This window comes from Ruegeria sp. HKCCD7251, assembly GCF_013031165.1.
GTDB lineage: Bacteria > Pseudomonadota > Alphaproteobacteria > Rhodobacterales > Rhodobacteraceae > Ruegeria.
Genome location: NZ_WPZC01000002.1, coordinates 171,800 through 227,717 on the forward strand (window position 1 = coordinate 171,800; position 55,918 = coordinate 227,717).

Annotated in this window: 56 protein-coding genes (1 of these 56 only partly in view); 32 read left to right on the forward strand and 24 right to left on the reverse strand. The window is 58.7% G+C overall.

Annotated features, from left to right (window positions below; translation table 11 throughout):
• The 5 genes from GOX75_RS06985 to GOX75_RS07005 all read left to right on the forward strand — a co-directional run.
• On the forward strand, positions 1–255 hold the end of the coding sequence (locus GOX75_RS06985) for a pitrilysin family protein (RefSeq protein WP_171121871.1). 1,008 nt of this gene lie to the left of the window's left edge; 255 of the gene's 1,263 nt are visible here — the last part of the coding sequence; the start codon falls outside the window, past its left edge; its stop codon occupies positions 253–255.
• The gene (locus tag GOX75_RS06990; protein ID WP_171121872.1) at positions 255–839 is read left to right on the forward strand and encodes a GNAT family N-acetyltransferase; all 585 of its coding nucleotides are present in this window, start codon (positions 255–257) and stop codon (positions 837–839) included. Before GOX75_RS06985 ends, GOX75_RS06990 begins: the two co-directional genes overlap by 1 nt.
• A 228-nt stretch (positions 840–1,067) precedes the next feature.
• Positions 1,068–2,510 (forward strand): adenylate/guanylate cyclase domain-containing protein, encoded by a 1,443-nt coding sequence (locus GOX75_RS06995; protein WP_171121873.1) that lies wholly within the window; start codon positions 1,068–1,070, stop codon positions 2,508–2,510.
• A gap of 442 nt (positions 2,511–2,952) precedes the next feature.
• Positions 2,953–3,774: an MBL fold metallo-hydrolase gene (locus tag GOX75_RS07000; RefSeq protein WP_171121874.1), complete on the forward strand. Its 822-nt coding sequence runs from the start codon at positions 2,953–2,955 to the stop codon at positions 3,772–3,774.
• A 38-nt stretch (positions 3,775–3,812) separates the two neighbouring features.
• Entirely contained in the window at positions 3,813–5,264 is a 1,452-nt protein-coding gene (locus GOX75_RS07005) for an FAD-binding oxidoreductase (RefSeq protein WP_171121875.1), read from the forward strand.
• Here the strand turns inward: GOX75_RS07005 and GOX75_RS07010 are convergent, their stop codons facing one another.
• The 3 genes from GOX75_RS07010 to GOX75_RS20505 form a co-directional block, all read right to left on the reverse strand.
• A complete protein-coding gene (locus tag GOX75_RS07010) occupies positions 5,265–5,747 on the reverse strand; it encodes a fasciclin domain-containing protein (RefSeq protein WP_171121876.1) in 483 nt (160 codons plus the stop codon).
• A 169-nt stretch (positions 5,748–5,916) separates the two neighbouring features.
• Complete coding sequence (locus GOX75_RS07015; RefSeq protein ID WP_171121877.1) at positions 5,917–6,456, reverse strand: adenine phosphoribosyltransferase; 540 nt, start codon at positions 6,454–6,456, stop codon at positions 5,917–5,919.
• Positions 6,457–6,536: 80 nt separating this feature from the next.
• Positions 6,537–6,671 (reverse strand): hypothetical protein, encoded by a 135-nt coding sequence (locus GOX75_RS20505; protein ID WP_255431662.1) that lies wholly within the window; start codon positions 6,669–6,671, stop codon positions 6,537–6,539.
• 106 nt (positions 6,672–6,777) lie between these two features.
• Between GOX75_RS20505 and GOX75_RS07020 the strand changes: the two genes are divergently transcribed.
• Positions 6,778–6,951, forward strand: coding sequence for a hypothetical protein (locus GOX75_RS07020; protein ID WP_219635839.1), 174 nt, complete (start codon positions 6,778–6,780; stop codon positions 6,949–6,951).
• 4 nt (positions 6,952–6,955) lie between these two features.
• On the opposite strand, the gene GOX75_RS07025 is transcribed toward GOX75_RS07020, so the two are convergent.
• Genes GOX75_RS07025 through GOX75_RS20325 form a run of 3 tightly spaced genes read right to left on the reverse strand, consistent with a single transcriptional unit; the run spans position 6,956 to position 8,655 of the window.
• Positions 6,956–7,585: a LysE family translocator gene (locus tag GOX75_RS07025; protein ID WP_171121879.1), complete on the reverse strand. Its 630-nt coding sequence runs from the start codon at positions 7,583–7,585 to the stop codon at positions 6,956–6,958.
• Positions 7,586–7,637: 52 nt separating this feature from the next.
• Positions 7,638–8,027 carry a DUF418 domain-containing protein gene (locus GOX75_RS20320; RefSeq protein ID WP_371808142.1) on the reverse strand — a complete coding sequence of 130 codons (390 nt, stop codon included), beginning with the start codon at positions 8,025–8,027 and terminating at the stop codon, positions 7,638–7,640.
• Positions 8,020–8,655: a heparan-alpha-glucosaminide N-acetyltransferase domain-containing protein gene (locus GOX75_RS20325; RefSeq protein ID WP_254428700.1), complete on the reverse strand. Its 636-nt coding sequence runs from the start codon at positions 8,653–8,655 to the stop codon at positions 8,020–8,022. The genes GOX75_RS20320 and GOX75_RS20325 overlap by 8 nt, the downstream gene beginning before the upstream one ends.
• Before the next feature lie 237 nt (positions 8,656–8,892).
• Here GOX75_RS20325 and GOX75_RS07035 point away from each other — a divergent pair, with 237 nt between their 5' ends.
• The gene (locus tag GOX75_RS07035; protein WP_171121880.1) at positions 8,893–9,750 is read left to right on the forward strand and encodes an alpha/beta hydrolase; all 858 of its coding nucleotides are present in this window, start codon (positions 8,893–8,895) and stop codon (positions 9,748–9,750) included.
• 3 nt (positions 9,751–9,753) lie between these two features.
• On the opposite strand, the gene GOX75_RS07040 is transcribed toward GOX75_RS07035, so the two are convergent.
• Together GOX75_RS07040 and GOX75_RS07045 are read right to left on the reverse strand one after the other, a co-directional pair.
• Entirely contained in the window at positions 9,754–10,626 is an 873-nt protein-coding gene (locus tag GOX75_RS07040; protein ID WP_171121881.1) for an S-methyl-5'-thioadenosine phosphorylase, read from the reverse strand.
• 72 nt (positions 10,627–10,698) lie between these two features.
• Entirely contained in the window at positions 10,699–11,259 is a 561-nt protein-coding gene (locus GOX75_RS07045) for a hypothetical protein (RefSeq protein WP_171121882.1), read from the reverse strand.
• A gap of 167 nt (positions 11,260–11,426) precedes the next feature.
• On the opposite strand from GOX75_RS07045, the gene GOX75_RS07050 reads away from it, so the two are divergent.
• Positions 11,427–13,061 (forward strand): SulP family inorganic anion transporter, encoded by a 1,635-nt coding sequence (locus tag GOX75_RS07050; protein WP_171121883.1) that lies wholly within the window; start codon positions 11,427–11,429, stop codon positions 13,059–13,061.
• 139 nt (positions 13,062–13,200) lie between these two features.
• On the opposite strand, the gene GOX75_RS07055 is transcribed toward GOX75_RS07050, so the two are convergent.
• Positions 13,201–13,806, reverse strand: a complete 606-nt coding sequence (locus tag GOX75_RS07055; protein ID WP_171121884.1) for a flavin reductase family protein — start codon at positions 13,804–13,806, stop codon at positions 13,201–13,203.
• A 72-nt stretch (positions 13,807–13,878) separates the two neighbouring features.
• Between GOX75_RS07055 and GOX75_RS07060 the strand changes: the two genes are divergently transcribed.
• The 5 genes from GOX75_RS07060 (at position 13,879) to GOX75_RS07080 (ending at position 16,924) form a co-directional block, all read left to right on the forward strand.
• Positions 13,879–14,373 carry a GNAT family N-acetyltransferase gene (locus GOX75_RS07060; RefSeq protein ID WP_171121885.1) on the forward strand — a complete coding sequence of 165 codons (495 nt, stop codon included), beginning with the start codon at positions 13,879–13,881 and terminating at the stop codon, positions 14,371–14,373.
• Between the two features lie 53 nt (positions 14,374–14,426).
• Positions 14,427–15,170: an EcsC family protein gene (locus GOX75_RS07065; RefSeq protein WP_171121886.1), complete on the forward strand. Its 744-nt coding sequence runs from the start codon at positions 14,427–14,429 to the stop codon at positions 15,168–15,170.
• Between the two features lie 121 nt (positions 15,171–15,291).
• Positions 15,292–15,756: an NUDIX hydrolase gene (locus tag GOX75_RS07070; RefSeq protein ID WP_171121887.1), complete on the forward strand. Its 465-nt coding sequence runs from the start codon at positions 15,292–15,294 to the stop codon at positions 15,754–15,756.
• Between the two features lie 71 nt (positions 15,757–15,827).
• Positions 15,828–16,283, forward strand: coding sequence for a DUF1178 family protein (locus GOX75_RS07075; protein ID WP_171121888.1), 456 nt, complete (start codon positions 15,828–15,830; stop codon positions 16,281–16,283).
• A 2-nt stretch (positions 16,284–16,285) separates the two neighbouring features.
• Positions 16,286–16,924, forward strand: coding sequence for an SDR family NAD(P)-dependent oxidoreductase (locus GOX75_RS07080; RefSeq protein ID WP_171121889.1), 639 nt, complete (start codon positions 16,286–16,288; stop codon positions 16,922–16,924).
• Here the strand turns inward: GOX75_RS07080 and GOX75_RS07085 are convergent.
• Complete coding sequence (locus GOX75_RS07085) at positions 16,921–17,274, reverse strand: hypothetical protein (protein WP_171121890.1); 354 nt, start codon at positions 17,272–17,274, stop codon at positions 16,921–16,923. The genes GOX75_RS07080 and GOX75_RS07085 overlap by 4 nt on opposite strands.
• 165 nt (positions 17,275–17,439) lie before the next feature.
• Between GOX75_RS07085 and GOX75_RS07090 the strand changes: the two genes are divergently transcribed.
• From GOX75_RS07090 to GOX75_RS07115, 6 genes are all read left to right on the forward strand, one after another.
• Positions 17,440–18,678, forward strand: coding sequence for an aspartate kinase (locus GOX75_RS07090; RefSeq protein WP_171121891.1), 1,239 nt, complete (start codon positions 17,440–17,442; stop codon positions 18,676–18,678).
• 47 nt (positions 18,679–18,725) lie between these two features.
• Complete coding sequence (ptsP, locus tag GOX75_RS07095; protein WP_171121892.1) at positions 18,726–20,969, forward strand: phosphoenolpyruvate--protein phosphotransferase; 2,244 nt, start codon at positions 18,726–18,728, stop codon at positions 20,967–20,969.
• Between the two features lie 140 nt (positions 20,970–21,109).
• Complete coding sequence (zwf, locus tag GOX75_RS07100) at positions 21,110–22,555, forward strand: glucose-6-phosphate dehydrogenase (protein WP_171121893.1); 1,446 nt, start codon at positions 21,110–21,112, stop codon at positions 22,553–22,555.
• 2 nt (positions 22,556–22,557) lie between these two features.
• A complete protein-coding gene (gene edd / locus GOX75_RS07105) occupies positions 22,558–24,363 on the forward strand; it encodes a phosphogluconate dehydratase (protein ID WP_174825778.1) in 1,806 nt (601 codons plus the stop codon).
• Positions 24,364–24,366: 3 nt separating this feature from the next.
• A complete protein-coding gene (locus GOX75_RS07110) occupies positions 24,367–24,999 on the forward strand; it encodes a bifunctional 4-hydroxy-2-oxoglutarate aldolase/2-dehydro-3-deoxy-phosphogluconate aldolase (RefSeq protein ID WP_171121894.1) in 633 nt (210 codons plus the stop codon).
• A 50-nt stretch (positions 25,000–25,049) separates the two neighbouring features.
• Entirely contained in the window at positions 25,050–26,240 is a 1,191-nt protein-coding gene (locus GOX75_RS07115; RefSeq protein WP_171121895.1) for an alanine--glyoxylate aminotransferase family protein, read from the forward strand.
• Between the two features lie 28 nt (positions 26,241–26,268).
• On the opposite strand, the gene GOX75_RS07120 is transcribed toward GOX75_RS07115, so the two are convergent.
• The gene (locus GOX75_RS07120) at positions 26,269–27,375 is read right to left on the reverse strand and encodes a pyridoxal phosphate-dependent aminotransferase (RefSeq protein WP_171122331.1); all 1,107 of its coding nucleotides are present in this window, start codon (positions 27,373–27,375) and stop codon (positions 26,269–26,271) included.
• A 94-nt stretch (positions 27,376–27,469) separates the two neighbouring features.
• On the opposite strand from GOX75_RS07120, the gene GOX75_RS07125 reads away from it, so the two are divergent.
• The gene (locus GOX75_RS07125; protein WP_171121896.1) at positions 27,470–28,546 is read left to right on the forward strand and encodes an SMP-30/gluconolactonase/LRE family protein; all 1,077 of its coding nucleotides are present in this window, start codon (positions 27,470–27,472) and stop codon (positions 28,544–28,546) included.
• Between the two features lie 58 nt (positions 28,547–28,604).
• Positions 28,605–29,387 (forward strand): crotonase/enoyl-CoA hydratase family protein, encoded by a 783-nt coding sequence (locus GOX75_RS07130; RefSeq protein WP_171121897.1) that lies wholly within the window; start codon positions 28,605–28,607, stop codon positions 29,385–29,387.
• Here GOX75_RS07130 and GOX75_RS07135 read toward each other — a convergent pair whose 3' ends face one another.
• From GOX75_RS07135 to GOX75_RS07145, 3 genes are all read right to left on the reverse strand, one after another.
• A complete protein-coding gene (locus GOX75_RS07135) occupies positions 29,388–29,720 on the reverse strand; it encodes a DUF1992 domain-containing protein (RefSeq protein WP_171121898.1) in 333 nt (110 codons plus the stop codon).
• Between the two features lie 32 nt (positions 29,721–29,752).
• On the reverse strand, positions 29,753–30,916 hold the full coding sequence (locus GOX75_RS07140) for a benzoate/H(+) symporter BenE family transporter (RefSeq protein WP_171121899.1): 1,164 nt from the start codon (positions 30,914–30,916) through the stop codon (positions 29,753–29,755).
• A gap of 125 nt (positions 30,917–31,041) precedes the next feature.
• On the reverse strand, positions 31,042–34,197 hold the full coding sequence (locus tag GOX75_RS07145; RefSeq protein WP_171121900.1) for a valine--tRNA ligase: 3,156 nt from the start codon (positions 34,195–34,197) through the stop codon (positions 31,042–31,044).
• A gap of 134 nt (positions 34,198–34,331) precedes the next feature.
• On the opposite strand from GOX75_RS07145, the gene GOX75_RS07150 reads away from it, so the two are divergent.
• Both GOX75_RS07150 and GOX75_RS07155 read left to right on the forward strand, forming a co-directional pair.
• Positions 34,332–36,623 (forward strand): xanthine dehydrogenase family protein molybdopterin-binding subunit, encoded by a 2,292-nt coding sequence (locus GOX75_RS07150; RefSeq protein WP_171121901.1) that lies wholly within the window; start codon positions 34,332–34,334, stop codon positions 36,621–36,623.
• Positions 36,601–37,677, forward strand: coding sequence for a DUF2235 domain-containing protein (locus GOX75_RS07155; protein WP_171121902.1), 1,077 nt, complete (start codon positions 36,601–36,603; stop codon positions 37,675–37,677). Before GOX75_RS07150 ends, GOX75_RS07155 begins: the two co-directional genes overlap by 23 nt.
• Positions 37,678–37,816: 139 nt before the next feature.
• On the opposite strand, the gene GOX75_RS07160 is transcribed toward GOX75_RS07155, so the two are convergent.
• From GOX75_RS07160 to GOX75_RS07170, 3 genes are all read right to left on the reverse strand, one after another.
• Positions 37,817–38,335, reverse strand: a complete 519-nt coding sequence (locus GOX75_RS07160) for a GNAT family N-acetyltransferase (protein WP_171121903.1) — start codon at positions 38,333–38,335, stop codon at positions 37,817–37,819.
• A gap of 290 nt (positions 38,336–38,625) precedes the next feature.
• Positions 38,626–39,201 (reverse strand): GcrA family cell cycle regulator, encoded by a 576-nt coding sequence (locus GOX75_RS07165; RefSeq protein WP_171121904.1) that lies wholly within the window; start codon positions 39,199–39,201, stop codon positions 38,626–38,628.
• A gap of 70 nt (positions 39,202–39,271) precedes the next feature.
• Positions 39,272–40,195: a DMT family transporter gene (locus tag GOX75_RS07170; RefSeq protein ID WP_171121905.1), complete on the reverse strand. Its 924-nt coding sequence runs from the start codon at positions 40,193–40,195 to the stop codon at positions 39,272–39,274.
• Positions 40,196–40,489: 294 nt separating this feature from the next.
• Between GOX75_RS07170 and GOX75_RS07175 the strand changes: the two genes are divergently transcribed.
• The gene (locus tag GOX75_RS07175; protein WP_171121906.1) at positions 40,490–41,677 is read left to right on the forward strand and encodes an aspartate aminotransferase family protein; all 1,188 of its coding nucleotides are present in this window, start codon (positions 40,490–40,492) and stop codon (positions 41,675–41,677) included.
• Positions 41,678–41,752: 75 nt separating this feature from the next.
• Entirely contained in the window at positions 41,753–42,679 is a 927-nt protein-coding gene (gene argF / locus GOX75_RS07180) for an ornithine carbamoyltransferase (RefSeq protein WP_171121907.1), read from the forward strand.
• Here argF and GOX75_RS07185 read toward each other — a convergent pair.
• Both GOX75_RS07185 and GOX75_RS07190 read right to left on the reverse strand, forming a co-directional pair.
• Positions 42,676–43,272 (reverse strand): ferric reductase-like transmembrane domain-containing protein, encoded by a 597-nt coding sequence (locus tag GOX75_RS07185; RefSeq protein ID WP_171121908.1) that lies wholly within the window; start codon positions 43,270–43,272, stop codon positions 42,676–42,678. The genes argF and GOX75_RS07185 overlap by 4 nt on opposite strands.
• Before the next feature lie 3 nt (positions 43,273–43,275).
• Positions 43,276–43,755 (reverse strand): twin-arginine translocation pathway signal, encoded by a 480-nt coding sequence (locus tag GOX75_RS07190; protein ID WP_171121909.1) that lies wholly within the window; start codon positions 43,753–43,755, stop codon positions 43,276–43,278.
• A 180-nt stretch (positions 43,756–43,935) separates the two neighbouring features.
• Here GOX75_RS07190 and GOX75_RS07195 point away from each other — a divergent pair, with 180 nt between their 5' ends.
• From GOX75_RS07195 to GOX75_RS07205, 3 genes are all read left to right on the forward strand, one after another.
• Complete coding sequence (locus GOX75_RS07195; RefSeq protein ID WP_171121910.1) at positions 43,936–44,781, forward strand: phytanoyl-CoA dioxygenase family protein; 846 nt, start codon at positions 43,936–43,938, stop codon at positions 44,779–44,781.
• Positions 44,782–44,898: 117 nt separating this feature from the next.
• The gene (locus tag GOX75_RS07200) at positions 44,899–45,861 is read left to right on the forward strand and encodes a pirin family protein (RefSeq protein ID WP_171121911.1); all 963 of its coding nucleotides are present in this window, start codon (positions 44,899–44,901) and stop codon (positions 45,859–45,861) included.
• 67 nt (positions 45,862–45,928) lie between these two features.
• Positions 45,929–46,903, forward strand: coding sequence for a 2-dehydropantoate 2-reductase (locus GOX75_RS07205; RefSeq protein WP_171121912.1), 975 nt, complete (start codon positions 45,929–45,931; stop codon positions 46,901–46,903).
• Positions 46,904–46,907: 4 nt separating this feature from the next.
• Here the strand turns inward: GOX75_RS07205 and GOX75_RS07210 are convergent, their stop codons facing one another.
• The 3 genes from GOX75_RS07210 to hrpB all read right to left on the reverse strand — a co-directional run bounded on the left by GOX75_RS07210 (position 46,908) and on the right by hrpB (position 51,531).
• Complete coding sequence (locus tag GOX75_RS07210) at positions 46,908–48,386, reverse strand: inorganic phosphate transporter (protein WP_171121913.1); 1,479 nt, start codon at positions 48,384–48,386, stop codon at positions 46,908–46,910.
• Between the two features lie 92 nt (positions 48,387–48,478).
• On the reverse strand, positions 48,479–48,937 hold the full coding sequence (locus GOX75_RS07215; RefSeq protein ID WP_171121914.1) for an NUDIX hydrolase: 459 nt from the start codon (positions 48,935–48,937) through the stop codon (positions 48,479–48,481).
• Between the two features lie 161 nt (positions 48,938–49,098).
• A complete protein-coding gene (hrpB, locus tag GOX75_RS07220; protein ID WP_171121915.1) occupies positions 49,099–51,531 on the reverse strand; it encodes an ATP-dependent helicase HrpB in 2,433 nt (810 codons plus the stop codon).
• 227 nt (positions 51,532–51,758) lie between these two features.
• Between hrpB and meaB the strand changes: the two genes are divergently transcribed.
• The 4 genes from meaB to GOX75_RS07240 all read left to right on the forward strand — a co-directional run bounded on the left by meaB (position 51,759) and on the right by GOX75_RS07240 (position 54,451).
• Positions 51,759–52,730: a methylmalonyl Co-A mutase-associated GTPase MeaB gene (meaB, locus tag GOX75_RS07225; RefSeq protein WP_171121916.1), complete on the forward strand. Its 972-nt coding sequence runs from the start codon at positions 51,759–51,761 to the stop codon at positions 52,728–52,730.
• Between the two features lie 163 nt (positions 52,731–52,893).
• Positions 52,894–53,181: a 50S ribosomal protein L28 gene (rpmB, locus tag GOX75_RS07230; RefSeq protein ID WP_039532366.1), complete on the forward strand. Its 288-nt coding sequence runs from the start codon at positions 52,894–52,896 to the stop codon at positions 53,179–53,181.
• 362 nt (positions 53,182–53,543) lie between these two features.
• Entirely contained in the window at positions 53,544–53,939 is a 396-nt protein-coding gene (locus GOX75_RS07235; protein ID WP_254428701.1) for a hypothetical protein, read from the forward strand.
• Positions 53,940–53,983: 44 nt separating this feature from the next.
• Positions 53,984–54,451: a copper chaperone PCu(A)C gene (locus GOX75_RS07240; protein WP_171121917.1), complete on the forward strand. Its 468-nt coding sequence runs from the start codon at positions 53,984–53,986 to the stop codon at positions 54,449–54,451.
• Between the two features lie 82 nt (positions 54,452–54,533).
• Here GOX75_RS07240 and GOX75_RS07245 read toward each other — a convergent pair whose 3' ends face one another.
• A complete protein-coding gene (locus tag GOX75_RS07245; RefSeq protein ID WP_171121918.1) occupies positions 54,534–55,142 on the reverse strand; it encodes an HdeD family acid-resistance protein in 609 nt (202 codons plus the stop codon).
• 64 nt (positions 55,143–55,206) lie between these two features.
• Positions 55,207–55,902, reverse strand: coding sequence for an NAD-dependent deacylase (locus GOX75_RS07250; protein WP_171121919.1), 696 nt, complete (start codon positions 55,900–55,902; stop codon positions 55,207–55,209).
• Positions 55,903–55,918: the final 16 nt, after the last annotated feature.

Consider the following 55,918-nt stretch of genomic DNA (forward strand, 5'->3'; position numbering starts at 1 on the left):
CAGATGAAGGCCGGAATGCTGATGGGGTTGGAAAGCCCATCGAACCGGGCCGAGCGATTGGCGCGGCTGGTTCAGATTTGGGGCGACGTGCCGCCGCTTGAAGAAACAATCGCTAAAATTGACGCTGTAAGCACCGTTGACGTACGCGATTTTGCTGAACGTCTGGCGATCAGTGCTCCGGCCGCGCTGGCCTTGTACGGCCCGGTATCCGGCGCGCCAACGCTGGCAGAATTGCAGGAGAGGCGTGCGGCGTGATGCTGTTGGGCCGACGTAAGCTGAAACTTGAGACAGCGCGTCTTAGTCTGCGCCCGCCGGTTCATTCCGATTTCAACGATTGGGCCGCGCTGCGGCGGGCCTCGAAAGAGTTCCTGACGCCGTGGGAACCGATCTGGGCCAAGGATCACCTTAGCCGCAAGTCCTTCACCAACCGAGTCTATTGGGCGCAGCGCTCGGTCGCGAGTGGGACGGCGATACCGTTGTTTCTGTTCCGGCGCGAGGATGATGTGCTGGTGGGTGCGATCACGCTGGACAACATCCGCCGCGGACCGGCACAGGCGGGGACGCTGGGCTATTGGACCGGGCAGGCTTATGCGCGCAATGGCTATATGCGCGAGGCGATTGGCGCGGTCGTGCACCATGCGTTTACCCGACTTGACCTGAGCCGGATCGAGGCGGCGTGTTTGCCCGAAAACAAACCTTCGCGCGGGTTGTTGGAGCGGTCGGCGTTCAAATATGAGGGCGTGGCGCAGTCCTATTTACAGATCAACGGGCGGTGGCGGACGCATGTGTTGTACGCCTGTCTGCGCTCGGATCGGCGCGGCAAGACGGACGCTGGGTAGGGCACAGCCAAGGCGTCGAATGCACTTTTGGCTGGTGCCATCCCGTATTTGACAGCATGACTACAATTCACTTACGCCCTCGCGTATTTTCCACCGGCAATGCGGTGTGTGCGCAATCAAGCCGACGCCGTTCGTTTGAAGCAATATCCAAGGTTTTTTGGCCAATCTCCGTCTACTCGACGAATGGTTCTTGTTTGGGTTAGGCTTGGCCTAGCGGAGATATGAACCTTGGAAATCGACGAACATGAACGCAGATTGACGACGATCCTCTCGGCTGATGTCGTGGGCTATTCGAGCCTAATGAGCCGCGATGAAAGCGGCACCCTGACGGCACTCCAAGACCTCCGGCGTATTGAGATAGATCCCCGTATCGAACGGCACAATGGCCGCATCGTTAAGCTGATGGGAGATGGAAGCCTCGTTGAATTTGTCAGCGTCATGGATGCGGTACGCTTTGCAGTTGATGTGCAATTCGCCATTACTGCGGCCCAAAAAGGTTGTGCCGAAGACAAGCGTATTCAGTTTCGCATTGGGATCAACGTGGGTGAGGTCATTGCGGCGGGGGACGACATTTATGGCGACGGCGTGAATGTTGCCGCCCGGGTCGAAGGGCTTGCGGACCCCGGTGGCATTTGCATAACGCGCACTGCCTTTGATCAAGTGAACGGTAAGCTCGATCTCACCTTTTCATCTATGGGCCCGCAAGAGGTTAAGAATATCTCCGCGCCGGTAGAAGTTTATCAGATCGAATTGGATGAGCGCTCGCAAGCGCTTGCTCTGGACACTCCTCCAAAGATCACAAAACCCGACGTCAAATTACCCTACCACATGATGAAGAGGTGGCTGCTGGCCGCTGTAATTGCGGTTCTGGCTGTCGCAGGTGTCGTGAATTTCTTGCGACCGGAGGTTGCTAAGCCGCCGGTTATCGCTGTGCTACCTTTCGAGGATTTTAGCAGTCCGGAACACAAGGGTTTCTTAAGTGATGCGGTGAGTGGCGGGATCATCACATCATTGGCGCGGTATCCGCAGATGAAAGTGATTTCAAGGCGATCCAGCTTCAAGTTCCGTGACTCCGATCTGGGTATCTCTGACATTGCCGATCAATTGGGCGCCGACTTTATTCTCGAAGGCACGCAACAGTACGATGGCGCACGGCTGCAGATTTCGGCGCATTTGATTGACGGCGAAACCGAAGCACATATCTGGGCCGATGATATGGATGTCCCTCTCGAGGATTTGCTGAAAACGAACAATGTGATCAGTTTGAATTTAGCTGAATCTGTTGGAAACAAGGTTATTGAAACCGAGGTGGCGCGGATGACGAAAGACGATGTCAGCGCGCTGATGATTGCGAATGCTGCACAGAGCCGGATCATGAGAAACTTCAGCCGCGAGAGCCTGTTGAAGAACATCGAGGAACAGGAGCAATCCTTAAAAGACTACCCGGATTCTGCTTGGGGTCACCTTGGGCAGGCACTCTCGCTGCGGATCGGCCTGCGCTATGGTTGGATCTTCGCCTATGCCCGCGCGATCCATTGGCATTCCGAGCTCATCTCGCCATGTGTTGTTCAATTTTCTACTCCAACCGACCTGGCGTTGAGTACCTTTCGCATGGTCGCGCGGCACTTGCCCAATACCCGACGATTTTCTCGACATACGTCCAATTCGTAACTTGTTTGCACGAAGCTGGTGAAGAGCAGGCGTGTGCTGTGGCGAAGCGTGAGCTTTTTGCAAGGGAGCCGGACGCCTAGGTCAGCAGATACCGATCGTTGTTTCTGCAAAACCGGAACTACAACCGTCATGCTGATAGGATTGATGAGCGAATACGCGCAGCTGGAATTCCGGAATAAGTGAGACTGGCACTGTTGAAGCGTCCCTTGCCGCCTATCCAGCGGCGACTGGCCGTTCAGGGTAGAATTTGGCGTTCGCGCTTGGGGCGTTGTCTTAGCGATCGCATTCAAGGGCGATGGTTTCTCGACGTTAGGGGAAGTGTACCGATCGAACGGGGTAGGGGGCGCTGCCCCCGTCGCGGCAAGCGGCACCTCCCCCGAAGTATTTTTGAACAGAAGAATAAGGGGCATGACTTGGCGAACGCTTGCGCTACAATCAAGTCATGCGTTGGACGGTAGCAGCGGCATTGTTGGTGATCTCGGGTGGGGCGGCGGCGCAGGAGCGGCGGCCCAGCCACTGTATTGCCATCGCCGATGCGGCGCCGGGAATTGAATACGTTCATAAGGCTTCGTGGCAGGACCTGGTTCCCGAATTTTCGGTTCGGATCAGCTATGTCGCTCATGCCTCTTTCCTGATTCAGACGCAGGGCGGATTGAACGCGGTGACGGATTTCACCGGCTTCATTGGCGGTGCTGATCTGATTCCTGACATTGTCACCATGAATCACGCCCACAGCACCCACTGGACCGCTCATCCTGATCCAGCCATTCCGCACGTTCTGCCCGGTTGGGGAGAGTTCGGGCAAGGTATCGACCATTACCTTGATCTGGGTGAGATGCTGGTGCGCAATGTCTCAACCGACATCCGCTCGGCCTATAGTGGTATCGAAGAACGTGGCAATTCGATCTTCGTATTCGAGGTTGAAGGGCTGTGCATCGGGCATCTGGGTCATCTGCATCATGTTCCGTCAGACGAACAATTCGCGGCACTGGGCAGGTTGGATGTGGTAATGGCCGCCGTGGATGGTGGTACGACCATGCCATTGCCGGATATGATCCAGGTGCTGAAACGGTTGAAAAGCTCGGTCATTATTCCGATGCACTGGTTTTCGGGCTTTTCGCTGGATCGGTTTCTGGTCGATATTCGCGATGAATTCCCTGTGCAGCGGGACGGGGTTTCGGAAATTACGGTGTCTTTGAAGACACTTCCCGACCGGCCAACCGTTGTTGTTCTGGAGCCGCAATACCTGATCGATCTGGAATAGGGCTTGTGGCGCAGGCGCGGCTTGGGCATGGAAAGGGCATGAGACTGCACCCGGCAGATGATACCTTTGCCCATCGCATTCGCGCCGCTTTGGGTGACGATGTGCTGCGACCCGTATCCCAACGATATGTTGAGGAACCTCGCCGCCGGTTCCACGGTAAGGCCGGGCTGTTGGCCCTGCCGCGGTCGGTCCAGGAGGTTTCGACTTTGGTCCGGTTGGCGTCAGAGGCGACTGTACCGGTAGTTCCGTATGGTGGCGGGACGGGGCTGGTTGGTGGCCAGATCATGCCCGACGGCCCGGCCCCGTTGCTTGTTTCGCTGGAGCGGATGTCCGCCATCCGAGCCGTGTATCCTGCTGAAAATCTGATGATTTCCGAGGCGGGCGCAATTCTGGCAGATGTTCAATTGGCTGCGCAGCGTCAGAATCGTATTTTTCCACTGTCGCTGGCGGCGCAGGGGTCTTGCAGGATTGGTGGGAACCTTGCAACCAACGCAGGCGGGGTCAATGTGCTGCGCTACGGCAATGCGCGTGATCTTTGTCTGGGTCTGGAGGCCGTCTTGCCGAACGGCGAGATTTGGAATGGCCTAAGCCGCCTGCGGAAAGACAACACCGGGTACGACCTGCGCAATCTGCTGATCGGGGCCGAGGGTACGCTGGGGATCATCACGGCAGCATCGCTTAAGCTGTTTCCGCGTCCGGCAGCCACTGGAACTGCGATGGTGCAGGTGGCCTCACCCGAAGCGGCGATTGATCTGCTGGCCTTGGCCCGAGACCAGATGGGCGACAGCGTCAGCGCGTTTGAGTTGATCCACCGCCAGGGTTTGCAATTCCTGTCCGAGGTTTTGTCCGACATCCGACAGCCGTTCGCCGCGCATCCTGAGTGGTCTGTATTAATCGAGGTCGGGTTGTCTGCCGGACAGTCACCAACAGATGCACTTGAAACGCTCTATGAAGCAGCGGATGCGCGAAATTTAGTTGTGGATGCGGTGATCGCACAGAGTGAAGCGCAGCGCATGGACCTTTGGTCTGTTCGCGAACATATACCTGAGGCCAACAGGTTAATCGGGTCGGTGTCCAGCCACGATATCTCGGTCCCGATCGCTGAGATACCTGAGTTTATTCGCAGAGGCGCGGGTGTGATCGAAAAGATAGGTCGCTTTCGCATCAACTGCTTTGGGCATCTGGGCGACGGCAACCTGCATTACAACGTCTTCCCTACGCAGGGACGTGACCGATCAGAATTTGATGGGGTGAGAGCCGAAATCAAAGGCGCGGTCCATGACCTTGTGCACGCGTTCGGTGGATCCGTGAGCGCGGAGCATGGCGTAGGGCGTCTGAAAGTGGGGGATCTGGAAAGATACGGAGACCCGGTCAAGCTGGACGCGATGCGCGCCATAAAGGCGGCGCTTGATCCGAAAGGGATCATGAACCCCGGTGCGGTGTTGAAGACGTTAAAGCGGCCCGGGATCACCCGGACCGCTAGAAGGTAATTACGAGTCGGGCAGAATGACCTTGTCGATCACATGGATCACGCCGTTCGACGTTTCGATATCCGCCTGAACGACCGATGCGTCATTGATCATGACGCCATTGTCCAGGTCGATCGTAACCTCTCCGCCTTGGACTGTGGCGGCCTTCATTTCATCGGACAGGTCCCCTGACATGACTTTGCCGGGAACCACGTGGTAGGTGAGGATGGCAACCAGTTGGTCTTTATTTTCGGGCTTGAGCAAGGTTTCAACCGTGCCCTCGGGCAGGGCTGCAAAGGCCTCGTCATTTGGCGCGAATACCGTGAAGGGGCCTTCGCCCTTCAGGGTATCGACCAGTTCAGCCGCCTGAACCGCAGCGACAAGAGTTTCAAAGCTGCCGGCACCGACGGCTGTGTCAACGATGTCTTTCGAGTGACCATCCGCGAAAGCGGTTGATGAGACGAACAGGCTTGCTACGCCAGCGATTGCGAGTTTGCGAAACATGATAGACTTTCCCTTGTTGGCATGCCTTCAGCGGCATCAACAGGGGTACGGTGAACCCTCGAAAAAGGATCATTGAATATGTCTATCTTGTCGGGTTGATCTAGGGCAGGCCGGCGCTAAGCCAGCCTGAGCTGAAGTTTCCACTCACGATTCTGTGATCGGTTGACCGCTAAAGCCCTTCGAATTCGCATAGAACGTGCACATCCATACCCATGTCTTCCAGCACTTTGCGGCCCCCCAATTCGGGAAGGTCGATGATGAACGAGCACGAAACGATCTCACCGCCCAGCCGCTCGATCAGCTTTATACCGGCTGCGGCGGTTCCGCCAGTTGCCAGAAGATCGTCCACAACCAGAATCTTTTCGCCGGGCTGGATGGCATCATCGTGGATTTCGACAATCGCTTCGCCGTATTCCAGCTTATAATCTTGGCTGATTGTGGTCCCCGGCAGCTTGCCCTTTTTTCGGATCGGCACAAAGCCAACGCTAAGTTGGTGTGCGATTGCCCCACCCAGAATAAAGCCGCGTGCCTCAAGCCCGACGACCTTGTCGATCTGTTCTCCTGCATAGGGGTGCAGCATCTGGTCGATGGCCATGCGGAACCCGCGAGGGTCAGCAAACAGCGTCGTGACATCGCGGAACATGATCCCTTCATGCGGGAAATCAACGATTGTTCGTATGTAATCCTTGACCGACTTGTTTCTGGACATGTCCAACCCCTTTGGCGCGAAAACACGCTGGGCTGTTTGGCCCATTGGCATCGGTCATGCAAGAAAAGATTGCCGCCGCATTACTTGCGGTTTTTCGAAACCGAGTTCGGCAACCCGTAATAACGATACAATGCGGCAGGCAGCCACGAGAGGTGAGGTTTGCGCCAGTTACGCTGATCCCGCAACAGAAATGCCTGAGCTGCGTGAAGGTTCATTGCCATAATCCTATTTTGTTGTTAGTTGCTCGATAACTACATCTTCTATTCTATGTATATACAATGCATCGCTTAAAGAATCAAGGTTTTGATGGGGACAAAGCGCGTGGGAAAGAAAGACGGCAAGGGTTCTACCAAGAAAAACAGTCAGTTGGTCTTGCGCCTGGATAAGGATGAACGCGACGCTTTTGTCGAGTTGTGCAAGGAATTGGATACGTCGGCCGCACGGGAAATCCGTCGGTTCATTCGCGGCTTCATGAAGGAAAACGCCAGCGACTGACGGGTCAGGCCGGGCGTCGTAATATCGCGGTCGCCACACCCATACCGATTAAGGTCAATCCGCCGAACCGTGTAATTGCGGTGATGACGCCCGCGCGTCCGATCATAACGCGCAACCGATCAGCCAACAGCGCATAGGCCAGCGCGTTGAGCCAGGCCAAGCCCACGAAGGTGGCGATCAGAATTGCGAACTGAGGGCCCAAAGGCTCTGACGGGCGCAGAAATTGTGGTGCGAACGCAATAAAGAATGCGATGGACTTGGGGTTCAGGGCGGTGACGGCGGCGGCATGGCCAAACACGCTGCGCGCCGTGACATCCCGCCCAGATTCCACGGTTTCCAGCCCGCCAGACGGGGCGCTGCGCAGCAGTTTTATCCCCAGCCAAACCAGATACGCCGCGCCAACCCATTTCAGAACAGAAAATAGTGTAGCTGAGGCCAGAACCAGCGCGCCCAGTCCAAGCAACGAGGCCGTCATTGCCACAAGATCCCCCAGCGCCACACCAGTGGCCGATGCAACGGCGACGCTTCGACCTTTTGACAAAGCGTAGCTGAGAACCAGCAGAACAGTCGGTCCAGGGATCAGCAACAGTGCTGTTGATGCAGCGACAAACGCCAGCCAAAGCTCTAGGGACATGAGGGTTCCTTTCGGGACAGTCGTGACACCAAGCCTTGCCCAAGCGCGAAGGTCAAGCCCGGCGAGGCTCGGTAACACGGCGCATCAGCGCTTCAAGCGGGCCGCGTTTGAATTTGCGCGCCCATATCACCGCTAAAACCGATGACACGGCGCAAAACCCAAGCGCATAAGTTACGATTTGCAGCGCGGATAGCGAACCGTTCAGAAGTCCGGCGGCCTCTAGAATGCCAATCCCGATCAGGATATGCGCCATATACAGCGTCAGGCTCATCCGTCCGGGCGTGGTGAGGGCAGGGGCGAGACCGGATTTTTCAATCCGTGGCCAAAGTTTCAAAAGTAACCCGATTGCCATGCAGGATGTGCCACTTCCCGCGAGGATGTAGAACGGCCCCGGCGGAATGGACTCAGTCCCCAGATAGGTCGCAAGTTCGGGGTCAGACACCAGAATCTGAGGGAATGCAGCCAGTACTGCCGCACCAAACCCCCCACATGATCAGACGATGCTGAATGCAGATTGTGTTTAGCTCTGACCGACCGATCGCCATTCCAATCAAAAGGAACGCGGCCCAAGGAAGAACGGGGTGCCAGCCGTTGAACAGCGTGTTGCGCAAGAACCCCGACATTGTCCAAAGGTCTGCATATGTCAGCGTGGCCCAATCCCACCCGCGATCATAGTCGAATACGAGGTTCGCCGCGGATGCCAAACCGACGATTACAAGAGCGCCTGCCCATAGGCCGCGTGTTGTCGAGGGCAGAAACGCAGCGCCCACCACGAAATACAGCGCGTAAAAATGCAGTATATCGGCATCGAACACGGTCATGTTGATCAGGCCCAGCACAAACAGAAACGCAGCACGCCGCAGCAGCGCAGAAACCGGGACGCTGGACAGACCCACGCCTACCCCGGCAAGAATGACGAACAGCGCCGCCGCGCGTCCTTCCAGCGCATCGACAAAGGTGGATGCCCAACCATTGCCGGGCGCAACCTGCGCAGCAATGCGGAAATTCACCAATACCATGCCGCAAAATGCAAAAAAGCGAGCGGCGTCCAATGCGTCTAGTCGTTTCATGTCTGTCCTTGCCTCAACAGCCCCTGCTTGTCGCAACTTTGTGGCGCAACTGGGGCTGCGGTCAGTAAACAAATCGGGAGGTCAGCTACGCAGTTTCAATGGTTGACTGCGAATTGGCCGGGCGTCTGGCGTATCGGCAACAGTCTAAAGATTGCATTAAGCCGCGCGCCTGAACCTTGAAACGAGCGGCAGCTCCCCCAAACTCAGATCATCCGGCACCTAACCGGGAGGAGAGCAATGACCGACACGCACAACGAAACCGCGACTGTGTTCAAGCGCGAGGGAAGGTCCGCAGTATTCAAGAGCGTTCTGATTTTGGCGGTCGTCCTTGGTGCAGCGGTCTACGCTGGCATCGTTGGGTATATGTACCTCAACCAGCAATCTCTGCTGTTCAAGCCGGACGGAGACCTGCCAGAGCCCCGCGCAGTCGGTCTGGCGGATGTGGATGTGATCTCACTCCCGATGGCAGACGGCGCAGTCCTGACAGCGTGGAGCGCGCCTCCGGCAACAGAAGGCGCGCCGACGGTCCTGTTTTTTCATGGCCAGACCGGAAATCTGGGGGATCGTGCGGATCGCATGCGCGAGATTCTCAATAGCGGCTTTGGTCTGTTCGCCCCCAGCTATCGCGGCTATCCCGGCAGCGAGAGCGAGCCGTCCGAGCCTGCGCTGATAGCGGACGCAATCCAGATGTACGACAAATTGGCGGGCGAGGGCGCGGATGTCGTGCTGCATGGCCAAAGCCTTGGCACGGGTGTTGCCGCAGCCGTGGCGGAACAGCGTCCCAATGCGCAACTCTTGGTGTTGGAGGCACCATTTACTGCAACTGTCGACGTGGCCGCAGAACGGTATCCGTTCCTTCCGGTTTCTCTTTTGATGAAAAATCAGTTCGCGACCCGAGACTTAATCGACCGCGTTACCGTGCCCACCCTGATCTTTCACGGAACCGAAGATGAAACGGTTCCGTTGCATCACGGTCAGGCACTGGCTGACATGGCAGGCGACACCGCGCAGCTTCACGTTATCCCGGAGGGCAGCCATAACGACCTGTGGTCCCACGGGCTGTGGGATGAAGTTCAGCAAACGCTGGCGCAATAAGCGTCAGAGCACGCGCCCGGCAACAGCATCCAACTTGGCAAGCAACGCCGGGTCGCGTTTGTCAGGCGCAGTTAGGATGGCGTATTCCAGTGCCCGGTCACATCCGTGCGGACATGGTGCGCGCTGGGCCCCCAGCAGGCTCGGCAGACCTTTGACCAACGCGCGGCCTTTCTCGGCATTGCCTGTCAGCGTTGCGATAATTGATGTCACGTCGACCTCACCATGGTCGGGGTGCCAACTGTCATAGTCAGTGACCATCGCGATTGATGCATAACAAAGCTCGGCTTCGCGCGCGAGTTTGGCTTCGGGCATGTTGGTCATGCCGATCACGTCGCAGCCCCACTGTTCCCGATACATCTTGGATTCTGCCAGAGTCGAGAATTGCGGTCCCTCCATGGCCAGATAGGTTCCGCCGCGATGGATATTGATACCAGCGGCTTTGCCTGCTGTTTCACACGCATCCGACAGGCGCGGGCAGGTCGGGTGGGCGACACTGACATGGGCGACGCAACCCGAACTGAAGAAGCTTTTTTCTCGTGCAAAGGTTCGGTCAATGAACTGATCAACGATCACGAAATCGCCCGGCGCCATTTGTTCGCGGAACGACCCGCAGGCAGATACCGAGATCACATCCGTCACGCCCAGACGTTTCAGCGCGTCGATATTGGCGCGATAAGGCACATCGGTTGGCGAATGAACGTGACCCCGCCCGTGACGGGGCAGAAATGCCATGCCCACGCCACACAACGATCCGGTCAGGATTTGATCTGAAGGGTCACCCCAAGGGGTTTCAACGGTGACCCATTCGGCGTTCTCCAGCCCGTCGATGTCGTAGATGCCTGATCCGCCAATGACTGCAATCTTGGTTTGGGTCACGTGAATTCTCCGGTTGAGGTGGCTGCATCTGGATTTGTGGGCTGTGTCGTTCTGATTGACAAGAGGGAATGCCTAATGCTGTGACGTCAACAGGTTACGAGCTTGCGCCTGCTGTTGAAAATCCTGCCAGGCTGCGTCGAATTCTTGCAACGGCCAAGTCAGGTCCTGCGCCTGCCCGTGCCGGTCGCGGAAAACAAAGCGATATTCATCGCCCTCCAGCATCGCCTGAACGATTTCATCTGCGCGCGGCCCTTTGAACGTGCAGCCAAGCCCAGTCAGGCAGCCCGGCCTGCGCGTACGCCAAGCAACGCCCTGTTCTCGATCAATGCGAAAGCCCGAGGGCGAGAACAGCGTACCCGGTTCAATACCAAACTCGATTTCCACGCCGTCGGGGGCCGGTGTGATGAATATGTACTGCGCCCCGAAATTTGGGCGATAGGAAAAGACCTCGGCGCGCCGGATGTAGCACCGCTGTTTCAAGGCACCGTATTCTTCGCGTTCATCGCAGATCGAATTCCAAACGCCGTGGGATTCGAAATGCGTCACACGCCAATTGCTGGCAGTGTCATTGCCCTGCAGGTCTTGTGCAAGCACAGTGATCGGGGCCAGTAGGAAAAGGATCAACCATCGCATGCCGCATAGGTGCCTGCGGTGGTTCAACTGTTCAATTCACGACTTTGCGAGATACCTGATATGCGCCTGGCGCATACCAGCCTCCCACTGGACGCGGTGGCTTTGCGGGGCAATGCCGGGTAGAAGACCCCTTTCGCGCGAACAGATCAGACCGACAGGACCATCCAATGCCCCGAGCTATGCTGGCAAGCTTTGCCTATCGAATTGCAAAACCCGACCTGCGTTGGGTGCCGGACGAGGGTCTAACGGTCTCGCGGTTGCGGATTGAGCTGTTGTCCGGCCTTACGGTCGCGTTGGCTTTGGTTCCCGAGGCGGTGGCATTCGCGTTTGTCGCCGGCGTGCACCCGCTGGTGGGGCTTTACGCGGCCTTCATGGTGGGCCTGATCACGGCGCTGATCGGTGGCCGACCCGGTATGATTTCAGGTGCGACTGGTGCTTTGGCCGTTGTGATGGTGGCGCTGGTGGCTGAACATGGGGTGGAATACCTGTTCGCGACGGTGGTCTTGATGGGCATTCTGCAAATGATTGCCGGGGCTATGCACTGGGGCCGGTTTATCCGACTGGTCCCGCACCCGGTCATGCTGGGCTTTGTGAATGGTCTGGCAATTGTCATCTTTCTGGCGCAGTTGGGCCAGTTCAAAGTGCCTGGTACAATGGAGAACACCGGCCATGGCGTTGGCGGCGGAGAGTGGCTCTCGGGCCTCCAACTCTATACCATGTTGGGGCTTGTGGCGCTGACCATGGCGGTGATCTGGATCATGCCACGCATTACCCGCGTCGTTCCCGCACCCTTGGCGGGGATTGTCGTGGTGGCCGCTCTGGTGATCGGTTTTGGTCTGGACGTTCCGCGCGTCGGGGATTTGGCGTCGATTGAGGGAGGTCTGCCGCCCTTCCACATTCCGATGGTCCCACTGAACTGGGAAACATTTGAAATCATTCTGCCCTATGCTGTCATTCTTGCGGCCATTGGCCTGATCGAATCCCTGCTGACCCTGAACCTTGTCGGTGAAATCACCGGAAAACGTGGCGGTGCATCGCAGGAGTGTATCGCTCAGGGCGTCGCGAACGTCGCCACCGGGTTCTTTGGCGGCATGGGCGGCTGCGCGATGATTGGCCAGTCGATGATCAACGTGAAATCTGGTGGCCGCACACGTATCGCCGGGGTCGCTGCGGCCTTGTTCCTGTTGGTCTTCATCCTGTTCGCCTCACCCCTGATTGAGCAGATCCCGCTTGCGGCTCTGGTAGGTGTGATGTTCATGGTTGTGATCGGTACCTTCGCTTGGAACTCGTTCAATATCATGCGCAAGGTGCCGCTGATGGACGCATTCGTCATCGTTCTGGTCACTGTTGTTACGGTTATGGAAGACCTAGCCGTGGCTGTTGTCGTCGGCGTCATTGTTTCGGCTCTGGCCTACGCTTGGAACAACGCAAAGCGCATTCATGCTATCACCCGTGAATCCGAAACCGAAAAAGGTGCGAAGGTCTATGAAATCCAGGGCCCGCTTTTCTTCGGGTCTTCCGATGGGTTCGTCGAACTGTTCGATGTTCCAAATGACCCGGAAACGGTCATTGTAGATTTTGCCGAAAGCCGTGTCGTTGACCAGTCGGCATTGCAGGCCATCGAGAACATCGCAGCCAAATACGAGGCAGCCGGCAAGCGCGTGATGCTGCGCCATCTCAGCCGCGACTGTCACAAACTGCTGAACAAGGCAGGTCACCTGATGGTCGATAGCGACGATGACCCGGATTACGAAATCGCAGTGGACTATTCTGTCCGAACTGGAATTCTGGGCGGTCACTGAGTCTTCTGCGAGGCTCTGCCTCGCGCTCCGGGATATTTCTAGCCAGATGAAGTACGGATCCCCCGCTTCATCTGGCTAGAAATATCCCGGGGGAGTCGCCCTGCAAGGGCGGCGGGGGCAGAGCCCCCTTGTTGCGCGTTCAGTCATCCGGTCGATTCAGCGAGAAAAGGTCGGTGACCACCGAATAGTCGCGATACCCCAGCCGGGCCAGGGGTTGGAAGGATGTGACATCGAACAGTCCGTCTTTCAGACAATCGTCGCGCAGGTGGATTCCGGTAACTTCTCCGAACACAACGCGATTTGCCTCGCCGGGGAGCGTCACGATTTGGGTGAGCTTGCATTCCAACGCCGCAGGCGCGTCCGCAACACGCGCGCAAGGGATCGTTTCGCACTCTATCGGTGTAAGTCCTGCGTGCTCGAATTCGTCAACGTGTTTCGCGAGCCCGGCTGAGCTGGCGTTCATTGCGTCTTTGTGTGCATGAGCAACCACATTGACGCAGAAGAACCCTGTAGCCTCGATATTCGCGACGCTGTCTTTTCCACCATCCTGATCATGTTTTGTGCCCGTTGTTGCGAACATCACCTGCGGGGGCGTGTAGGCAACCCCGTTAAAGAACGAGTAGGGTGCAAGGTTGTTTATCCCGTCGACGTCTCGTGAAGAAATCCATCCGATGGGCCGCGGGGTTATGATGGCATTGAAGGGGTTATGTGGCAGGCCGTGGCCGTCTTCGGGGCGATAGAACATGTGGTCTCCAAGCATTTGCCCAAGGCGTAACGAAGTGTTAGGCCAAATTCCAGCAAGGAAAAGAGGGCAGGCGTGCAGCAATTCGGGATCAGGCCGGAAGAGCCGGACGATTGGTGGGAGGTCGAGGCGCTTTATGACCTGTGTTTTGCGCCTGGTCGCGAGGCGCTGTCGTCTTATCGGCTGCGCGATGATGTCCCGCCGGTTTCGGGACTTTCCTTGGTGGCACGCGACGCGCAGGGTATTCTGGCGGGCGCGATCCGGTTTTGGCCCGTGCATGTGGGAGGTCACGACGCATTGCTGTTGGGCCCCGTCGCAGTTCACCCGACCCATCAGGGAGAGGGCCTTGGCGGTTTTCTGATCCACGAAGGGTTGCAGGCCGGGCGCGACAAGGGCTGGCAGAGGGTTATGTTGGTCGGAGATGCCCCATATTACGCGCGCTTTGGATTCTCGCGTCTGAATGGGGTGGAAATGCCGCCCCCTACCAACCCTGACCGTGTATTGGGCGCAGAGTTGGAACCGGGCGTTTGGCGTGGCGTGAGCGGTCCAGTTACACGTTGGACGCGCTGAGCTATTGAATTTGCAAAGCTAAATTCCAATGTTTTTAGGGCAGGAGGGAACGTATGCAGGACGTGGTTCTTGTCGAAAAACTGGATGCAGAAGCCGAACTTGACCGCTTGGCCCGCTACTACAAGTCTGCCGGTGGGCCAGGTATCAAGTTGTTGAACAGCCTCGGGGGATCGGCTGAATCCCTGTTGGAACAATTGCCTGCGTCCGTCAGGCAAGGTTTGACAGGGGCAACTGAGCAGGCGCTTTGGATGGCCATGCATGCGGCGGAAAGCTCTCGTCGGGCGGTGCCGGATCAGCGGCCTTGGGTCAACACGGCGCTGACAACGGCGATGGGTGCGGCCGGAGGGATTGGCGGCGTTTCAACCGCATTGATGGAACTGCCAGCGACAACCACCATGTTATTGCGGGCCATTCAGGGTGCCGCAGCGCAAGAGGGTTTTAATCCTTCGGAGGATGGCGTGAAATTCGACTGTGTCCGCGTATTGTCCGCTGCTGGTCCGCTGTCTTTTGACGATGGCGCGGATCTTGGTTTTTTCTCGGTACGGCTGACCCTGACGGGACCCGCGATGCAGCGGTTGATCGCTACTGTTGCGCCGAAATTGTCCGTTGTCTTGGGACAGAAGTTGGCAGCGCAGTCTGTTCCTGTTCTGGGGGCGATTGCGGGGGGAGGGACAAATTTTGTCTACACCCGGTATTACCAACAGATTGCGCGTGTTCATTTTGGCTTGCGGCGTTTGGCGCTGGATGCCGACATTCCGCATGATGATCTGCTCCGAAAGCTAGCGGCTCGTATGTAATTTCCCGTAAGTGCTTGGAATAAAACACTTCATGTGGTAGGATTGTTGCCAAGCCCCACCAAATAAGCGTCAAAGCGCAAAGGGGCTTGCGGAGACGGAGGCAGACGACGGGCGGCAAAGCGTGATCGAGCACAGGCTTTGGAAGCAAAATCAACAACTCACCGGACATGTTCCGGTCAAAAGGCAGTCGGCTGCCTTGTGCTATCGCGTTCTGGAAAACGGCCCCGAGGTCCTGCTTGTGACAACGCGCAAGTCAGGCCGTTGGATCATACCCAAGGGTGGGCTGATTGATGGATTATCGCCGTCAGCCACGGCGCGACAGGAAGCGTGGGAAGAGGCGGGGGCAATCGGCGACTGCACGCCCGACGTGATCGGAAATTTCTTGTATTACAAAAACCGGCGCCGGAAAGGGCCGGTGTTATGTGTGGTGGACGTGTTTCCGCTTTTGGTCCGTTCCACGGCGGCGTTTTATCCTGAATGCCATGAGCGTCAGCGCGCGTGGCTATCGCCGCAAAAGGCTGCCAGTCGGGTTCGTTCACCCGATCTTGCCCAATTGTTACGCAAGGTAGCCCTGTTTGCACACTGACGCGGGTTTAACGACCCTTGCTATTGGTTTGCGGGTCAGTATCTATTTTGCAATCGAACTTTGGATGGATCATGATTCAATACGCGTTGAAGTGCAGCAAGGGACACTCCTTTGATAGTTGGTTTCAGTCGGCCACAGCTTACGACAAGTTGGCAGCCGCCGGTATGGTGACCTGTGCTGTTTGCGGCGATGCGCAGGTTGAGAAGGCGATCATGACCCCGCGCGTTCGTTCTGCCCGCAGTGTTGAGGCACGGACCGAAACGGCGGCCCCATCCGAAGACGCCGTGAACATGACCAGCCCGACCCCGGAGGTTGAGCAGGCTCTGAGCGAGTTGCGGCGCAAGGTCGAAGAAAATTCGGACTATGTCGGCAAGGACTTTGCAAGCGAAGCCCGGAAAATGCATCTGGGCGACGCACCAGAGAGGTCGATCTATGGCGAGGCGAAGCCGGAAGAGGCCAAAGCCCTGATCGAAGATGGGGTGCCGGTCGCACCGCTTCCTTTCATGCCCAGCCGAAAGACGAACTGATCATGCATATCGTGATTACCGGAGCCAACCGGGGCATCGGAAAGACACTTGCCGACCGGTATCGGGCGCAGGGCCATGACGTGACAGGAACCGCTCGGGACGGCAGCGCCGAGGTGGTGCTGGATGTGACCGACACCGGTCACCATGCGGATATGGCTGCGCAATTGGGCGATCAGCCTGTTGACCTTTTGATCTGCAATGCCGGAGTGTATCTGGACAAGGCGGAACGCATTGATGGTTATCCCGCCGAGATGTGGGCGCAGACATTTGCGGCGAATGTGACCGGTGTTTTCCTGACCGTTCAGTCTTTGCTGCCCAATCTTCGCGCATCGCAAGGCAAAATCGCGATCCTGTCCTCGCAAATGGCATCACATACGCGTGCACCGGGAGGTAGCTATATCTATCGCGCGTCGAAAGCGGCCGCGCTCAATCTGGGGCGTAACCTTGCCGCAGACCTGCGCGGCGACGGGATTGCTGTGGGTATATATCATCCGGGCTGGGTACAGACGGATATGGGCGGTGCTGCGGCTGCGATCACGGTGGATGAGGCTGCGGATGGTCTGGTTGACCGTTTTGCAGCCCTGTCTCTGGATACTTCGGGATGTTTTGAGACCTATGACGGTCAGCCGCACGATTACTAATTGTTCAAAGCGGCTTTGGGGAGTTCGTACACCTCTCCCGGCTCAACAAAAATGACCATGATGTCGCCCCGCGTTTCATAGCTGAGCTTGGCGGTTGAATTGGTCGAATCCGGGATGCCATCCGTGAAATAGATGTTGCGCACCTCGCCATTGCCCATGCCTACGGCCAGCGTTGCACCGCCATCGTCACGGCGCCTAAGCTCGGCGTTGCAGCTACGCAGGGCGTCGCCTGCAATGGTCGCGCAAGGGATGGTGCCCAAAGAGTTCTTGCCGTCGGTTCCGGCCAGGGTGGTTTCCTGTGCTAGCGCGGGCGTTGCAAGGACAGCTAAAGCGAAGACGAAACGTGGCATGGGGAACCCCTTGGTAAATCTGATGTTGGCAAGCTGACACCCCCGTGATCCGATGTAAAGCGATCGAGCGCAAGGACCTAAACGGTTTTGAACACTTGCCCTTGGGCCCCCCCTGACATAAGACGCACGAAACCTGAATTCCAAGGCGCGGAGACACTAGCCCCCATGCCCGTACTCGTGATGAAATTCGGCGGCACGTCGGTCGCCAATCTGGACCGCATTCGCCGCGCGGCGAAACGCATCGGCGTTGAAGTGGCCAAGGGATATGATGTGATTGTCATCGTGTCGGCCATGTCAGGCAAAACCAACGAGTTGGTTGGCTGGGTGAACGAAACATCTCCGCTGTTTGATGCACGCGAATATGACGCGGTTGTGTCTTCGGGCGAAAACGTCACCGCAGGTTTGATGGCTCTGACGTTGCAGGAAATGGATATTCCGGCGCGCAGCTGGCAGGGCTGGCAGGTTCCGCTGATGACGACCAGCGCCCACAGTCAGGCCCGGATCGAGGAAATCCCGACCGAGAACCTGACCCAGAAATTCGACGAGGGTATGAAAGTCGCCGTCGTCGCCGGGTTCCAGGGTATCAGCCCCGAAGGGCGTATCACCACGCTGGGCCGTGGTGGGTCGGACACTACGGCTGTGGCCTTTGCCGCAGCATTTGGCGCCGAGCGTTGCGATATCTACACCGATGTGGATGGCGTCTATACCACCGACCCGCGCATTTGTGAAAAAGCGCGCAAGCTGGATCGAATATCGTTCGAGGAAATGCTCGAACTGGCCTCGCTGGGGGCCAAGGTTTTGCAGACCCGTTCGGTGGAACTGGCGATGCGCTATAAGGTGAAACTGCGCGTTCTTTCTAGTTTCGAAGAACAATCCGACGAGGCCGGTACACTGGTCGTCGATGAGGAGGATATCATGGAATCCAATGTTGTGGCCGGTGTTGCCTATTCCCGTGACGAAGCCAAGATGACTGTCGTGTCCGTGGCCGACCGCCCCGGCATCGCCTCGATCATCTTTACCGCGCTCAGCGATGAAGGCGTGAACGTGGACATGATCGTGCAGAACATCTCGGATGAGGGGCGCACGGACATGACCTTTTCCTGCCCGACCGATCAGGTGGCGCGGGCGGAAAAAGCATTGCTGGCGATTAAGGACGCGGGCGAGTTGAACTACACCGAACTGGTCGCGGATGAAGACGTCTGCAAGGTCTCGGTCGTGGGGATCGGGATGCGGTCGCAATCCGGCGTGGCGGCAAAAATGTTCAAGATACTCTCGGATGAGGGGATCAACATTAAGGTCATCACAACCTCTGAGATTAAAATTTCCGTCCTTGTGGACAGGAAATACATGGAACTTGCGGTTCAGGCACTGCATGATGCCTTTGAACTGGACAAGGCGGCCTGAGCATTTTCTGCCAAGGGTCTCGCCTGACGCACTAATTTGGGTGGGCCATGGCGGACGGCACTGAAACAGAATCCCGCAAGCTGCTGGGGCGGCTGCGCGAAGAGATGGCGAGCGAAGCCGCCGGTCAGGAACGTCTTGACCGGATCACTCATCTGATCGCTGACAGTATCCGGGCCGAGGTGTGCTCGATTTACCTGTTCCGGGATGAGGATACGCTTGAACTCTGTGCGACCGAAGGTCTGTCGCCCGAGGCGGTTCACAAGACCCGTATGCGCATGGGTGAGGGGCTTGTGGGGCGCGTCGCGAAGTACGGCAAGATCGTGAACACACCGGATGCGCCTGCTGCCAAGGGTTTCCGCTATATGCCCGAAACGGGCGAAGAACGGTTTTCGTCTTTCCTGGGGGTACCCATTCAGCGTCTGGGTGAAAAGCTGGGCGTTCTGGTCGTGCAATCCCGCGATGCGCGCGAATACTCGGCGGATGAGGTTTACGCGTTGGAAGTGGTCGCCATGGTTCTGGCCGAAATGACCGAGCTGGGCGCGTTCGTGGGTGAGGGCGCCGCCCTGTCGCCCCGCCACCAACAATCTGTGCAGCTAACCGGTGGTCCGGCGCAGGAAGGTTCCGCCGAAGGGCATGTCTGGCTGCACGAGCCGCGCGTGGTGGTTACCAACCCCATCGCCGAAGACCCCCATCGAGAGCGTGAGCGTCTGGCCGAAGCGGTCGAGGAACTGCGCGTGGGCGTCGACAAAATGCTTGAGATTTCCAAGGACGGCGACACCGAGCAGTTACAAGTGCTGGAAGCCTACCGGATGTTTGCGAACTCCAAGGGCTGGATGCGCAGGATGGAAGAGGACATTGCCCGTGGCCTGAGTGCCGAAGCTGCGGTTGAAAAGGAACAGTCACAAGCGCGTGCGCGAATGGGGCAGGTTACCGACCCTTATCTGCGCGAGAGGCTCGCCGATCTGGACGACCTCAGCAACCGCTTGCTGCGTATTCTTACCGGGCAGGGTAACACGAATGGGGCGGACCTGCCACCTGATCCGATCCTGATTGCCCGTAACATCGGCCCCGGCGATCTGTTGGAATATGGCCGATCTCTGAAGGGGATCGTGCTGGAGGAAGGATCAGTCGGCAGCCACGCGACGATTGTTGCCCGCGCGCTGGCTATTCCCTTGGTGGTGCATGTCGGCCGGATCACGACCGAGGCGCTGAACGGTGACCATATTCTTGTGGACGGGGATCAGGGCACCGTTCAATTGCGGCCCGAAGACACGGTCGTCAGTGCGTTTCGTGACAAGATTGCGATGCAGGCAAAGGCGCAGGAGCGATATGCCTCGATCAGGGATACTCCGACGGTCACTCGGGATGGTGAGCGCATCAATCTCGTGATGAATGCCGGTCTTATGGCGGACCTGCCTTCGCTGGACAATTCCGGAGCCGAGGGCGTGGGCCTGTTCCGGACCGAGTTGCAGTTCCTGATCAGAAACCAGATGCCAAAGCGGTCGGAACTTGTAACCCAGTATCAGCGCGTTCTGGACGCGGCCGGGGAAAAACGAGTGGTGTTCCGAACGCTGGATATCGGCTCGGACAAGGTTCTGCCCTACATGAAACACGTAGAAGAACCCAATCCTGCATTGGGGTGGCGTGCGATCCGGGTTGGTCTGGACAAGCGCGGCGTAATGCGGATGCAGTTACAGGCCCTGATGCGTGCAGCGAACGGGCGCCCCCTGACACTGATGTTCCCGTTTGTGGCGCAGGCAGATGAGTTCCGCGAGGCCCGTTGGGAAGTCAACAAGACCATCGAACGCGAAAAGCGGCTGGGGCATGTCCTGCCCGAAAGAATAGAAGTTGGCGCAATGCTTGAGACCCCGTCCTTGGGCTTTGCCCCTCAAAAATTTTATGATGAGGTGGATTTTGTCTCGATTGGGGGAAACGATCTGAAGCAGTTCTTTTTCGCGGCTGACCGAGAAAATGAACTGGTGCGCCGCAGGTATGATACGTTGAATGTAAGCTTCCTCAGTTTCATCGAACGTATTGTCGAGCGCTGCAACATATCGAATACACCGCTGAGTTTTTGTGGCGAAGACGCGGGCCGCCCGGTTGAGGCGTTGTGTCTGGCAGCCATGGGTATCCGTTCGCTTTCGATGCGGCCTGCCTCGATCGGGCCTGTTAAAAGCGTATTGTTGCGCGCCGATTTGCAATCGCTGCGGAAGATCATTGCCGATGCACGTCACCGGGGTGAGCAATCCGTTCGCCCGGCAGTAATGGAATGGCTGCGAAACCAAGGGTGACCGAGTCGTCGATTTTGAAATTTTTTTCAAATCCAGTGTTGATTCTTAGTATGGTTTTTTATACTCCCGCGTTGAATGTTAGCGATAACATGACTGGTGTGGCAAAACGATGTGCCAGTGACAACTGAAGGAGCCTGCAGATGGTTTCACGCGTAATACCGGTAAATCCGTTCGACCTTGTGTTGTTCGGCGCAACGGGCGATCTGGCGCAGCGCAAGATTTTGCCGGGTCTGTATCACCGGTTTGAAGTGGACCAAATGCCCGAAGAGGCCCGTATCATCGGAACAGCCCGGTCGGACATGGACAGTGATGCATTTCGAGAGCAGATTCGCGCATCCATGAAGAAATATGCCCCCGGGTTCAAACAGGATGTATTGGACCGGTTCCTTAGCCGGGTCGACTATGTCCCAGTTGATGCGCTTGGTGACTCAGGGTGGGCAGACCTTGCTGAAAAATTGCGCCCCGACGTGGTGCGCGCGTTCTATCTGTCTGTAGGCCCCAGCCTGTTTTCCGGCATTGCACAGCGGTTGAATGATAACGGGCTGGCAACACCGGACAGCCGAATTGTGGTGGAAAAACCGTTCGGTCATGATCTGGCTTCTGCCAAGGCCCTGAATGAAGGGTTGCGTGCCTGTTTCGAAGAACATCAGATCTATCGCATCGACCATTATCTGGGCAAGGAAACCGTCCAGAACCTTATGGCCCTGCGTTTTGCCAATTCCCTGTTCGAGCCGCTTTGGAATTCGACCCATGTTGATCATGTTCAGATCACCGTTGCGGAAACCGTAGGTGTTGAGGGGCGCGGAGCTTACTATGACCAGTCTGGCGCAATGCGCGATATGGTGCAGAACCATCTTGTTCAGTTGTTGTGCCTGACCGCGATGGAGCCTCCGTCCAAGTTCTCTCCTAATGCGGTGCGCGACGAAAAGGTCAAGGTTATCGAGGCGTTAGAACCCGTGGACCCCTCGGACATCGCGCGGGGCCAATATCGGGCTGATCAGGGAGAGGACGGTTATCTGGATCATGTCGGCAACCCGGCCAGCCGCACCGAAAGCTATATCGCCCTAAAGGTGCATCTTGGTAACTGGCGTTGGGCCGGAGTGCCGTTCTATCTGCGGACTGGAAAGCGTCTGCGCGCACGCGAATCCGAAATTGCCGTGTTCTTCCGCGATCCACCGCATACTATTTTTCCCAACGTAGGCCCCTTGCGTGGCAACGTTCTGGTCATTCGGTTGCAGCCCGACGAAGGCATCACATTGCGCACAACCATCAAAGACCCCGGTCCCGGTGGATTCCGCCTGTCAGATGTGTCGCTGGACATGAGCTTCGCCGAGGCGCTGGGCACGGATGCGCGTGCTCAGGATGCTTATGAGAGGCTGGTAATGGATGTGATCCGGGGTGATCAAACCCTGTTCATGCGCGGTGACGAAGCCGAGGCCGCCTGGGCCTGGGTCGATCCCATCATTCAGGGGTGGGAAGATCGGGGTGACCGGCCAGCCAAATATGATCAGGGCAGTTCAGGGCCGGAAGAAGCATTGATGCTGATGCATCGCGATGGACGCCGTTGGCGTCAGATCGGAGGGTAATCATGGTACATTCCGTCATCACCGACGTCACCCGGCGCATCATCGACCGCAGCGCCGAATTGCGCGGCCCGCATCTTGAGAGGATGGAACACGCCAAGTCCAAAGGGCCAGCCCGTGCGCACCTATCCTGCAGCGGTCAAGCTCATGCCTATGCCGGGGCGGGTGAAGATCAGCAATCCATGGCAACTGGAACGGCTGGCAATCTGGGCATCGTCACCGCCTATAACGACATGCTCTCGGCGCATCAGCCGTTCGAACGCTATCCGGCGCTGATCCGTGACGCGATCCGTGCGGCGGGTGGCACGGCGCAGGTCGCAGGCGGCGTTCCCGCCATGTGTGATGGCGTCACGCAGGGCGAAGCGGGGATGGAGTTGTCGCTGTTCTCGCGCGATGTTATTGCGCTGGCCACTGGAGTGGCGCTTAGCCACAACACGTATGACGGCGCCGTGTTCCTTGGGGTGTGCGACAAGATCGTGCCGGGTCTGGTCATCGGCGCGCAGGCGTTTGGTCACTTGCCCGCCGTGTTCCTGCCTGCAGGACCCATGACAAGCGGCCTGCCGAACGACGAAAAGGCCAAGGTTCGTCAGCAGTTTGCCACCGGAGAAGTCGGCCGTGACGCGTTGATGAAGGCGGAAATGGCCGCCTATCACGGGCCGGGCACCTGCACCTTTTACGGAACCGCCAACACCAACCAGATGTTGATGGAATTTATGGGCCTGCATCTTCCTGGCTCCAGCTTCATCAACCCGAATACACCTTTGCGCGATGCGTTGACCGAAGAAGGCGCGCGCCGTGCCTTGTCACTTAGCGCGCTGGGTAATCACTATACGCCGGTCTGTCAGGTGCTGGACGAACGCGCCTTTGTGAATGGTGTCGTCGGGTTGATGGCAACCGGAGGGTCCACGAACCTGCTGATCCACCTGATCGCCATGGCACGTGCCGGAGGTATCGTTCTGGATTGGGAGGATTTCTCGGACATCTCCGCCGTGGTTCCGCTGGTCGCGCGGGTCTATCCGAATGGATTGGCCGATGTGAACCATTTCCATGCCGCGGGGGGCCTTGGCTATTGCATCGGCACGCTGCTCGAAGACGGCCTGCTGCATCCCGATACGCTGACGGTCGCCGGGCAGGGGCTGCACAACTATACCAAAGAGCCAAAGCTGAAAGATGGTGAACTGGTCTGGGAAGAAGGCACTGCACACAGCTTGAACGAAAAGATCGTGCGCCCGGCCAAGGATCCGTTCCAGCCCACAGGCGGCTTGTCGCGCCTGACCGGAAATCTGGGCACCGCTGTCATGAAGGTATCTGCTGTCGCGCCCGAGCATCAGGTGGTCGAAGCTCCGGTACGTGTTTTCCATGACCAGGAAGAGGTCAAAGCAGCGTTCAAGGCCGGTGAGTTCACGGATGACGTCATCGTCGTTGTCCGCTTTCAGGGACCGAAAGCCAACGGAATGCCCGAACTGCACTCGCTGACGCCGATGCTTTCGATCCTTCAGGGCAGGGGGCAAAAGGTTGCTTTGGTAACTGATGGCCGGATGTCTGGAGCATCGGGCAAAGTTCCAGCCGCGATTCATGTGGTGCCCGAGGCGCTGGATGGTGGTCCCATCGCCTGTTTACGGGATGGCGACATCCTGCGTGTAGATGCGGTCAGCGGAGAATTGGAGATCATGACCCCCGGCGTACTTGATCGCGCCCCGGCAACCGCAGACCTTTCGGCAAACCAGCACGGCGTTGGCCGCGACCTCTTTGGCGCATTCCGCCAGAATGTCGGGTCGGCCGACACTGGTGCCAGCATTTTCGGAGTTTAATTCATGTCCAAAACCCAACGCACCCGCGAAATTTGCGCGCTTGCCCCTATCGTTCCTGTGCTGGTTATCGACGATGCCAAGGATGCGCGCCCACTGGCCGAGGCGCTTGTCGCTGGTGGGCTTCCCGCACTTGAGGTCACGCTGCGGACGCCTGCGGCGTTGGACGCAATCCGCGCAATGTCTCAAGTGCCGGGCGGTGTCGTAGGGGCTGGAACACTGGTGACCCCTGATGACGTCCGTGCCGCGAAAGAGGCAGGCGCACAATTTGGTGTCTCTCCCGGCGCGACTGAAGCTTTGATCGCTGCGTGTGAGGCCGAAGGCCTGCCCCTCTTGCCCGGCGCGGCCACGGCAAGCGAGGCAATGCGACTGCTGGAGCAGGGATATGATATGCTCAAGTTCTTTCCTGCCGAAGCTTCAGGCGGTGCGCCTGCATTGAAGGCAATTGGTGCTCCGCTTCCGCAGATCACGTTCTGTCCAACCGGTGGTGTCTCGCCTGAGAATGCCCGCAATTACCTGTCTTTGTCCAACGTTGTCTGCGCCGGTGGCAGTTGGGTTGCGCCAAAGCAGATGGTTTTGGATCAAGATTGGGCGGGCATCGAAACACTTGCGCGCGAGGCGTCCAAGCTGATGGATTGACGCTGCCGGGCCACACGTTAGGGTGAGGCCAATTCTAACAGGTTGATCCCATGAAAAATCACAACTCTCTCGCGCAGGGGCGTGAGTATTTGGCTATTCCCGGGCCGTCGGTAATGCCCGACGCCGTTTTGCAAGCGATGCACCGTCCCTCGCCCAATATCTATGATGGCGAGTTGATCGAGATGATGCCCGCGCTGACCCGCGACCTATGTCGCGTCGCCCGGACCGAGCACAACGTCGCAATTTATATCGCCAACGGGCACGGCACTTGGGAAGCTACCCTGTCGAACGTCATTGCCCCCGGCGAACGTGTTTTGGCACCGGCTTCGGGTCGGTTCACCCACGGCTGGGCAGAGATGGCGGAAGGGATCGGTGCAACGGCGCAATTGATCGACTTCGGCACGTCATCTGCCTGGGATTTCGAACGTATCAGTGACGCGTTGCGCGCTGATAAAGCGCATGAAATCAAAGCGGTTCTGGCCGTGCATGTGGATACCTCAAGTTCGATCCGAAACGATATTCCAACACTTCGCGCGTTGCTGGATGACTTGAACCACCCGGCGATTTTGATGGCGGATTGTATCGCCTCGCTGGGGTGTGATCGGTTCGAAATGGATGCCTGGGGCGTCGACGTCATGGTCACCGCCTGTCAAAAGGGGCTGATGACGCCTGCAGGTGTGGGGTTTGTCTTTTTTAATGACAAGGCGCGGGCCAAGCGCGCCACTATGCCCCGGGTGTCGCAATATTGGGATTGGGTGCCGCGGGCTAATCCGGAGCTGTTTTATCAGTATTTCAACGGGACAGCTCCGACCCATCACCTATATGGTCTGCGCGCTGCCTTGGATATCATCCATGCCGAGGGGATCGAACAGGTCTGGGCGCGCCACGAACGACTTGCAGGAGCTATTTGGACGGCCTGCGAAATCTGGGCCGAGGGCGGTGCTTTGCACTTGAACGTCGCAGATCGCCAAGACCGTAGCCGTGCCGTAACCGCCTTGCGGCTGACCGACGGTCGGGGCACGGCCCTTCGGGAATTTACGGAAACCCAACTGGGCCTTACCTTGGGCATCGGCCTTGGGATGGAGGACTGGGACGGATGTTTCCGTCTTGGTCACATGGGGCATGTGAATGGGCAGATGGTCATGGCCATTTTGGGCGGGGTTGAAACCGGGCTGGCCGCACTCGGAATCCCGCGCGGCACAGGCGCGTTGGAGGCTGCGGCGGCTGCGTTGGTTTCGTAACGCGAACTGCCGAGCGTATTGGCGCAGTTCATGCGCGCGCGTTTGCGGCCTCAAGCGCCTTTGGCAGAGCTGCGGCAAAGGCATCCAGATCGCACGCCTCGCCGCAGCTTACCCGAATGCACCTGTTCTGCGGCGCAGCAAAGGGCATTCGAACGAAAACACCCTGCGCGACAAGCGACTCGAGAACCGCCTTAGCAAAGTTACCGTCCCGCCGGCAATCAATGGCAACGAAATTCGTGGCCGACGGCAAGGGGGTCAGACCATTCTTTGTTGCGATCTGTCCGATCCGGGTGCGGGCCTCAGCGATCTTGTTCTGAATCCGTTTTAACCAGGCGTCGTCTTGCAGCGCTGCCAGCGCCCCAGCTTGCGCTGCGCGGTTCATGCCGAAATGGTTCCGTACCTTGTTGAACGCCGATATCAATTCGGGTGCGCCAATCGCATATCCGACGCGCGCCCCTGCCATTCCATAAGCCTTTGAAAAGGTGCGCATCCGGATAACGCGGGGATCATCGGCTGCGACAGGGGCTTCGGTCCCTTCGGGCGCGCATTCCACGTAAGCCTCATCCAGAACCAGCAGGCACCCGTCGGGCAAGTCGTCCAGCGCCGCGACGATATCCTTGCCGGAATGCCAGCTTCCCATAGGGTTGTCGGGATTGGCCAGATAGACCAGCTTGGCATCCGTTTCTACGGCCAGAGCAAACAGGGCCGCCGGGTCTTCGTGATCGTCGCGATAGGGAACGGTGTGCAACACACCACCGAACCCTGCCACGTGGTAGTTGAATGTCGGGTAGGCACCGTCCGAGGTGACAACGGCGTCGCCGGGTCCGATCAAAAGCCGGACGAGGTAGCCCAAAAGTCCATCAATCCCTTCCCCTACGACGATATTGTCTGCCCCAACGCCATGATGTTCAGCCAATGCGTGGCGCAGGTCATGGTTTTCGGGATCGCCGTACATCCAGATTTCAGTATTTGCCATTGCCTCGGCCGCGCGCGGCGAGGGGCCGAAGACACTTTCGTTCGCGCCAAGCCGGGCAATGAAAGGCGCACCCCGCTGGCGCTCCTGTGTTTCGGGGCCAACAAAGGGCACGGTCGCAGGCAGGGACAGGGCAAGCGGGGTGTAGCGTGGGTCAGTCATATAGGCAGATAAACGTAAGGTCACAGGGCGAGCAACCTTGTGTTGTGCGCGATTGCCGCCCACCCTACACAAAATTGTTGAGGGAGGGGTGCAGATGCGCGTTTTGTTGGGGTTGATCCTGATCGGGCTAGCCTATCTGATTTTTTGGCCGGTTGAGGTTGAGCCGGTCGCGTGGGAACCACCACAAGCACCTGAGTTCGCAGGCGAGTTTGCCGAAAACAACGCGCTGGATCAGCTTGAATTGATCGCATTTCCTGATGATGAGGTGGGTCCCGAAGACATCGCCGTATTGCCGGATGGAACCGCTTATACAACCACAGCGTCCGGCGCTCTGTTCCGTATTGACGGCGAAGCCCCCATCAAGGTCGACGAACTTGGTGGGCGCCCGTTGGGCCTCAAGGCGGGCCTGGACGGTGCGCTGTATATCGCGGACAGCTTTCGTGGGTTGATGCGTTGGAATGGTCCCGGTTCGTTAGAGTTGCTTACCTCTGAAGTTGACGGGAAGCCCTTGATCTATGCCAACCAATTGGATGTGGCCCGGGACGGGACGGTGTATTTCTCCAACTCTTCAGATCGTTTCGACCCCGAAACAATGGGCGGTACCAAACCCACATCCGTGATGACGATCTGGGAGCAATCGGACACCGGGTATGTCGCCAAGTACGCGCCCGACGGCAGCACCGAAAAGGTGGCCGATGGGTTCGTCTACACGAACGGTGTTGCGCTGTCTCCGGACGAAGATTTTCTGCTGATCGCGGAAACCGGGCGTGCGCGGGTCCATAAACTGTGGCTGACCGGCCCAAGGGCGGGCGAGCGCGCAGTTCTGATGGACAACTTGCCAGGCTATCCGGACAATATCGAGGCGCAGGGTGACGGCACCTATTGGATGGCGTTCGCCAGCCCGCGCGTGCCGACCGAAGTTTTGATGCCTTATCCGTTCCTGCGCAAGGTGATTTGGCGGCTGGGTCCGATGGTGCGGCCTGCACCGATCCATCGCGGAATGCTGATTCAATTCGACGGAGAGGGAAACATCCTACAAAACCTGCAGGACCCACAGGGCCGGTTGGGGATTACAACCGGCGGGAAGATCGTTGGAAACCAGTTCTATGTCATGACGCTGGATTCCCCGTGGTTTGGGCGCATGGCCGTCGAGGGATTGCCCCTACGTTGATCTGGAACTTTGTGGGTGTTGCAGGCATCTTTGCCGAAACTGGAATAGGGAAGTTCACATGTCGCGTGTATCAGTAGAATACAAAGATCACATTGCCCACGTCACTTTGACGCGCGGCGAGAAGATGAACGCGCTGGATGATGCGATGTTCAATGCAATTCTGTCCGCAGGGCAGGAGGTTGCCGCCTCGGACGCGCGTGCGGTTGTGCTGTCGGGGCAGGGCGGAAATTTCTGCGCCGGTCTGGATATGGCCAGCCTTGCGAAATACGCCAATAACAACCCGTCCGAATGGCTGATGACCCGCAGCCATGGGGATGCCAACGACCTTCAGGAACTGGCGCTGACATGGCGCCGCGTTCCGGTCCCGGTGATTTGCGCTATCGAAGGCGTGGCCTATGGCGGCGGTCTTCAGATCGCGCTGGGGGCCGATATCCGTATTGCGCACCCTGACAGTAAACTCGCCGTGCTTGAAATGAAGTGGGGCATTATCCCGGATATGGGCGCGATGTATATGCTGCCGCATCTGGTTGGCAGCGATGTGATCCGCCTTTTGACCTATACCGCCCGGCCCGTTGGGGCGCAGCAGGCGGCGGATTGGGGGCTTGTGACTAAGCTTTCCGACGATCCTTTGACCGAGGCCACGGCGATTGCCGAGGACATCGCGTCCAAAAGCCCATCAGGTATTCGCGCGGCCAAGCGGGTCATAGATTTCGCCGAAAGCCATAGCCGCGCGGAAACTCTTATGGAGGAATCCATCGAGCAGGTAGAACTGATCGGAAAACCGGACCAGATGGAGGTGATTGCAGCCCAGATGCAGGGCCGCAAGCCTGTATTCAAGTAACTAGCGCGTAAAGGCGCGCCGTGCATCCCGTGCCATGTTGTACCGCATCTCCAGATCGGCGATGCGGGCCATTGCCTGTTTGCGCGCCTGCGGATCGGTCAGGGTGGTGTAGTCCTGGCGCGCTGCGTCCAGGTCTTTCTTGATCTTGAACTCTTCGGGCAGCACCCCGGCCTGAGCCATTATTCTGTATCCGGCGGCAGTTGCCGGGTCGCTTTGCTCCTCGCCAGAGCGATCGGGCAGGGGGCGGCCTTCGCCTTCAAGCCCCTGCAATTGGCCTTCGGCTTGCGCCTTTTTGATCTGACGCTCAATGAGCTTTCCCAGCGATCCAAACATATCTTTATTCTACAGTGTGCCGGGCCGCGCGGCTAGCGGCTTCGATTTGCAATCAAATAGGCGACGCCGCCTGCCAAAAGGCCCCAAACTGCGGCACCCAGCCCGAAGACTGATATGCCCGAGGCCGTGATCGCAAAGGTCAGGATTGCGGCTTCGCGTTCGGCAGGCACTTCGAGCGCCGCAAAGGTTGCATTGGCCATCACGCCGATCAGGGCAACGCCGGTCAGCGTGCCCATCAGCAACGGATCGGCATGAACGGCAAACCCTGTAATTGCGACGGCAAACACGCCGAACACGCAATAAAACACACCGGCCATCACAGCGGACCAATAGCGTTGATTTGGATCGGGATGGCTGTCTTCGTTCGAACACATCGCTGCGGTGATCGCAGCAAGGCAGGTTGCTGGCGCTCCGAATGTCGCCGACAGTACGCTTGCGCCACCCACGGCCGAAAACAGGCGCCTTGAGACTGGCTGGTAACCAAAGCTGCGCATCACGGCGATACCGGGGATGTTCTGCGTGGCCATCGTGACGATGAACAACGGAAGACTGATGCCCATAATGGAAGCCACTGAGAATGTGGGCCACGTCCAGACCGGAGTGGCCACCACCTGTGCCGGCGCAACCGATGCACCCTTGGCATTTAGAACGACCACGATGGCCGCCGCGATGACGGCGGCGGGCACAGCGAGCAGCCGGTTGAAACGCCCGGCGACAAACCATGTCAGGATCACGGGAAGGGCCTGCCACGGTAGGTCAACGGCGGCTTTGAAGGGCAGAATGCAAAGCGGCAACAGAACACCGCCTAACATAGCCTGTGCCAGCGTGGTTGGGATCGCCGCAGCAAGGCGGCCCAGCGGTTTCCACAGCCCGGCCAGAACTGTCAACGCGCCAGCGCACAAAAACGCACCCACGGCCTCTGAAAAGCCCGCCGCCGGCGTGGCGGACACGGCAAGCAGGGCCGCTCCGGGTGTGGACCATGCAACGCTGATGGGTTGGTGATATCGCAGGCTTAGACCTATGGCCGCCAGACCCATGGCGATAGCCGCCATCATTAATCCCGAGGCTGCTTGGGCCGGTGACGCGCCCATCGCGGTCAATCCCTGAAGGACAATGGGAAATGAGCTGAAGAAGCCGACGATGGCAACAACCAGCCCGGTCGAGACAGTTTGGATCGGTGGGGCTGTGCGCGTCATTTTGGCCTCGGTGGGGTTGCCTCGAACCGTGCTACCAAGCGTGAGGGTGGGGCGGCAACCCCCAGTTGCGCAAAAGAAAACCCCGCCAGTAAGGCGGGGTTAGAGTGTTGGGACGTGAAGACGGATCAGGCGATCTCGGACAGGCGGGCCAATGCCTCATTCAGCTTCGCTTCTTCCTCTTCGCGGGCGGCGAGGTTTGCTTTGGCTTCTTCCACAACCTCTTCCGGGGCCGAAGCCACGAATTTGGGGTTGTTCAGACGCAATCGCAGCCCGCCCAGTTCCTTAGCCAGTTTGCCCTTGGCTTTCTCCAACCGTTCCTTTTCCGCGCCGATGTCGATGATATCGGCCAGCGGCAGGCCAAAAGACGCGCCGGGGGCGGCGATTGAGATGGTGCCCTTAGGCAGCTCATCCGCTTTGGTCAGGCTGTCAATCCGCGCCAGACGTTTGATCAGCGCCTCATTGCGGTCCCAAGCAGCTTGGCCATGCGCGTCGATATCCGTCACCAGCATCGGCACGTATAGACCAGCCGGAACCCGCATCTGCGCACGGGCCGAGCGGGTGTTTTCGATCACCGAGATCACCCAGTTCATCTCACGATCTGCATCGGCATCAACCAGATCGGCAGCAGCATAAGTTGGCCAGTCGGCGTGGACGATCATCTTGGGCCGCGTGCCGGTCAAACCCCAAAGTTCTTCGGTTATGAAGGGCATGATCGGGTGCAACAGGACCATGCATTGATCCAGAACCCAGCGCATGGTGGCGCGGGTTTCCGCCTGAGCTTCGGCGTCATCGCCTTGCAGCAGGGGTTTCGACAGTTCTACATACCAGTCGCAGACCTTGCCCCAGACAAAGGCATAAAGCCCGTTGGCCGCGTCGTTGAAACGATAGCTTTCCAGCGCCGCGTCGACCTCTTCCCGCACGCGGGCGGTTTCGCCGATGATCCAGCGGTTGACAGCCGCCTTGGGCTTCAGATCAGCCACACCCAGTTGCGGGACGGCGTCGGTAAAGACCTCGTTCATCTCAGCAAACCGGACGGCGTTCCACAGTTTCGTACCGAAATTGCGATAGCCGGTAATGCGTTCACGAGACAGTTTCAGTACGCCGCCAATCGCCGCCATCGACGCATTGGTAAAGCGCAGCGCGTCGGCGCCGAATTCGTCCACGATCTCCAGCGGGTCGATGACGTTGCCGGTGGTCTTGGACATCTTCTTGCCCTTCTCGTCGCGGACGAGCGAGTGCAAGTAGACGGTATGGAACGGGATTTCATTCACCACGGCCAGTTGCATCATCATCATCCGGGCGACCCAGAAGAACAGAATATCCGCGCCGGTGATCAGAACGTCCGTGGGGAAATAGCGCTCCAGCTCCTCGGTCTGCTCGGGCCAGCCCAGAGTGCCGATGGGCCAGAGGCCGGAGGAGAACCACGTGTCGAGCACGTCGGGGTCGCGCCAGACCGGGTAAACCAACTTGGTCGGGTCTTGTTCAACTGCGTACTGAGCAAGGCTTTCCGCGAACTGATGGATCGCTTCCTGCTTGTCGGCGACTTCGACAACGGTAGCGTGGCTCAGAGGGCTGGGAATGTTTGCGTTGTCGTCCAGGAATTTCTCGGTAACAGCTTCAAGGCTCGCAGCGCATTCCATGATATTGCCACGGTGCAGCATGCCGCCTTCGTTCAGCAAACGGCCCAATTCGACCAGATCCAGGTCTCCGTCATTCTCGTCGTCGACGAAGTCTTCGGCGGACAGGTCCAGCCCATACCAAACCGGAATCTGATGCCCCCACCACAGTTGACGCGAAATGCACCACGGCTCGATGTTTTCCAACCAGTGGTAATAGGTCTTCTCGCCCGACTCGGGGATGATCTTGACCGTGCCGTCCTTGACCGCATCCAACGCGGGACCGACGACCTTTTCGGCGTCGACGAACCACTGGTCGGTGAACATCGGCTCGATGACCACTTTCGAGCGGTCACCGAAGGGCTGCATGATCGGCTTGCTTTCAACCAGCGGAACCAGCGCTGCCGGGTCGTCATCCTCACCCAGCTTCACACCCAGACGCGGGTCATCTGCGCGAGTCACGACGGCCAGTCCGTCGGCTGTGATTTCTTCCACCACCTTCGCGCGCGCCTCGAACCGATCCAGCCCGCGCAGGTGATCAGGGATCAGGTTGATCGCGTCGATCTCGTTCTCGGTGAAGTCCTTGCCGCGCGCGTATTCCTGCGCCTTGTCCGCTTCTTCTGCGTAGGGTGCACCATCCGCCCGCATCGCGCCTTTGGTGTCCATCAGGCGGTACATCGGAATGCCGCCGCGCTTGGCCACCATGTTGTCGTTGAAGTCATGCGCACCGGTGATCTTCACCGCGCCCGATCCGAAATCGGGGTCCGGATACTCATCGGTGATGATCGGGATCTGACGGCGATGCTCTTTCGGGCCAACCGGGATTTCGCAGAGTTTGCCTACGATTGGCGCGTAACGCTCATCCGAGGGATGAACCGCAACAGCGCCGTCGCCCAGCATGGTTTCGGGGCGGGTCGTGGCGATGGAAATGTAATCGCGCTCTTCCGTCAGAACGACATTCCCGTCCTCGTCTTTTTCGACATAGGTGTAGGTCTCGCCCCCGGCCAGCGGGTATTTGAAGTGCCACATGTGGCCGGGCGTTTCGATATTCTCGACTTCCAAATCCGAGATCGCGGTCTCGAAATGCGGGTCCCAGTTGACCAGCCGCTTGCCGCGATAGATCAGGCCTTTTTCGTACATGTCGACGAAAACCTTGATCACCGCGTCGTGGAAGTTGGCTGAGTTTTCGTGGCCGGTGCGCGGATCGCGTGGTGCGCCCGCCATGGTGAAGGCGTTCCGTGACCAGTCGCAGGAAGACCCCAGACGCTTCAACTGTTCGATAATCGTGCCGCCATATTCGCCTTTCCACTCCCAGACCTTGTCAAGAAATGCCTCGCGCCCCAGTTCGGTCCGGCTGGGCTGCTGTGTGGCGGCCAGCATCTTTTCGACCTGCATCTGTGTGGCGATGCCCGCGTGGTCCTGACCGGGCTGCCACAACGTGTCGAACCCGCGCATCCGGTGCCAGCGGATCAGGATGTCCTGCAGCGTGTTGTTGAACGCATGGCCCACATGCAGCGCGCCCGTCACATTGGGCGGCGGGATCATGATGGTAAAGCTTTCGTCGCGCGATTTGTTCGCGCCTGCCTTGAAGGCTCCGGCCTGTTCCCAGGTTTTATAGATACGGGCCTCGGCCTCGGCCGCATTGAATGTCTTTTCCATCGCCATGGGGTGCGTCCTGCGTCATCAATCTTGGGTCAGCGCCTGCAATAGCGAATGGATGCGCCAAGGGGAAGGCCCCCTATGGACATCGTCCCCTCGCAGGCTAGTGTCGCGCGGTAGAGCAGCGGCAGGAGCGTTCCATGGAAAAGTTCGGTAAGAGTCAGCCGGTCAAACGGACCGAGGATCAGAGGTTTCTGACCGGGCAGGGGCATTACATGGATGATGTGGTGCCCGAGGGTGCGCTGCATGCTGTTTTCGTGCGCTCTCAGGTGGCGCATGGGGTGATATCCAGTCTGGACCTAGAAGAGGCGCGGTCGGCGGATGGGGTGCGTCTGGTGATGACGTTGGACGATCTGAAAACCGCAGGGATCGACACCGTGATGAACGCCGCAATCGTGGACAATCGGGACGGATCGAAAGCCGCCGCGCCGGAACGTCAGATGCTGGCCAGCGACCGTGTGCGCTTTGTCGGCGAGCCGATCGCTGTTGTCATTGCCGATACCCCGTCACAGGCCCGCGACGCAGCCGAGATGATCTGGGCCGAGATCGACGAATTGCCCGCAAAGCTGGACGTAGATGCGGGTGGGGAAGTTTTACACCAAGACGCTCCCGACAATCGCGCCTTTGACTGGGGGCTGGGCGATGAGGCGGCGACAGAGGCCGCATTTCAGGCTGCAGCGCATAGGGTTTCGCTGAATGTGGCCGACAACCGGGTCATCATAACCTCGATCGAGCCGCGCGGCTGTCAGGCCAACTGGGTCGATGGCCGCCTGCATTTTGCCTATGGCGGGCAGGGGGTGTGGGCGATGCGTGCACAGCTGGCCGAAAAACTGCGGCTGGAGCCTGAGGCGATCCGCGTCACCACCCCGGATGTTGGGGGCGGGTTCGGCATGAAGGTAATGCCCTACCCCGAGTATTTCTGCACCGCCGTTGCCGCGATGAAGCTGGGACAACCCGTCCACTGGATGTCGGACCGGTCCGAGGCGATGCTGGCCGATCATCATGGCCGCGATTTGACTTCACTTGCGGAACTGGCATTTGACGACGACCACCGGATCACCGCCTATCGTGTGCACAGCAAGGTCAATCTGGGTGCGTATAACAGCCATTTCGGTCAGGCGATCCAGACCAACCTGTTCAGCCGGGTGCTGATGGGGGTCTATGACGTCCAGACCACCTATCTGCGGGTCGAGGGGTTCTTCACCAACACCACGCAGGTCGATGCCTATCGCGGGGCCGGACGACCCGAGGCGATCTATGTCCTTGAACGTGTCATGGACCGCGCCGCGCGTGAATTGGGCATCGATCCCTGGGAGTTGCGCCGCAAGAATTTCATCCGCCCCGAGGCATTTCCATACAGAACTGCGACCGGCGAGACTTACGATGTCGGTGATTTCAATATGATCCTGTCACGCACAGCTAGCCAAACTGCGGGGTTCAACGCGCGCAAGGCGACCGATGCCGAACGCGGCCTGATCCGGGGGCAGGGTCTTTGTTACTATATCGAAAGTATTCTGGGGGACCCTTCCGAGAACGCGAAAGTTGAGTTCTGCGAGGATGGCACCGTGAACCTCTATGTCGGCACCCAATCGAATGGGCAGGGGCATGAGACGGTTTATGCCCATTTCCTGTCGGATCAGACCGGGATTCCGGTAGACCGGATCAATGTAGTGCAGGGTGACAGCGATCGACTGCCACATGGGGGCGGCACCGGGGGGTCTCGGTCCGTTACGGTGCAAAGTACGGCAACGCTGGCGACAATCGACGTCATGCTTGCCGCGTTCACGCCGTATCTGGCGGATAAGATGGGGGTCGAGGAAAGCGATATCAGCTTCGACCACGAAACATTCCGCGCATCAGGGTCGAACCTAACACCAACCCTGACCGAGGCCGCTGACATGGCCCGCGCCGATGGCCGATCCGATCTGTTGCAACATCAGGCGCGCGCCAACCTGGATGCGCGCAGTTATCCCAATGGCGCGCATGTTGCCGAAATCGTTATTGATTCTTACACCGGAGAAACATGGGTCGACCGCTATACAGTCGTCGATGATTTTGGTAACCTTATCAACCCGATGCTGGCCGAAGGGCAGGTTCATGGCGGTGTGGTCCAGGGGATCGGACAGGCGCTGACCGAGCGTGTTGTGCATGATGCGCAGGGGCAACTGCTCACGGCTTCGTTGATGGACTATGCCTTGCCGCGCGCCGCCGAGATACCCATGATTAAGTTTACGTCGGTGCCGGTTCCGTCAACTTCCAACCCGATGGGGATGAAGGGATGCGGTGAGGCCGGCACCGTGGGCGCGCTGGCCGCTGTGGCAAATGCGGTTCAGGATGCGCTCTGGGATTACGGGGTGCGGCAGGCGGATATGCCTTTTACACCTCACAAAGTATGGGAGTTGCTGACGCATGGTTCTGTCGCGGCTGAGTAGAAAGGTACTAGGATGGCTCGGACGGCCTCTGCGGTCCGAGCACTCGGCCGAGTCACGCCACCGCGAACCGATCAGCCATGTGATTATCCTCGACGGCACAATGTCGACGCTGGAACCGGGCCGGGAGACCCATGCAGGCCAGACTTTGCGCCTGTGCTGTGAGATGGGCAGCAAGGTCTCGGTTTTCTATGAATCCGGCGTGCAGTGGGAGAGCTGGAAGTCCTCGCTGGACGTGATGATGGGGCGGGGGATCAACCGCCAGATACGACGTGCCTATGGATATCTTGCCTCGCGCTACAAACCCGGCGATCGTATCTATTTCATCGGCTATTCACGCGGGGCTTACGGGGTGCGCAGCCTTGCCGGGGTGATCGACCTGATCGGGCTGCTCAAGGCCGAACACGCGACCGAGCGGAATATCAAGCAGGCGTACCGCCATTATGAGTGCAACGCCAATGGTGCCGCTGCAGGCGCTTTCCGCAAACAGTTCTGTCACGAGGATGTGGCAATTGAGATGGTCGGCGTGTGGGACACGGTGAAGGCGCTGGGCTTGCGCCTGCCGCTTCTGTGGCGCTGGGCCGAGGAACGCCACGCCTTCCACAACCACCAGCTTGGCCCCGCCACCCGCCACGGCTATCATGCCATGGCGCTGGACGAGACGCGCGAAGTGTTCGAACCGGTATTGTGGAAATGTACCCCCGAGTTCAAAGGCCACGTCGAGCAGGTCTGGTTCCGAGGTACCCACGGCGATGTCGGGGGCCAGTTGAACGGGTTCGAAGAGGCCAGACCCCTCAGCAACATTTCTCTCATCTGGATGCTGGACAAGGCCGAGATGCACGGTTTGCCCCTGCCCGAAGGTTGGCGTGAGCGGTTCCCGACCGACACCCAGGCGCGCTCGGTGGGAACATGGCGCGGCTGGGGCAAGATTTTCCTGCTGCGCAAGCATCGCAAAGTTGGGCGGGACCGGTCCGAGCGTCTGCATGTCTCTGTGTCGCCGGATGAACTACCCGGCTGGGTGCCGATGCCGGATTTGCCGTCACATCCGGCGCAGTGAAAGGCTGAAGGTGGGCCAGCAATTACAAGATCACTTACGGCTCAATGTCAAGTCGAACCCATTTTGAAAGATGCTGCGCGACGGGCGAAAGCCCGCTTTGCACGACATGGACACAGGAAAAGTCGCAAACCTTGCGCGGCTAGGCGAGCGAACGCTCCATGAAGTAGACCTTGTCTTGCCACTTATCCGGGAAGCTTTCTGGTTGCGGCATGGGAACAAAGCCAGCGTCCTCATACATCGCCCGGGCTTGTGTCAGAAACGTAGCTGAAGAGAAGAAGACGTGACTGTACCCATCTGCTGCCAACTGCTCGAACATTTCGTTCAGCAGTCTGCGGCCAAGTCCGAGGCCGCGCCCTGCCTGACTTACAAACATTCGATTGAACTCGGCGGTGCCGGGACGGGCTTCACTGTACATGACGCACCCCATCGGTTTGCCATCCACCGATGCAACGATAATTCCGCCCAATGGTCGCTCGTGCAGAGCGGGTAGTTCCTTCAATATGGCCTCGAAGCTTTTTGGGCCCATTGGATGATCTTCACCCCTAGGCCAATAGGAGGGGTAGTTTTCCCAGTGCCATTTCAACCATTCTCGGCACAGCATACGTGCCGCCTCAATATCGCCTTCGCAGCTTGCGAGCCGGACAATTATTTTGGTCATTCTGGTACCCCGAACAAAGTATAGAAAGCGTGCTGAAACGGGGTGCATGAGTCAATCAGCCGCGAACCGAAAGCCGCCATTGGCGCAAAAGCAGCGAATCGGCGCTTTGTCCGCACAGCCGACACTCCGACCTAATACACCTTCGCAGCTTTCAGTGAAGGTGTTTCCTTTGTCAGAGCTAGTTACGCCTTGCATTGTTTTTTACTATGCAACACTTCCGGTAAGAGGCGTGGCGAAACGCCTGCGCCCCTTTCGCATTCCACAATGGAGACTTGGGTTTAGGTTCTCAATTACCGCCGCCGATCCCGGCGCGAGCTCATTGGTTGGAACGCCACGCCCACATGCGCTTCGCAATAGGGCTTGCCTGCCTCAACCGGCAGGCCGCAGAACCAGAAATCCTCGGTCGCGGGGTCTCCGACGGGCCATTTGCAAGTTTTCTCGGTCAGCTCCATCAACGTCAGCTTCTTGGCCTTCTTCTCGACCTCGTTGACCTTGGCGAGCGCCTCGGGGCTGATCTCATTGGCCGAGGGTTGCGGCGGCAGGGGCTGACCGGCCGGGATGATCTGACGGCGGGCGGGCACGGCAGGCTTCGCCTCGGTCGCCGGAGCAGGCGCAGGACGCGCAGGTTCAGTTTTGGGCGCGGGTTTGGGCTTGGCCTCGGCCTTTGGTGTTGGTGCCGGTTTTTCCTTGGGCTCGGCCTTGGCTGGGGTCGCGCCAGTTGCGCGGTTCGACAGGCCCAGACGGTGCACCTTGCCGATCACCGCGTTGCGGGTCACACCGCCCAGTTCCTTGGCGATCTGGCTGGCCGACTGGCCCTCGCCCCACATCTTTTTCAGCAGCTCTACACGCTCGTCAGTCCAGGACATCATTTGCCTTTCAAAAGCGGAAAGCGGCCCCGGATTCGGGCCGCCTTGGGAATTCGTCTCGGTCCCTATTTTAATCACTGTGTGCCGAGTTACAAGCGGTTCTCGAATCAGCTGCTGTGTGACGGTGTCGGGCTTCGCGCCAGACCAGAATCAGCCCCCCGGTCAAGATGATCGCAGAGCCGATCATGCTGATTCCATCCGGGATCACGCCGAATATGGCAAAATCGTAAAGCGCGGCAAAGACCAACGTGGCATAGCTGATGGGTGCCACAAAAGACGCATCAGCGCGCGCCATCCCGTTTACAAAGCACGCCTGCGCGCAGGCCATCAGCAGGCCGATCCCAGCCAAAGCCGCCCATTGCTGGGGCGTGGGCCATTGATACACAAAACTCACCGCGACCGAGGCGATGGTCAGCCCCATTGCATTATTGATCAAAAGGATCTGAATCGGAATTTCGCGGCCAGCGAGTTTCTTGATAAAGATCAGCTCCATTCCGATCACGGCGGCGGCAGTCAGAGCCAAAAGCGCCGCAGGCTGGAAGCTTTCAGGCGTTGGACGTAATAGGATCAGCGCCCCAGCCAGCGCGACCGCTGCGGCCAGCCATCGCCAGGGGCCAACACCTTCTTTCAGCAAGGGGATGGCCAAAACCATGGCAAAGACCGGATTCAGAAAGGAAATCGCGGTTGCGTCGGCAATCGGGATGAATGCGACCGAGGCGAACATCAAAGTGATTCCCAGCCAACCAAAGCTGGTTCTTCCCAAATGAAGCCCCCAATGCGGACGGGTAAGGCGGGGGCGAAGAACGGCCACTGCGCCAATGATCACCAGAAAAGCGAACAGAAAACGGCCATGGCTGATCTGCAACGGGTGCAGAGCCGGGCCCAGCACATCTGTTCCCAACGCCTTGGCCAGCAGGGTGGTTCCGGAAAGAAGGGCGCTTGCCGCAACGATCAATAGGGCCGCAAGCGGCGGGTTCTGGCGCGTGGGTGTCATAAGCCACCGGTGCGCTAGCGCGGGGCAAATGGCAAGCGGCAATTGTACGGCTCGTTAAGGAAATCAGACTGTCCCGGGCAATTCGGGGTTTTCAGATGAGTGGAGTACGGCTATACGAGCCACCATGATCAAACACGCATATATCCTGCGACTCCGACGCCGACGCATCGCCGCGTAATCGGCCCGATTGATCCTGTGTGCGCTGAGAATCCGCGCACTTCCCACCAAATCAGTTGACTAACATGGCCTTCGTGTATCACTCACGAGGCTCAATTTATCGAAAAGGATGATCCTATGATCCCGTCCGTTCTGCCGACCTATAACCGTGCACCCCTGACCTTTGTGAAAGGCGAAGGTGCCTGGCTGACCGAGGCAGATGGCCGACGTTTTCTGGATCTGGGCGCAGGTATAGCGGTAAATGCGCTGGGCCACGCACATCCGGCGTTGGTGAACGCGTTGACCGAACAGGCGCATGCGCTGTGGCATGTCTCGAACCTCTATCACATCCCGCAGCAGCAGGCGCTGGCCGACAAACTGGTCGAGCATACCTTTGCCGACACAGTGTTTTTCACCAATTCCGGCACCGAATCCTGCGAACTGGCCGTGAAAATGGCGCGCAAGTACTTCTATGACAAGGATCAGCCAGAGCGGGTCGAGATCATAACGTTTGATGGTTCGTTCCACGGTCGGTCCTCGGCCGGCATTGCTGCCGCAGGATCCGAGAAGATGACCAAGGGGTTCGGCCCGCTGCTTCCCGGTTTCGTGCATGTCACCTTTGGCGATCTCGACGGCGTTACAAATGCCATCACCGACAAAACCGCCGCGATCCTGATTGAACCGGTTCAGGGCGAGGGCGGAATTCGCCCGGTTCCCGACGCCGAGCTAAAGGCGCTGCGCCAAATTTGCGACGACAACGGCCTTCTTTTGATCCTTGACGAGGTCCAGTGCGGTGTTGGCCGTACCGGGAAACTGTTCGCGCATGAATGGGCCGGGATCACCCCGGACATCATGATGGTCGCCAAGGGCATCGGCGGCGGATTTCCCCTTGGCGCAGTTCTGGCAACCGAAAGCGCGGCCAGCGGTATGACTGTGGGAACACACGGCTCGACCTATGGGGGCAACCCGCTGGGCTGTGCGGTGGGCTGCGCCGTGATCGACCAGGTGGCCACACCCGCGTTTCTGGAAGGCGTCAATCGAAAGGCAGGCCTTTTGCGGCAAAAGCTCGAAGGTCTCATCGCAGACCACCCCGATGTGTTCGAAGAAGTGCGAGGCACCGGCCTGATGTTGGGTCTGAAATGCAAACCGACCAATATCGACGTGGTGAATGCGGGCTATGGCAACGAGGTCATCACCGTCCCAGCCGCCGATAATGTGATCCGCCTGCTGCCGCCGCTGACCCTGACCGAGGACGACATCGCGCAGGCCGTTATCCGCCTCGAGAAAGCCGCGCAACAGGTTCACGCCAATCTGACCACCGCCTGACTTTTCTTCTGTTCCGAAATACTTCGGGGGTGTGGGGGCTGGCCCCCACCCGCCGCCAACCAAAAGCGACAAGATATGAACCACTTCCTTGATATTCACAAAACTGATGCCGCTGACCTGCGGAAGATGATTGACCAGGCCGGAGCGATGAAACAGGCCCGCCTCGGGCGGCCTAAAGCCGCCCATGATGACGACCTACCGCTTGCAGGTCGCATGGTTGCGCTGATCTTTGAGAAGCCATCCACCAGAACACGGGTTTCTTTTGACGTTGGCGTGCGTCAGATGGGCGGTGAAACCATGCTGCTGTCCGGTAAGGACATGCAGCTTGGCCATGGCGAGACGATCGCCGATACCGCCCGCGTCCTGTCGCGCTATGTCGACTTGATCATGATCCGGACGTTCGACGAAACGATCCTGACCGAGATGGCCGAATACTCGGACGTGCCTGTGATCAACGGCCTGACCGACCGCACCCATCCCTGTCAGATCATGGCCGATGTCCTGACTTTCGAAGAACACCGTGGCCCCATCGCGGGTAAAAAAGTGGTCTGGACCGGCGATGGCAACAACGTGTGCGCTTCGTTCCTGCACGCGGCTGGTCAGTTTGGCTTCAACCTGACTTTCACCGGCCCCGCGCAGTTCGACCCGGAGGAAGAGTTCATGGGCTTTGCCCGCCAAAAGGGATCGCAAATCGTGGTCGAACGCGATCCATTCAAAGCGGTCGAAGGCGCGGACCTTGTCGTTGCCGATACATGGGTCTCTATGCACGATTCCCAATCGGCCAAGGAACGGCGTCACAACCTGCTGCGACCTTATCAGGTCAATGAAGATTTGATGTCGCATGCCAAGCCAGATGCGCTGTTCATGCACTGCCTGCCAGCACACCGCGAGGAAGAGGCGACATCCGAGGTCATGGATGGTCCGAACTCGGTTATCTTTGATGAGGCGGAAAATCGTCTGCACGCGCAAAAGGCGATCATGCGCTGGTGCCTGGGCGTCTAGCGCCTGCGTATATCCCACACTCGAAGTTTGGCGAGCGTCCGGACGCTCGCCACCAAGATCAGAATGCAAAGTGCGGTTTTGGACATAACCTCCATCGTGCCTTCGATCAGCATGGCATGAACAACGCTGCCGACGATCGTGATGAAAGCCAGCCCCGCGTGCCCAAGTCTCCAGACGCGAAACCGAAGATGAAGGCGCTGCCGCAGCAAACCCAGAAGGGCTGCGGCGAAAGCAGCCCACATTGCCGCGACGCCCCACGCTGAAAACGGGGTGGGTGATACAAACAGCAGGGCATCCAACATGTCAGGGGGGCTGGTGATCCACAATCCGGCAACGTGAATAAAAAGGGCACCCACCAGAGCAAGGCCGCATCTGCGGTGCCATAGACGGCTTTGCATGGCTGACAGCCCAGGCAGCCATCGGCCTGCCAGCAAGGGTTGAAGCAATAGCAAACTCAGGCTGATAATCCCGGCAAACCCAGCCGCAATGTAGACGGGGCTTCGCCATTCTAGATAGGGACTTGCTGCGGCCGCAAGGATGGGAACCAGCAAGACGACCGTTAGCGCGGCCCAGGCTGCAACGGTTCGCGTCACGTCTCAGGCGGGTTGCAATACAAAGTGAGCGGCCAAGGTCTTGTCCCTTGCGCTTGCCATGACCGGACGCAGGAACACGGTTTCGAATTCACCGTTATCATAGGCCAGGTGGCCATGCGGCTGACCAAAGGCGGGTACGATCTGAGGCATTTCCAGCCGGAACTCTCCTTTTTCATCCGTCAAGGTCGCGCCGTGGCTGTGGGGGTCGCGTTCATGCCCTTCGGTCGTATGAGCCCAGATCTGAATACGTTGACCGGGCAGGGGGGCACCGTCTCCCGCGCGCCGGACTGTTCCGGTCATCCAGAACCCACCGCCGCCAATGCGCTGCACGATCGGCGCACCAGGCCGATAATTGTTGGCTCCTCCCCGCATTGACGGGGTGGCTGCAAGGCCATTGGCGCGGGCGGGCAACAGCAGACCGGATGCAAGGACAGCTCCGCCCGCAGCAATCAAAGAGCGTCGAGTGAGTGAAACACGGCTCATGGGCCCCTCGCTTTCAAAGCCATTTCGTGTGCCCGCGTTCAGCCGGGCGCTATCGCCATGACAGAGTAGCACGAACGAACGATATTTCGAGCCAACAGAGGGAATTGTGAATTGCTTTGACGGCCCGCCCGCCGGGTGCGATCCTTTGTATTCGCCCCTCCTGTCGGAAGGCCCTCGCCCATGACCCAGTCCGAGCACGTTTCAGCCGCAGAAGTTGCTGCGTTCCAGCGGGACGGAGCAGTCGTCTTACGCTCAAAATTCTCTGCGTTTTGGCTGCAGACACTGCGCGATGGGATCGACGCTGACCTGACAGCACCTACTGAAAATTTTACCCGCCACACGAAAGACCCGGATGCGCCGGGTTACTTTGAAGATTTTTGGGCGTGGAACAAAATCCCACAATTTACGGATTTCGTATTCAACTCGCCCTGTGCCCCGCTTGCGGCGCAGTTGTTGGGCGCGCCCTCGATCAATCTGGTCATGGATAACTGGTTTCTACGTGAGGCCGGGTCGATGTCTCGCCCTCCATTTCATCAGGACCTGTCCTATTTCGATTTCGAGGGAACGATGTGTGTCCTGTGGCTTCCTTTGGAGCCAGTGAGCAAGCAGAATGGCATCGCATTCGTGAAAGGATCGCATTTGTGGGACAAGCTGTTCATGCGGGTGCGTTTCGCGGATGGGCATCCCAGTTATGAACCGACCGAGGTTGCCGGTCTCACCTATCACCCTCCGCCAGACGTCAATGCAAATCCCGATGCCTTTGACCTGCTGCAATGGGATATGGAGTTGGGGGATTGTATCTTTTTCGATATGCGAACCCTGCACGGGGGGCTTTCCTCCGTCACGCCGACCGAAACGGTGCGGCGTTTTACGCTGCGGATGACGGCCCCGGACGGGCTCATTCGGTATCGAGGGGATTGGGCCAAAGAGGAACGTGCGCAATTCGAAGCGGCGGGGTATCGCGGAGGTGATCGGCTAGACGGTGCGTTCTTTCCCCGGCTTTGGCCGCGACCCATTGGCGAATGAGGATATGTCGGGAAAGTTCCGCACGATTTATGTGCAGTTTTGCAAGTTTATTCGGTAAATTTCGCCCTATATCCTGCACCAGTGAACGAAAGTTCTTTGAACGCAAGAGGTGCAGGAATGAGTTGGAATCCCACACACAACCCCGAATGTGTTTCCGAGAACTCAGCCCTTGAAACGCTGATCATACCCCGCGCTCGTGATCTGGGCGGGTTCGAAGTGCGCCGCGCTTTGCCGTCGGTCAAACGACAGCTTGTGGGGCCCTTCATCTTCTTTGATCAGATGGGTCCGGCTGAATTTATCACGGATGGTGGTATTGATGTGCGCCCACATCCCCATATCGGTTTGGGAACCGTCACCTATCTGTATCAGGGTGAATTTGAGCATCGCGACAGCATTGGCACGCATCAGATGATCTACCCCGGTGAGGTCAATTGGATGGTGGCAGGTCGCGGCGTGACCCATTCTGAACGAACCAGCGAAGAAACACGCAGCAAAAGGCACAACCTGTTCGGTATCCAGACCTGGATCGCGCTGCCCGAAGCGCATGAGGACATGGCCCCTGATTTTGAACATCACAAACAAGGTGCGTTGCCCCATATTCAGGACAATGGCGTCAGCGCCAGATTGATCCTCGGGTCGGCATATGGTGAGACCAGCCCCGTTACGATGCTGTCTGAGACTTTTTACCTCGACGTTCAGTTGGATCCGGCCGCCTCTTTCCCGTTGCCGGATGATCATGAGGATCGCGGCGTCTATGTCACCCAAGGCTCTGTCGAGATTGCGGGCGACACGTTTGAGGAGGGTCGAATGATGGTCTTTCGTCCCGGTGATCGCCTGTCGGTCAAGGCAGGCCCGTTGGGTGCGCGCCTGATGCTTCTGGGGGGCGCGACATTAAATGAGGACCGATATATCTGGTGGAATTTCGTGTCCTCTTCGAAAGAAAAGATCGAGGCGGCGACCCGCGAGTGGAAGACGGCTGACTGGGCAAACGGGGCATTTCACCTGCCGCCCGGCGACGATCAGGAGTTCATTCCGATCTCGGAAGAATTGGCACGTACCCGCCCGAGGTTGGCGCGCTAACCGAACGTAATGGGGTCTTGTCCGCGTCCTAAATCCCGGCAATCCTTGCGCCTAGATGGAGGATGCCATGAAAATCGTGATTGCGGGCGCGGGCAGCATTGGATGTTACTGCGGGGCATTGTTGGCGGAGGCTGGGCATGACGTGACCTTGTTGGGGCGTGCCTATGTTCTTGATCCAATCCGTGCACAGGGGCTTAGGGTCAGCGATTTTGCGGACCTGAATCGCCGCGTGCCCGCTGTGAAACTGACCCTGACCCAATCGCCAGAAGGGATGGAAAACGCCGATCTGGTGATCGTGACTGTCAAAACCGGCGCGACGGCAGATATGGCGGCGCAGATCGCGAAACATGCGCCCAAAACGGCCCCTGTACTGTCGTGGCAAAACGGGATGGAAAACGTCCGAACTCTGCGCGCCGCCCTACCGGACTATGATGTCCGTGCAGGAATGGTGCCTTTCAACGTCGTCCCATCTGGTGCTGGCAGTTTCCACAGGGCGACATCCGGCGAGATTGTAATTCAAAGTGGCCCGGGCGACTTGGGGCGGCTTCTGAGCAGTAGTGATATGCCTGTGGTCGAAAGTGACGACATCGATGCCGTGCAATGGGGCAAACTGGTCATCAATCTTAACAACGCGCTGAACGCGCTTTCCGGGCTGACCCTGAAACAGCAACTTCTCGATCGAAACTGGCGTCGCCTGATGGCGGACCAGATGACCGAGGCGCTGGCGGTTCTGAAGGCAGCCGGTCTTCCTGTCGCCTCGACCACGCCGTTGCCGGCGTGGATGACGCCGCATATTCTACGTTTGCCGACACCCGTGTTTTCAAGAATAGCTGCGCGGATGGTCAGCATTGACCCCTGGGCGCGCACATCCATGGCCTATGACCTGCTGGCGGGACGGACGACAGAAATCGACAGCCTGCAGGGGGAAATCGTCCGGCTGGGTGAAACCAGCGGTATTCCCACGCCAATCTGTCGGCGGGTGCGAACTCTGATCGAACAGAAACCGCAAACCGCAATGGGTCCAGAGGGGATCACGTCCTAACGCCTTATTGAAAGGCCGTCAGTATCCAGAAAATAACCGCTGACATTGTTGCGGCGGCGGGTACGGTGATGACCCATGCTGCCACGATCGTCATGAAATGGGATCGCCGCACCAGCTTGCGCCGCTTGTGTTCTTCGCGCGCCAAACGGCGTTCCGGCGGTCGCTGATAGTTCGAGGTTTTCCATCGGCGGTCCGAATGCCATTCGCGGTAAAACCCGACCCCGAAGACCGCACCAACCGCGATATGGGTGGAACTGACGGGCAGGCCCAGCCAACTGGCCACAATCACCGTGATTGCTGCGGACAAGGCGACGCAGAAGGCGCGCATGGGGTTCAGCTTGGTGATCTGGCTACCGACCATGCGGATCAGCTTGGGGCCGAACAGGAACAAGCCGAAGGAAATGCCAAAGGCACCAATCACCATCACCCAGCTTGGGATCGTCACTTTGGACGCGAAATCGCCGAACTCGGCGGCGTGGACAATGGCGGCCAAGGGGCCAACGGCATTGGCCACGTCGTTTGCTCCGTGGGCGAAACTGAGGAATGCGGCGGAGATGACCAGTGGCAGCCCAAAAAGCGTCTTGAGAGATTTCGTGCGGTTTTCCAACCCTTCGGACTTGCGGCGAACCCATGGTACCGTAACGGCCCAGGCCAACAAACCAGCAGCCAAGCCGACCAGCAGGGCGACTTCAAGGTCCACTTTGACGATCCGCTTTAGACCCTTGACCGCCAGATACGTCGCAAATGCCCCGGCCATTACCGCGACCAGAATGGGAACCCAGCGCCGTGCGGCGGCAATCTTGTCGTCCTGATATTGGATTTTCGCTTTGATCAACGCCAGAAACCCGGCAGCAATAACGCCCCCAAGTACTGGTGAGATCACCCAGCTTGCAGCAATCGCACTCATCGTACCCCAACTGACCGCGCTCAGACCTGCTGCTGCGATGCCAGCCCCCATCACGCCGCCCACGACGGAGTGCGTGGTGGATACCGGTGCGCCGACCCACGTTGCCAGATTTACCCACAATGCCGAGGAAATCAGCGCTGCCATCATCGCCCAGATGAACACGTTGCTGTTTTGAACCGAGGCCGGGTCGATAATGCCCTTGGATATTGTCGAGACCACATCCCCACCTGCCAGCAAAGCCCCTGCGCTTTCGGCGATGGCGGCGATCACAATCGCGCCGCCCATCGTCAGCGCGTTGGCACCCACGGCAGGGCCCATGTTGTTGGCAACGTCGTTGGCGCCGATATTTATCGCCATGTACGCCCCGAACGCCGCTGCCGCGACAACGATCAGCCCTCCGTCGGCCTGACCAAACAAAACTGCAGCGGTCAACCCGGCCAGCGCGATGAATGCCAGCGCAATGCCGGGGGCAAGCATGGGGCGTGCGACGTAAGCATTCGCAGATTCAAAGCGTGAAATGCGGTGCAAGTCGCTGTCCAGTGCCTGCCAGCGGGTTTTGGAATTCGAATTCGACATGAGGTTTCATCGGTTTTCTGGATTTGACGCACGCCGCTAAACGGTTTCGCCTGTGCGGGCAACCGCTCTGTCATCAAATTGTAGCGATTTTGTTACAAGTGACGTAGGATTTCGCTGAGTTCAGGCTCCCAAACGCGGTCAGCGGCCGTCTGGGGCGAGACCCACTCGCGCGTGCGCTGACCTGCTTCGGGGAAGTCATCCGCCAGTTCCTGAACGTCCACCCGGTACACATTCGTCAAAACCGGCTGAGCCGATCCGTCTTTAAGAATTTTGTCGTATGTGTACTGCCCGACAGGGCTGCGGCCAAGCTTCGCTGGCCTTACGCCGGCTTCTTCCCATGCTTCTTGCCGGGCTGTTTCGGCGCCGTCCAAACCGTCCATGGGCCAGCCCTTGGGAATGACCCATCGGCCCGTATCGCGGCTGGTGATCAACAAAACTTCGGGCCCGTTTTGCGTTTTTCTCAGGCAAAGGGCGCCGAACTGCACCCGGCGGGGGCGCAGGAACAAAGGTCTGGCGACCTCTTCCCAGATATTTCGCAACCATTTTGTCAAAACAGGCTCACTTGAGTGGGTGAAACATGTGCGCGTGTCACATAACAACGGAATGGAATATCTTCAATGCACCTATCTTTACCCTGCGTCATCTCGGCGCTGATTGCTGCCGAAGGGCTGCAATTTCTAGCGGGAAAGGTGAGTATTTGCCGAACAGCGTTCTAGCTGCGCCGTTTCGCCCGCAACGTGGGGTCGGCCTGCGTTGGGTCTTCGGGCCAAGGGTGTTTGGGGTATTGCGCGCGCATGTCCTTGCGCACATCGGCATAGGATCCCGCCCAAAACCCCGGCAGATCGCGCGTGATCTGTATCGGTCGCTGCGCCGGAGACAGCAGGGTGATTTTCAACGCTTCACCCCCGACAATCGGGTGACGCGTGACGCCAAACAATTCCTGCAAACGTACCGAGATTTCGGGGACCGCGCCGCCATAGTCGATGGGAACCTTACGCCCGAGCGGTGTTTCAAAAGAGCCGGGCGCGCGGCGATCCAATTCTTGCGTCTGTCCCCAATCCAGACGAGAGCGAAGCGCGGGCAGCAGATCGAACCGTTTCCAGTCTTCAGCATTGCGTACTCCGTCAAGCATGGGCAGCAACCAGTCTTCTACTGTGTCCATCAGGCCCTGGGTCGAGAAGTCCGGCAGGTCCACCCCTTCGGCCCGAACCAGTTCCACGCGCGCCGCCAGACGCGCGGCGGCGCCGTTTAGGACCAACCCGAGGTCTCGCACTCCATCTAGCATGGCGTGGGCGACGGTATCGGGCGGGACCTCTTTCCATATCCGGTCCTCCAGAGTGATAGCGCCAAACCGTTCTTGCCGCCGGGCGATGACGCGCCGGTCGCGTTTCGACCAATCACACGTTTCGACCCAATCGATCTGATCCGCAAACAGGTCGCGGATTTCCCGCTCGGTAATTTGGGCGGCCATGCGTACACGCGCTTCTCGCGGATTTCCATCGGTGTCGGTGACCACAAGATACTGGGCGGCTGCCAGCGTATCTTCATCGCCCAGCACGACCCCTTTGCCGCCGGACAGGACATAGCGTGGCACATCACCCTTTCGCCGCTGTCCGATCCTGTCGGGATATGCAAGCGCGGCCATGGATGCGGGGCTTAGGTCCGAACGACTGCCCCGGTCCCGCAGCCGCTTGGCCTCGGCCTTGATCCGGTCCACCGCGCCTGTGTTCACCTGCCAGACCCGATCGCGTTGAAAAGCCCGAGTGTCCCGCAACGCCTCAAGCCGCAGCAGAACATCCGCCGGAGCACCTTTAAGTGGGTCACGTTCTGCCGTCAGCGCCGCCAGAATTGCTGCATCGGGTCCAGCCTGTACCAGCATGTGCCCAAGGCGCGGATGCAAAGGCAGCGCCGCCAATGCCCGTCCGTGATCGGTAATCCGGCCCTTGCTGTCGAGCGCACCCAGCATTTGCAGCAGGTTTCGTGCTTCGGCCGTCGCTCCGTCGGGCGGAGGGGTCAGAAAGGCCAGATCACCGGGCGAAGCACCCCAAAGGGCCAATTCCAAGGCCAGCCCGGTCAGGTCGGCGGCTTCGATCTCGGCCGGAGGGTAGGCGGCCAGTGCGCCTTCTTCCCCTTTGGACCAAAGGCGATAGCAAACACCTTTGGCCACCCGCCCTGCGCGACCTGCGCGTTGTGTCGCTTCGGCGCGTGTGACGCGTTCCGTCACGAGGCGGGACATGCCCGAGCCCGGATCGAACCTTGCCCGCCGCGCCTGTCCCATATCGACGACCACCCGAATATCGGGGATGGTAAGCGATGTTTCGGCAATTGATGTGGCCAATACCACTTTGCGGCCGCTATCAACCGGAGCGATCGCCTTGCGCTGTTCCGCGAAAGGCATAGACCCAAAAAGCGGCCTGATCATGCAGTCCTTGGGCAAGCGACGGGTCAACGCGGCCTCGGCGCGGCGAATTTCACCTTCGCCGGGCAAGAAAACCAGCATTCCACCATCGGTTTCCCGTTCGGCCTGAGTGACCAGATCCACCAATGCGTCCAGCCGTCGCGCCTGTGTCCCCAACGGATAGTCAAGCCAACGCGTTTCAACGGGAAAGCTGCGGCCTTCGGAGGTGACCAGCGGGGCATCCATCAGGCGTCCTACCGGTTCGGCATCCAATGTCGCAGACATGGCCAGAAGGATAAGGTCTTCCCTGAGCGCCCCCGTTACTTCAAGACATAAGGCAAGTCCAAGGTCCGCGTTCAGGGATCTTTCGTGAAATTCATCAAAGATAACCGCGCCCACGCCGGGAAGATCGGGCTCGGATTGCAGCATACGCGTCAGAATCCCTTCGGTCACAACCTCGATCCGGGTGGTCTTGGACACTTTTGTTTCGCCACGCAAGCGGTATCCGACCGTTTCGCCCGCGCGTTGACCAAGAGTTTCCGCCATGCGTTCAGCGGCTGCGCGCGCCGCCAGTCTGCGCGGCTCAAGCATGACAATCCGACCGTCACACAGCCCGGCATCCAGTATCGCTAACGGCACCCGAGTTGTCTTACCCGCACCCGGAGGGGCCTGAAGCACAGCGCGGCCCGAAGCTTTCAAAGCTTCGATAAGATCGGGAATAGCGTCGTCGATAGGCAGGCGTGTCATGGTGGCTTTATCCGCGAATGGTCCCCCAACGTCCAGTTCCGCCCTGCGGGAACATGGCCAGAGGTGTGCATCAACGGGGATCACGGTTTTCGCAGACGCCAACAGAGGACAGGCCGCAACACCCTAGCGCGAATAGCTGGCCGTGGGTGCATTTCTCGATCCCTATGGTCTGGACAAACACCCCTTTGGGGCGGCAAGTAGACCTGCCGCAAAAGATTGGGGTCAAAATGGAAATAGACGGCCTGGCAGACAGGATTTTGAACGGAGACAGGCGTGCTTTGGCCCGTGCCATTACGCTGGTTGAAAGTGGCCGCGCCGATCATCGGGCGCAGGCGACGGTATTGCTGGCTCAGTTGGCGGGGTCGGAGAGGCAGGCGCTGCGGATCGGATTGTCAGGGACACCGGGGGTGGGCAAATCCACCTTTATCGAGAGCTTTGGCATGATGCTGATCGGTTTAGGGCTTCGCGTCGCGGTTCTGGCTGTTGATCCCAGCTCTGCCCGATCGGGCGGCTCAATTCTGGGCGACAAGACCCGGATGGAGCGTCTGAGCCGTGAGCGCGCCGCCTTCATCCGTCCATCGCCCAGCCAGTCGCATCTTGGCGGCGTGGCCCGTCGCACACGTGAGGCAATCGCATTGTGCGAAGCGGCTGGGTTTGACGTTGTGCTGATCGAAACCGTAGGCGTGGGGCAATCGGAAACCGTTGTGTCCGAACTGTCCGACCTGTTCCTGCTGCTGCTCGCGCCTGCGGGCGGTGATGAGTTGCAGGGCGTCAAGCGCGGTATCATGGAAATGGCGGATATGATCCTGGTGAACAAGGCGGATGGCGATCTCAAGGCGACTGCCACCCGCACCTGCGCTGACTACGCCGGTGCCCTGCGTCTGCTGCGCAAGCGCCCGCAGGATCCCGAAGGGTTTCCCAAGGCCATGACGGTTTCTGCGGTCGAGGAACATGGGTTGGAAGATGCGTGGTCCGAAATTCAATCCCTGACCCAATGGCGTCGCGACTCGGGTCATTGGGAAAGGAACCGGGCGGTGCAGGCGCAGTATTGGTTCGAGCAGGAAGTGCGTTCGGCGCTTCTGTCGCGGCTGTCGACTGCGCGGGCGCGGGCCGAGATGGAACGTCTGAGCACCGAAGTTTCACACGGCCGGATAAGCCCTGCGGCGGCGGCGGAACAGATGCTGACAACGCTGGCCTGAAGGGGTGACAGGTAAAGTCAAAGAATTCTGCTGGCCCGTCTTGACCCTTCCGGCGATTCCCACTACACGCATCCAACCAGTTTTCGGGCGCGACTTCGGGTTGCGCCCCTTGTGATTTGGCCGAGGGCAGTATGCCCGGCCTCCAGAAACAAAGGAAGAAACCATGTCGCGCCGTTGCGAACTGACCGGAAAAGGCCCGATGACTGGCAACAATGTCAGCCACGCCAAAAACAGAACTCGTCGTCGTTTTCTGCCCAACCTGAACGACGTTACCCTGCAGTCCGAGACTCTGGGCCGTGGCGTCAAGCTGCGCATTTCTGCTGCTGCTCTGCGTTCGGTTGATCACCGCGGTGGTCTGGACGCGTTCCTGGCCAAAGCCAAGGACGAAGAACTGTCCGCGAACGCACTGAAAGTGAAAAAGGAAATCGCCAAGGCACAAGCTTCGGCCTAAACCTTTTTTACTGCGAATTTCAGGCCCTGTACCCATCTGGTGCAGGGCCTTTGCTTTTGCCTGAATTAAGAATGTTCACGATTTCGGCGCAATTGACCCCTGAAACGTAACTTTGATCACATACAGCGAATTCTGAGCGGAATATGTTTATGCATATTTTTGGCGGAGTTTGCCCTCATGTCTTTTAAATCTTTCGATTCTTTCTCAGTGTTGGCCGCATTTTTCGGCAAGACCTTTGGGACATGCTTTCGGATGCAACGTCAGGTGAACCGGCTGCATACGAGTCTGACCAAAGGGTCCGTCAAACGCCCGGAATTAGACCGCTGACACTTTCCTAGGATCCCAAGGCTTCAAGCGTCTGAATGCGCTTGAAGCCGGAATTGTCTCTGGCCTATACCCTAGGCAGAATGAAACCCGCTCTGACCAGAATTCTGCCCTTTGCGCTTTCGCTGCTCGTTATTTTGACGGGGCAGGGTTTTGCAGTTTCGCGCGGGGTCGATGCTGCGGTCGGTCAAATGGTGCTGTGCACCGGAAGCGGTCCGGTGGTTGTCTATGTCGATGCCGAAGGGCAACCGACGCAGGCCCCGCATTTCTGCCCTGACTTTGCTTTGACCGTGTTGGGCGCTCTTTCCATGGCGGAGGCTGCGATTCCCGACGCGCCGAAACAACCCCAGCCGAGGTTGAAGCGTGGCGTGGGTGACCTCATCACGCCGTCGGTTGCCTCACAATCGGCGCGCGCGCCTCCTAGTTTGGCTTGATACTGTTTTCCAATTTATCAAGAACTCAAATCAGGAGAGGCTTTATGTCCTTCACCTACAAACTGCTGGCCACCGTTGCCGCCGTTACTCTTACAACCGCCGCCTGGGCACAGGATAGCATCACCGTCGAGGACGCCTATGCGCGTTCGTCAGGCAAGTCCGCAAAGGCGGGTGCTGCTTTCATGATGATCCAGAACTCTGGTGAGACCGACGACCGTTTGATCGCAGCCGAATCGGATGTTGCGGCACGGGTCGAGCTGCACACTCATCAGGTTGATGCCAACGGTGTGGCCAAGATGCTCCATGTCGAAGAGGGGTTCGTCATCCCGGCCGGAGAAACTCACATGCTGAAGCGTGGTGGCGATCACGTCATGTTTATGGGGATTTCGGCACCGTTCGAACAAGGTGCAACTGTGCCGGTCACGCTGGTTTTTGAAAAGGCTGGTGAGATCGTCGTCGACATCCCAGTCGACCTGGAGCGCAAAGGCGACCACGGGTCACACAACCACTAAGGCTACGCCTGTCTTCGGGCCGCGATGCGGCCGTCATCCATGTGTCAGGCCGGGTAACTCCCCGGCCTGTTTGCGTTGTGTTTCAGCGGTTCACGACGCGCATTGCGATGCGATCATGGGCCCGTTTGAAGCGCACGGCGAGAAAAAACATGACGACCGAGAAGGCCAGCGCCGAAAAGGCGATTGCCCAACCTAGCGCGACCATTCCGCTGCCGGGCCAGAACAACAGCACCAGTCCGATAACCAGCGCCACAATTCCCGAGTTGCGCACCGTGGCTGCGTCCGGGTTCTGGTCGGGCATCTGACGCCAGGCCATAACCGAGCCCACTCCAACGATCAACGCCCATGCGCCCAGCAGGAAGAAGGTCAGGCGGGCGACACCCTCGGGCCAGATCAACAGAATGAGGCCGATCAGTAGGGCGCCGATGCCGACGCCTCCGATCAGGCCGCGCCGCCCGAAGCCCAGCAAGGTCAGGCCGCCGTCGAATACCAGCAAGAGCCCAACCAGTCTGAGCAGGAGCGAGATGCTGCCCGTAGGCCAGAACAACGCGGCGATACCAAGCACCCCGGCCAGAATGCCGCGCAGCAGGAAGGTCCACCACAGGTCTGCCAATTGATCGCCAAGCGCGTCTCGGCCATCCGGTCCCTGATCGTCCAGAATTTCGCCTTGTAGGGTATTGGGATCGGTCATGGGAGCCCCTTTGAGAATGGTTACTCCTAAAATGTTAACGATAATTCGGGCTCTTGCCTGCCGGTTATCGTGGCCCCAGCAGGTCGTCCACCCAGCGAGGCACGGTTTCTGACGCCGGGCCAAGTATCACATCATCGAAGCTGGACGCCCCGGTCGACGGCTCAAGGTTAAGCTCAACGGTGCGCGCCCCGGACATGGCGGCTTCGTGCACGAACGCGGCGGCGGGGTAGACCTGGCCCGAAGTACCAATGGATGCAAAGACCGAAGCCCCGGCCAGGTGGTCGTAAATCGTGTCCATGTGGTAGGGCATTTCACCGAACCATACCACGTCCGGCCGTGCGTTGAGGGTGGCGCAAGCTGGGCAGGGTTCACCCACGGACATCTCTGGCGGCGCGGTCCAGCGATGGCCGCACGCAGCACAGAGCGCGCCGGCGAGTATACCGTGCATATGGATTACATCCTGAGCTCCACCCGCTTCGTGCAAGCCGTCGACGTTCTGGGTTACGATCACGACTTCGCCCGGCCAATCGCGCTGAAGGCGTGCAAGCGCGCGATGGGCTAGGTTCGGTTCCGCTTTTGCCGCCTGCGCGCGTCGGGCATTGTAGAACCCCTGCACCAGTGCAGGATCGCGGGCAAACCCTTCTGGTGTTGCCACGTCTTCGATCCGGTATTGTGACCACAAGCCCCCTTCGTCGCGAAACGTGCCTAGTCCGCTTTCCGCAGAAATCCCGGCCCCAGTGAGAATGACGATCTTTTCCATCTTTGTCCTTCGCGCT

What these genes read in the sequence shown, in the direction of transcription:
- GOX75_RS06990 (WP_171121872.1), top strand. Translation starts at nt 255, where the DNA reads ATGCTGTTGGGCCGACGTAAGCTGAAACTTGAGACAGCGCGTCTTAGT.
- GOX75_RS07000 (WP_171121874.1), top strand. Translation starts at nt 2,953, where the DNA reads ATGCGTTGGACGGTAGCAGCGGCATTGTTGGTGATCTCGGGTGGGGCG.
- GOX75_RS07005 (WP_171121875.1), top strand. Translation starts at nt 3,813, where the DNA reads ATGAGACTGCACCCGGCAGATGATACCTTTGCCCATCGCATTCGCGCC.
- GOX75_RS07010 (WP_171121876.1), bottom strand. Translation starts at nt 5,747, where the DNA reads ATGTTTCGCAAACTCGCAATCGCTGGCGTAGCAAGCCTGTTCGTCTCA.
- GOX75_RS07015 (WP_171121877.1), bottom strand. Translation starts at nt 6,456, where the DNA reads ATGTCCAGAAACAAGTCGGTCAAGGATTACATACGAACAATCGTTGAT.
- GOX75_RS20505 (WP_255431662.1), bottom strand. Translation starts at nt 6,671, where the DNA reads ATGAACCTTCACGCAGCTCAGGCATTTCTGTTGCGGGATCAGCGTAAC.
- GOX75_RS07025 (WP_171121879.1), bottom strand. Translation starts at nt 7,585, where the DNA reads ATGTCCCTAGAGCTTTGGCTGGCGTTTGTCGCTGCATCAACAGCACTG.
- GOX75_RS20325 (WP_254428700.1), bottom strand. Translation starts at nt 8,655, where the DNA reads ATGAAACGACTAGACGCATTGGACGCCGCTCGCTTTTTTGCATTTTGC.
- GOX75_RS07035 (WP_171121880.1), top strand. Translation starts at nt 8,893, where the DNA reads ATGACCGACACGCACAACGAAACCGCGACTGTGTTCAAGCGCGAGGGA.
- GOX75_RS07045 (WP_171121882.1), bottom strand. Translation starts at nt 11,259, where the DNA reads ATGCGATGGTTGATCCTTTTCCTACTGGCCCCGATCACTGTGCTTGCA.
- GOX75_RS07050 (WP_171121883.1), top strand. Translation starts at nt 11,427, where the DNA reads ATGCCCCGAGCTATGCTGGCAAGCTTTGCCTATCGAATTGCAAAACCC.
- GOX75_RS07055 (WP_171121884.1), bottom strand. Translation starts at nt 13,806, where the DNA reads ATGTTCTATCGCCCCGAAGACGGCCACGGCCTGCCACATAACCCCTTC.
- GOX75_RS07065 (WP_171121886.1), top strand. Translation starts at nt 14,427, where the DNA reads ATGCAGGACGTGGTTCTTGTCGAAAAACTGGATGCAGAAGCCGAACTT.
- GOX75_RS07075 (WP_171121888.1), top strand. Translation starts at nt 15,828, where the DNA reads ATGATTCAATACGCGTTGAAGTGCAGCAAGGGACACTCCTTTGATAGT.
- GOX75_RS07080 (WP_171121889.1), top strand. Translation starts at nt 16,286, where the DNA reads ATGCATATCGTGATTACCGGAGCCAACCGGGGCATCGGAAAGACACTT.
- GOX75_RS07085 (WP_171121890.1), bottom strand. Translation starts at nt 17,274, where the DNA reads ATGCCACGTTTCGTCTTCGCTTTAGCTGTCCTTGCAACGCCCGCGCTA.
- GOX75_RS07090 (WP_171121891.1), top strand. Translation starts at nt 17,440, where the DNA reads ATGCCCGTACTCGTGATGAAATTCGGCGGCACGTCGGTCGCCAATCTG.
- ptsP (WP_171121892.1), top strand. Translation starts at nt 18,726, where the DNA reads ATGGCGGACGGCACTGAAACAGAATCCCGCAAGCTGCTGGGGCGGCTG.
- zwf (WP_171121893.1), top strand. Translation starts at nt 21,110, where the DNA reads ATGGTTTCACGCGTAATACCGGTAAATCCGTTCGACCTTGTGTTGTTC.
- edd (WP_174825778.1), top strand. Translation starts at nt 22,558, where the DNA reads ATGGTACATTCCGTCATCACCGACGTCACCCGGCGCATCATCGACCGC.
- GOX75_RS07110 (WP_171121894.1), top strand. Translation starts at nt 24,367, where the DNA reads ATGTCCAAAACCCAACGCACCCGCGAAATTTGCGCGCTTGCCCCTATC.
- GOX75_RS07115 (WP_171121895.1), top strand. Translation starts at nt 25,050, where the DNA reads ATGAAAAATCACAACTCTCTCGCGCAGGGGCGTGAGTATTTGGCTATT.
- GOX75_RS07120 (WP_171122331.1), bottom strand. Translation starts at nt 27,375, where the DNA reads ATGACTGACCCACGCTACACCCCGCTTGCCCTGTCCCTGCCTGCGACC.
- GOX75_RS07125 (WP_171121896.1), top strand. Translation starts at nt 27,470, where the DNA reads ATGCGCGTTTTGTTGGGGTTGATCCTGATCGGGCTAGCCTATCTGATT.
- GOX75_RS07130 (WP_171121897.1), top strand. Translation starts at nt 28,605, where the DNA reads ATGTCGCGTGTATCAGTAGAATACAAAGATCACATTGCCCACGTCACT.
- GOX75_RS07135 (WP_171121898.1), bottom strand. Translation starts at nt 29,720, where the DNA reads ATGTTTGGATCGCTGGGAAAGCTCATTGAGCGTCAGATCAAAAAGGCG.
- GOX75_RS07140 (WP_171121899.1), bottom strand. Translation starts at nt 30,916, where the DNA reads ATGACGCGCACAGCCCCACCGATCCAAACTGTCTCGACCGGGCTGGTT.
- GOX75_RS07145 (WP_171121900.1), bottom strand. Translation starts at nt 34,197, where the DNA reads ATGGCGATGGAAAAGACATTCAATGCGGCCGAGGCCGAGGCCCGTATC.
- GOX75_RS07150 (WP_171121901.1), top strand. Translation starts at nt 34,332, where the DNA reads ATGGAAAAGTTCGGTAAGAGTCAGCCGGTCAAACGGACCGAGGATCAG.
- GOX75_RS07155 (WP_171121902.1), top strand. Translation starts at nt 36,601, where the DNA reads ATGGTTCTGTCGCGGCTGAGTAGAAAGGTACTAGGATGGCTCGGACGG.
- GOX75_RS07160 (WP_171121903.1), bottom strand. Translation starts at nt 38,335, where the DNA reads ATGACCAAAATAATTGTCCGGCTCGCAAGCTGCGAAGGCGATATTGAG.
- GOX75_RS07165 (WP_171121904.1), bottom strand. Translation starts at nt 39,201, where the DNA reads ATGTCCTGGACTGACGAGCGTGTAGAGCTGCTGAAAAAGATGTGGGGC.
- GOX75_RS07170 (WP_171121905.1), bottom strand. Translation starts at nt 40,195, where the DNA reads ATGACACCCACGCGCCAGAACCCGCCGCTTGCGGCCCTATTGATCGTT.
- GOX75_RS07175 (WP_171121906.1), top strand. Translation starts at nt 40,490, where the DNA reads ATGATCCCGTCCGTTCTGCCGACCTATAACCGTGCACCCCTGACCTTT.
- argF (WP_171121907.1), top strand. Translation starts at nt 41,753, where the DNA reads ATGAACCACTTCCTTGATATTCACAAAACTGATGCCGCTGACCTGCGG.
- GOX75_RS07190 (WP_171121909.1), bottom strand. Translation starts at nt 43,755, where the DNA reads ATGAGCCGTGTTTCACTCACTCGACGCTCTTTGATTGCTGCGGGCGGA.
- GOX75_RS07195 (WP_171121910.1), top strand. Translation starts at nt 43,936, where the DNA reads ATGACCCAGTCCGAGCACGTTTCAGCCGCAGAAGTTGCTGCGTTCCAG.
- GOX75_RS07200 (WP_171121911.1), top strand. Translation starts at nt 44,899, where the DNA reads ATGAGTTGGAATCCCACACACAACCCCGAATGTGTTTCCGAGAACTCA.
- GOX75_RS07205 (WP_171121912.1), top strand. Translation starts at nt 45,929, where the DNA reads ATGAAAATCGTGATTGCGGGCGCGGGCAGCATTGGATGTTACTGCGGG.
- GOX75_RS07210 (WP_171121913.1), bottom strand. Translation starts at nt 48,386, where the DNA reads ATGTCGAATTCGAATTCCAAAACCCGCTGGCAGGCACTGGACAGCGAC.
- hrpB (WP_171121915.1), bottom strand. Translation starts at nt 51,531, where the DNA reads ATGACACGCCTGCCTATCGACGACGCTATTCCCGATCTTATCGAAGCT.
- meaB (WP_171121916.1), top strand. Translation starts at nt 51,759, where the DNA reads ATGGAAATAGACGGCCTGGCAGACAGGATTTTGAACGGAGACAGGCGT.
- rpmB (WP_039532366.1), top strand. Translation starts at nt 52,894, where the DNA reads ATGTCGCGCCGTTGCGAACTGACCGGAAAAGGCCCGATGACTGGCAAC.
- GOX75_RS07235 (WP_254428701.1), top strand. Translation starts at nt 53,544, where the DNA reads ATGCGCTTGAAGCCGGAATTGTCTCTGGCCTATACCCTAGGCAGAATG.
- GOX75_RS07240 (WP_171121917.1), top strand. Translation starts at nt 53,984, where the DNA reads ATGTCCTTCACCTACAAACTGCTGGCCACCGTTGCCGCCGTTACTCTT.
- GOX75_RS07245 (WP_171121918.1), bottom strand. Translation starts at nt 55,142, where the DNA reads ATGACCGATCCCAATACCCTACAAGGCGAAATTCTGGACGATCAGGGA.
- GOX75_RS07250 (WP_171121919.1), bottom strand. Translation starts at nt 55,902, where the DNA reads ATGGAAAAGATCGTCATTCTCACTGGGGCCGGGATTTCTGCGGAAAGC.